Below are 57,671 nucleotides of genomic sequence, written 5' to 3' on the forward strand. Positions count from 1 at the left end.
TATCTACCGACGACTATTTCAAGGCAGGTTAATTTTTATATGCTTATTTTTCAATAAATCCAGATCAACTGTATCATTAAGAACTTGAGTAATTGTTTTATTATGCACCTCGGCCAAGTCAATCTCAAACTGGTCTGTGCAAGGTTCATTATTTGATAAAAACAATACTCTTAATTTAGGTCTAAGTGAAAATCCTGGACGGTTTTGTATAACAACAGCAATTTCACCCGTATTAAGCTTAACCAAACTTCCAATAGGGTACGCTGCCACATGATGTAAAAATGCCTTGACTATATCAAATTCAAATAAGTAATCACCGCTGGCGGAAAGCATTTCAAAGGCTTCATGGGGAAGATAAGCACTGCGATATACCCTGTCGGCAGTCAATGCATCATACATGTCAGCCAATCCAACAATGGCCGAATTTTGCGGTATCTGATTTCGTGCAAGGCCATGGGGATATCCAGTACCGTTATACCTTTCATGATGATGAAGAACAACAAGCTTTGAGGCATTTTGAAATTGAGTATTTTGGCATAACAGTTCAAACCCGTACTCAGAATGCTTTTTAACTAAGTGATATTCCTCGGCTGTTAGTTTACCTGGCTTATTCAATACTTCAAGTGGTATCAACGTTTTGCCCAGGTCGTGCAAAATCGCTCCTATGGCAAGTAATCTTATACTATTCGTGCTATAACCCAACCGAAGAGCAGTTATCATTGATAAAATACAGGTATTAACACAATGGCCGAAAGTATATTCATCATTGCTGCGTATGTCAACTAAATTAACCATGATGTTCTTGTTATTCAGCAACTCATCAACAAGATCATCCACTATGCTCTCTATTTTATCCAGGCCCACTAAGTTTTTCGTATAACGGAAATCGTGAAAAATTTTTTTAGTTTGTTGAATTGCTTTATATCTAACCTTTTCGGATATAACATCATTATATTGTAAATCAGGTAAAAAACCGTCGTCAACGTATATAGAAGGAATGTTCAGCTTTTGTAACCGCGCAATAAAAGTTTCAGTAAGTATGGTACCCGCGGCCAGTAAAACTTGTTCATTTGCGTTAATAACAGAACGGCCCACTTTCATGCCCGGTTTTAATTTTTTTGTAGGTACCCTGCGCATAATTAATCCACCTTCAGCTGCTGTCATATTAAGTATTGGTATTTAAAGGTAGTTTTTCGACATGATTTATTCTATTCCTTTTTATTATCCAAAATTAATACAATGAATAAAATAATTAAATATTGAAAATAAAAGTGACTTGCTTTACAATTAGCTAATATCAATTTAACATTATCTTAACATAAACCGACTCGAGGTGAATGAACTTGGAGCTTTGGAAATCTATTTCACTTGGGCTTGTGGGGGGCATGGGTCTTTTGCTCTATGGCATGTACATCATGAGCGAAGGCTTGCAAAAAATAGCCGGCCATAGATTGCGCAACATCCTAAGTACCTTAACTCACAACAGACTAACCGCCCTGGTAGTTGGGGCCTTGGTGACAATACTTTTCCAGAGTAGTACCGCTACAACAGTTATTTTAGTGGGATTAACCAGCGCATCCATAATGACTCTGAAGCAAACCCTTGGGGTAATTCTGGGTGCCGATATAGGAACAACAGTCACCGCCCAGCTAATAGCACTTAACGTAACCGAGATTTCTTTGCCCATAGTCGGTATTGGAGCAACTATCATTTTTTTCAGCAAGCGTGATAAATATAAGCGCATAGGGCAAGCTCTTTTAGGATTTGGTTTACTGTTTTTAGGTTTAAAAATAATGTCCGATACTATGCATCCCCTGCGCGACGCGCCGTTTTTCAAACAAATGCTAATGAGCGCCAGCGACTACCCGCTGTTGGCCATAGCCGCCGCTGCATTATTTACCTTTCTGGTACACAGTAGTGCAGCCTCTGTTGGTATAATTATGGTTTTGTCAATGCAAGGCATGGTATCCTTACATTCTGCCATTTACCTACTATTTGGCGCTAATATTGGGACATCATTTACGGCAATTCTTACAAGCTTGGGATCTTCCAGAGAAGCTCAACGCGTAGCCACAGCTCACCTGCTATTTAAAATGGCCGGGGTTCTGATATTGTTTCCTTTTGTTACCCCTTATGCTGCTTTACTTACCAAATTTACGTCTTCGCCGGGTTACCAGGTGGCAAACGCTCATACATTGTTCAACATTGGGATTGCCATAGTTTTCTTACCCTTCACCTCTTATTTCGCCAGGTTATTGCAAAAAATCGTACCCGAAAGGCAAGATAAAAGTTGGGACGCCGAAGAGTTAAAGCCAAAGTTCCTTGATAACAAGCTAATTAACACACCTTCAATAGCCCTGGGGCTTGTTTCAAAAGAAATCAACCACGCTTCCGACCAGGTTTTTGAAATGACAACATCGGTAATAACCATTTTTGAGCTGAGCAGCGTGGAACTCCTTGATAAGATAAACAAGAAGGAGGATTACCTTGACGTTTTATACAAAGCTATTACCCAGTATTTAACCGATATTATGCGCCAACCCATTTCACGCCAGGAATTCTATCGTTCTATGAGCTATATGCATATTGTTAATGATCTGGAACACATTGGAGACATTATTGAAAAAGACATTACTTATATTGCAAGCTGCAAAATTGCAAGGGGTTGCAAGTTTTCCGAGGCCGGCTGGGAGGAAATTAAAGATATGCACAAGCACCTATGTGATATGATAAGAATGTGTAATCTGGCCCTGTTTTCCAATGATAAAGATTTAGCCTCAAAAACAGCCAAGATGTACCCGGAAATGTCACGCATGGAACGACATCTAAGGGCAAAGCACTTTAACCGGCTCAAAGACGGCACGGCCCAATCCATATCAACCAGTTCACTACACTTGGATTTAATAAATTCATTTCTTAGAATAAGCGAGCACATTAAAAATATCTGTCAAGAAATCCTTATTCATGACAACTCACAAAACTATTTCAGTCATCATATGAATGACGATTTAGACCGCGAGGAAGATTTAACAGAAAGCATTACTTTTAATTAATACGTATTCCAATCTGCTGATAAAACCGGGCACCGAACCCGGTTTTTTTTCTTTTGAGGTAAATATACCTTTTGCTAACTGAAATAGTCTAGTTTTGTCCTTAAACGGGCAATTATGAGCTTAAACGGTTAGTCACATGATAAAAAACCATTCAGCTAAAAAATAATACCTTTTGGCTGAATTTTCTTAAAATTTTTACAAATAGCCTTTATTATATATTACATACGGTATTAATTTGTGCAGCATCTTATCAATTTGACCAAAGGGAGGTGGAAACAACCCTTATCAATGCAAGTACTTCCTTAATTTTGAAAGTAATCTTAAATTTATAATAAAAGGGGGTTATTTTTGTGTCCGAAGAAAAAAGCGCTCACTATTCAGTAACATGGCAGGAAGAAGAATATATATACCCACCGAATAGTTTCGTGGGGCAGGCTAATTTAACCGACCCCAATATATTTCAAAGATTTAGCCTGGAAAATTTTCCCGAATGCTACAAGGAATTTGCAGATTTACTGGATTGGGACCAGTACTGGCATACCACGCTTGATACCAGTGACGCCCCTTGTTGGAAATGGTTTGTGGGCGGCAAAATAAACGCCAGTTATAACTGTGTGGATAGGCACCTGGCAAAATACAAGAACAAAACAGCGATTCACTTTGTTCCGGAGCCTGAAGATGAACCCATTGTACACATGACTTATCAGGAGCTTTACAGAAGGGTAAATGAAACAGCTGCTGTATTAAGGGATTTTGCAGGCTTAAAAGCCGGTGACAGGGTAACCTTGCACCTTCCCATGACCCCGGAACTGCCGATTACCATGTTGGCCTGCGCCCGTCTTGGCGTAATCCATTCCCAGGTATTCGCCGGTTTTAGCGGTCAGGCTTGCGGGGAAAGGATCTGGGATTCCGAAAGCCGCGTACTGATTACCATGGATGCTTATTACCGCAACGGCAAATTACTCGACCACAAAGCAGTTGGTGATATTGCCGTAGAAGTCGCCAAAAAAGAAGGACAGGATGTAGACAAGGTTCTTATATGGAGGCGCTATCCGGGCAAATACTCATCTTCGGCTCCCGTAATTGAAGGCCGCGACTTTTTCATGGATGAACTTTTAAAGGAATACCGGGGTAAAACAGTCGCGCCTGTATCAATGCCCGCCGAGGGAATACTGTTCCTGATGTACACCAGCGGTTCCACCGGCAGGCCCAAAGGTGCCCAGCACAGCATCGGCGGCTACCTGGCCTATGTCACCTGGATGTCTAAAAACATTCAAGACATTCACCCTGAAGACGTTTACTGGTGCATGGCCGACATCGGCTGGATCACCGGGCACTCCTTTATTGTATACGGCCCCCTGGCCTGTGCAGCCAGTACCGTCATTTATGAAGGCGTCCCCACCTATCCAGACGCCGGCCGTATCTGGAGAATTGCCGAAGAGTTGAATGTTAATATATTCCACACATCTCCCACAGCTATTCGCCAGCTGAGGAAAGCCGGACCGGACGAGCCAGAAAAATATAATTTTAATTTTAAACATATGACAACCGTAGGTGAGCCTATCGAACCCGAGGTTTGGAGATGGTATTACAACGTCGTCGGCAAGAAGAATGCAGCCATTGTTGATACATGGTGGCAAACTGAAACCGGAGGTTTCCTGTGCAGCACGGTACCGGGTTTGGCTCCCATGAAACCCGGCAGCGCCGGACCCGGCGTACCCGGGATTCATCCCGTCATTTTTGACGATGAGGGCAACGAAATAGAAGCCGGAGCCGGTAAAGCTGGCAATATCTGCATCAGGAACCCCTGGCCCGGATTGATGCAAACTATCTGGAAAGACCGTGATCGTTTTGTCAGCACTTATTATGGAAAGTATAACAAGAACCCTGACAGCAAAGACTGGAGAGATTGGCCCTACATGGCCGGGGACGCGGCAGTTTTAGCCAAGGATGGCTACGTCAGAATACTTGGCCGGGTTGACGACGTCATCAATGTGGCCGGTCACAGGCTGGGGACCAAGGAAATCGAATCCGCCGCCCTTACCGTGCAAGAGGTGGCTGAAGCAGCAGTAATTGCAGCCAAAGATGAAATCAAGGGTGTTGTTCCGGACCTGTACGTTGCCTTAAAGCCCGGGTTTGAAGCAAGCGACGAGCTGGCGGCGAAAATTTCCAACGCTGTTTCAACAGTGGTTGGTAAAATTGCCCGGCCCAGGGCCGTTCACATCGTTCCAGACATGCCCAAAACCCGTTCCGGTAAAATTATGCGCCGGATTCTCGCTTCAATATCCAACCGGACAGATGTCGGCGACGTAACTTCACTTTCCAACCCGGATGTGGTAGAACATATTCGCAAGCAAGTTCAAGGTTAAACAAGTTGTTAATTGAATATTTACCAATAATGTATAACCAACAACGGGGCAGGACCTTACATGGTTCTGTCCCGTTTTACCTTTTAATACCTTCTTTTTTATTATGTTACTGCAGGAATAGTTGCAACACCGTCGAATAGTATTTATGGAAACCAATATTTAGAATATTAAAATAATTAAGGCGGGACATCAAATGCCCAATATGGGTTACGATACAAAACGATTTCTTGTTATCTGGGCTGTGGTCTATGCAGCCACTTTATGTTTGATCTACTTTATCCGACCGCAGCTTTGGGTTGCTGCAGGATTGCTAACTCTGGCCGGACTTTTAACAGTTATACTTATATTATTTAACACCAATAAGACGGCAAACGAAACAAATTCCGAGGAACCACTTGACCCAACATTACAAATTGCCAACCAGACATTACCCTTTTTACGCAGGGGGTTAAATGAGGAAACAGCCAGCAATACTGCTGAAATTATTAAAAAAATAGCAGACGTTGCTGCAGTAGCCATCACAGATCGAGAAAAAGTGTTGGCATATATCGGAGCAGGATCGGACCACCATCAAGCCGGTGGGCCAATTATGACAATTGCTACCAAAGAAGTAATTAAAACAGGCCAAATGAAAGTAGTCCGGGACGGATACGGGTTGGATTGTCCCGTCCCCAATTGCCCGCTTCAATCAGCTGTAATAGTGCCTTTAATTTGCAGGAGCGAGGTTACGGGTACAATTAAACTTTACCAAACCCAGCAGGGTGAAATGCACACTTCAATAATAAGACTGGCGGTGGGGGTTGCCCAAATTCTAGGCATGCAAATGGAACTGGCTGAATTAGACAGGCAGGTTCAATTGGTTACCAAAGCAGAGCTTGATGCACTGCAGGCTCAAATTAACCCGCATTTTTTATTTAATACCTTGAATACAATTATTATGTTTAGCAGAACTAATCCTGAAACAGCAAGAAGACTGCTGATCAAACTGGCATCTTTTTTCCGACATGCACTTAAAAGACATGGGCATTTTAATACATTAAAAGAGGAAATCGAATACCTAAACACGTATCTTATTCTTGAAAGAGCCAGATTCAGGGATAAGCTTAGGGTTGTAAGAAATATTGATGACGAGATCCTTGAATATAAAGTACCTGTTCTAACTATCCAACCTCTGGTAGAAAATGCGATAAAACACGGAATTCTGCCCAAGCCAGGACAAGGTACAGTTGAAATTACTGTGCGCAAGCACGATAATGAAATGTTAATTGTCATAAGAGATGATGGTGTCGGCATAGCGTCAGAAATACAGCCCAAGGTACTGACACCTGGTTTTGGATCCGGTAACGGGGTTGGGCTCAGCAACGTGCATGAACGATTAAAGGGGCTTTTTGGTAAAGAATACGGCCTTCGTATAGTTAGCGTACAGGGAGAAGGCACTTCTGTGTATGTAAGAATACCTCTTGCATGTCACACTATAGTAAAGGACGGTGCTTCCAGTGAAGCTTAAAGCATTAATTGTTGACGATGAATACCCTGCCAGACAAGAGTTGCGATTTTTATTAAACAATTTTAACAACATCGAAATTGTTGGCGAGGCTGCCAATGCCCAGGAAGCGTTAGCCCTAATAAAAGCTCTTGACTATCAAATTCTATTTCTCGATATATCCATGCCTGGCATGACTGGCCTTGAATTGGGTGCGGCTATTCAGGAATTGCCTCAGCAGCCCCACGTTATATTTATTACCGCCTATGATGAATATGCAGTGCAGGCTTTTGAAGTCAATGCTGTGGATTATTTGCTAAAACCCGTTGAACCCGGGAGGCTTAAAAAAGCAATTGACAAGGTAGTAAAAGCCAGCCATGAGAATTCCGGCAACAACGTGGAAAAGGCTGTCAGCGATACCGATAAAACCAAAGTTAAAATCGATCCGTCTCAAATCAGGATTGACAGAATACCGGCCGAAAAACAAGGTAAAACTGTTTTAGTAGCTGAATCAGACATCTTTTATGCTTTTACAGAACAAGACTACATTTACATTAAAACGTTTAATGATAAGCTATTCACCCGCTTTACCTTAAAAGAACTGGAAGCCAGGCTAAACCCGCAGGTCTTTTTCAGAACTCACCGCTGCTACCTGGTTAACCTCCACAAAGTCAGGGAAATTGTCCCATTTTTCAATGGTACCTATAATCTTGTAGTGGAGGATAAAGAAAACAGCGAGGTACCGGTGAGCCGGGCTCAGGCTAAAAAATTAAGAAAGATTTTAGGTTTTTGAAAACCTTCCAGTGATGGAAGGTTGTTTTATGTATATACAACTAAATATTGGTAAATAATTTTGTATTAAATCAAGTCTATTTATTGGCTTTAATACGGGCAGACAGGGTCGTCCGCCCCTATTTGGAGGATATAACATGCAAGTAGTATGGGATATGTTAAGTGATCAAAAAATTTGGTCTTTACTTGGAGATATCAACCAGGAAATTGACCAGGACTTTACAAGATTGATGCTGATAGAACTTTTTAGCCGGCTTAAAACACTGGAAGAAGAAAACATTGCCTTACGTTTACTATTAATGGAAGAAGAAATTATAGACCGCGATATTTTCAATACCTATCGCCAGGCAGTTCACGATTTTATAGAGCGAAAAGATAAGCAAAACGCTATGGAAAGTGATTTTTTTGCTAAATCTGGTATATCTTTTCCAGAATGGGTCAACTTTAAACTTTCAGGAACTTTTAATAAGGATTAGGAATCTATGACTTTTACCTGCATAGCAGGTTTTTTCTTTTGACTGTGGAATCTAAAACCAAATCTATTAATTTATCTAAAGTGAGCTGTCTAACTTGAATATCGGCTTAGTTGGTGTGGGTACTGATATTATCGAAATAGCTCGTGTTCAAAAAGCTGCTGCCAATAAAAAAAATAGTCAATTTATCAATCGCGTCTTTACCGAAAAAGAAATTTCTTTCTGTACATCCAGGCGCAACCCCTGGCCGTCCTTTGCTGCCAGATTTTCAGCCAAAGAAGCAGTTTTTAAAGCATTAGGTACTGGACTAACAAATTGGCGGGAGGTTGAAATTTTAAACGGGGGAGACAAACCGCTGGTGGTCGTATTAAGCGGAGCAGCGGAGCAAAAAGCTAGATCATTGGGTATTAACAAAGTATTGGTATCAGTTTCTCATGACAAAGAACGGGCCATTGCGTTTGCAGTTGCCGTCGGAAAGGAGATATGACTTTGCGTCTTGTAACTGGCAGTGAAATGGCGGTCATTGATCATACTGCAATTAATGAATATGCTATTCCAGGAATTGTTTTAATGGAAAATGCAGGCATTAAAGTCGTAGAAATCATTGGACAGGTGTTGGGGAATCCCAGAAATACAAAAGTTGTAATTCTAGCCGGAAAAGGAAACAATGGAGGGGACGGCTTTGTAATCGCAAGGCATCTCTACAATAAAGGAGCGCGGGTCCAGCTTTTCCTTTTTGGTGATGAAGATAAAGTCAAAGGAGATGCCTTAATCAATTTGACCATATGGAAGGGTATGGGGCAAAAAATCTATCCCTTAAAAAGTACCCACGATGTTAACATGGTCAAAATGGCTATTAACTGCGCAGATCTTATAATCGATGCTTTATATGGCACGGGATTTAAGGGAACCGTCAACGATTTGTTAGCTTCCGTCTTTAAATCTGTTAATTCGAGCGGTAAAACCGTTATAGCAGTGGATATACCGTCCGGGATTGAAGCGGACACAGGTAAAATAAACGGGCCCTGTATACGGGCAGATCATACGGTTACTTTTGCCTACCCAAAACTTGGACTGGTTATATATCAGGGCTGTGACTATGTTGGAAAGCTGCATGTAGTTGACATATCCATTCCATCAGCAGTTTTATCCAAAATTAAGAGCAGCAGATATCTTACCACCACTGAACTAATAAAGGAGCTGTGGCCCGGTCGCAAAGGTCCTGAACACAAAGGAGATTTCGGGCGTGTCCTGGTTATCGCCGGATCAAGAGGTATGTCCGGTGCTGCAATCCTTGCAGCAGAGGCAGCCGCAAGGGCCGGTGCCGGTTTAGTAACCCTCGGTGTTCCTTCGGCAATTCACGACATTGCGGAAAATAAACTAACTGAAGTAATGACTTTTCCATTAGCTGACACCTCCAAGGGCAATGTCAGTCATACAGCACTTAAGGATATTCTTGACCGGTGTCACAGCAGCAACGTTGTAGCTATTGGGCCAGGTTTAGGAACCGCCGCAGAAACAGCTACTTTGGTAAAAGATATCATCATGAATATTACAATCCCCTGCGTGTTGGATGCAGATGGATTAAATGCAATGGCGGGAAAAGCCGGCTTGTTAAATTCAATTAAATCAAACCTGGTCATTACACCCCACCCGGGTGAAATGGCTCGTTTAACCGGTTACAGCGTGAAGGATATTCAGCAAGATAGAATTGGCATAACCGCCCAGAAAGCAAAAGAATGGGGCTGCACGATCCTGCTAAAAGGGGCAAGGACGGTTATATGCGGGCCCGATGGTTCAACTTATATTAATCAAACAGGCAATCCCGGCATGGCCAGCGGAGGGTCCGGAGACGTTTTGACGGGCCTAATCGCCGGATTAATCGCTCAGGGTCTGACACCATTAAATGCTGCGGTTGCAGGAGCATTCATTCATGGCCGGGCAGGTGACGTTACCGCAAAAGAAATGGGCATCTCCGGCATGTTGGCTGGTGACCTGCTGCAGAGAGTTCCATATGTTACCAAAGAATTTGAGCAAGTAATAACTCCATAATTAATATAACTATGGTAAGGAGGCGTTAGCTGATATGATTATTGGTGTTCCTAAGGAAATTAAGTCAAATGAGGCCAGGGTTGCAATAACACCGGCAGGTGTTCAATCTCTGACCCAGAGCGGCCACAGGCTTTTGATTGAAACTGGTGCAGGGGTCGGCAGCGGGATCAGCGACGATGCCTATAAGGCCGCCGGTGCTGAAATTTTGTCAAGAGAAAATGTTTTTAATGAATCAGAGATGATTGTCAAGGTCAAAGAGCCGCTGCCCGAAGAATATGATTTGTTTAAGCAAGGGCAAGTGCTTTTTACCTACTTGCACCTTGCGCGTGAACCGGAGTTAACCAGAATGCTGTTGGAACGGCAGGTAACCGGTATTGCTTACGAGACAATACAGCTGGAAAACGGAACTTTACCATTATTAACACCGATGAGCGAAGTTGCGGGCCGGATGGCTGTGCAAATTGGCGCAAGATTTCTGGAAAAACCACAGGGAGGAAAAGGCATCCTCATAGGTGGAGTACCGGGTGTTCCATCAGCCGACGTCGTTATCATCGGCGGCGGGGTGGTAGGCATTAATGCAGCCAAGGTTGCCGTAGGCATGGGCGCCCAGGTTACCATAATTGACAAAAACCTAGACCGTTTAAGATACTTGGATGATATTTTTGGTGCCAAAATTAAAACGCTCATTTCCAATAGTTTTAATATTGAGTCAGCCTTAAAGTTTGCTGATTTGGTAATTGGTGCTGTCCTGGTGCCAGGAGCAAAGGCACCCAAACTGGTTACGGAAGAAATGGTTAAACAAATGAAACCGGGCTCGGTTATAGTTGATGTCGCCATTGACCAGGGAGGTTCAGTAGAAACTATTGACAGAGTTACTACCCACAGCGATCCCGTATATGAAAAACATGGTGTGGTGCATTATGCTGTAGCCAATATTCCGGGAGCGGTTGCCAGAACTTCCACCTTTGCGCTAACCAACGCCACTCTGCCTTATGTAATTAAATTATCCGAACAGGGGTACAGCAATGCAGCAAAGCAAGATTCCGCCCTCGCAAAAGGGATAAATACGCTTAACGGCAAATTAACCTGCCAGCCTGTTGCTGTTGCCCACAATCTTCCCTACACTCCCCTGGAGGAGGTTCTGTAATTTTTCAATAAGTGGAGGCATAATATGTTCCATCATGCTCCTGTATGGGCTGAGGTAAACTTAAATTCGATAGCAAACAATGTTAGAAACTTGAAGAAAATAACCGCACCCGGCGCAGAATTGATGGCTGTAGTCAAAGCTGACGCCTACGGGCACGGGGCAATTCCGGTTGCCCGCACGTTACTGGAAAACGGGGCCACGTTCCTTGGTGTTGCCCGTGTCAGTGAAGGAATAATTCTTCGCCAGGCAGGCATTGACGTGCCGGTGCTGGTTTTGGGCTACACAGTACCGGAGGATTTTGACAACTTAATTTCATATCAGCTGACTCAAACTATATACAACCTTGAGACGGCAGAATTGCTTTCAGCCGCTGCGGCCCGGTCCGGTAAAAAAGCACTGGTTCACATAAAAATTGATACCGGCATGGGACGGCTTGGTTTTTTGCCCGGTCAGGGAGCAACGGTAAAAGCTATAACCCGTATTGCCAGGCTTCCCTGTGTGGATGTAGAGGGCATTTTCACCCACTTTGCAGACGCGGACAGCAAGGATAAAACTTATACTTTAAACCAATGGACGAAATTTCGCAGCTTGCTGGATCAACTTGCCAAGGAGGGAATGGAGTTTCGCTACCGGCATGCCGCCAACAGTGCCGGTATTCTCGATTTACCCGAAACACACCTGGACCTTGTAAGGGCAGGCATAGCTATCTATGGAATCTATCCATCCGGTGAAGTTTGCCGGGAACGTGCTCCGTTAATCCCTGCAATGCAATTAAAGGCAAGAATTGCCCATATAAAAAACGTCTCAGCCGGCACTGGAATAAGTTATGGTGTCACCCACAGAACAAAGGGCAGTACTACTATTGCCACTATCCCGGCGGGCTACGCTGATGGATACAGCAGACTGCTGTCATCCCGGGGGCAAATTTTGGCCAGGGGCCAAAGAGCACCTGTTGTCGGCAGAATATGCATGGACCAATTCATGGTTGACGTCGGAAATATACCTGATTTAGAACCCGGGGAAGAGGTAGTATTAATGGGATCCCAGGGCAATGATTGTATCAGTGCGGATGAAATAGCCGGGCAGATTGGTACCATAGCTTACGAGGTTTTATGTTCAATAAGTGCCAGAGTTCCACGCTATTATATAAATCCGCGGTAAACCACCGCGGATTTATATATTGCAACTTGCATTGCTTCCACATTAAAGCCGCCGCTTTAAGCTGCCAGGCGGCAATGCCTGTCAGCATCACTTTGCCCAAAAGATAGCGCCTTTTTGGGACAACTGATGATACAGGACGAGCATCGCAAACAATCGCTGAAATCAATTGCTTCACCAGAACCAATTCCAGCCGGGTTTAGCTGCATGGGGCACGCCTTGGCGCAGAGCCCGCAGGATACACACTTACTACTGGCATATAACTTATTTTTACTCCGGGCTATCCAGTGTGCTACGGTCCCCATCGGGCATATGCGGCACCATGTTCTGGGGTGAATTCCCCATCCAAGCAATATAGCAACCACGGTTGTTATTGTCAAAACTCTAACCAGTGCCATACCCATTGCTTCAATATTGCCCCAGGAGAAATAAAACTGAGTTCCGATAACAATAAAGATAAACATGACCATAAAGGCGCGTACAAATTCGTTTTTAAAAAACTTGGGAATTTGAATATTACGGCTCAATCTACCCAGCGCCAAATCTAGAAAGGCCCCCCTGGGACACATCCAGTCACACCAATTACGCCCTCTAAAAAACGATAAACCAACAGCGCCGGCCATGCAGCCAAACAGAAGAAAGCCCAAAACAGGAAAGAACCAACCACCTATAGCTACCAGCGGCAGACCAACCCATGTAAAGGCTTGTAAATTTGTTCTCAAAGCCAGATTATTAGCTTTCACTTGATGCAACCTCCCATTGTTTTATTTATATATTTGATTATATGGATATTTAACAAATAGTCAATAGAAAAATTTTAAATTATGAAGGATTAGTCTTTAACGTGCAGAAATAATATTTTAAAAGAACTAATATGGGAGGGAGTTATTTGGCAAGCCCGCGCTTAAAGGATATTTATCAGGAAGCAGCTCTCAGTGTCGTAAGAATACTGACATTTACTGTTGTGACGCTTATTGTCGGACTATCAGTTTGGCTTACATCAGTAGTGGCGGGGGCATCCTGGGGTTTGGCAGGTGCAATTGGAGGATCTATAGCTGGATTAACCGGATTCTTCATCCTCGTTTGCGGATCTTTGTATGAAGTGAAAAATTTTACCTGCCCGTCATGCGGTAAATCCGACCACACGCTAAAACAAATTGGTTACTATAATTGTAGCGGGTGTGGAAGTAAGTACCACATTTATGACAATGAAATAAGCAGCATTAGCCTTTAATTCAGGTCAATTTTTTAACATGCCGCGGTCTATTGGATTGCGGTATTTTTATTGGAATAACTGCAAATCCTGGTATGATGCGTGTTTAATTGACAGCTTCTTAACGTAGATGATATAATTTTTGTGTATACATAAAGTTAACCTTTTTGAGCAGAGACGAGGAGAGCTGAGATGAGCTCAACGCTGTTTATTGAAAGCGGTGCTCATTTGAGTACCGCTTTTTATTTCTCCTCGCTTTTAAGGGAGGTGAAATAAAAAAGCAAAATTCCCTATTTTATTCAACTGACTAAAAAATAGGAGGGTAAATTTATGAGAATACCAAAAGTAATATTCAACTTGCTTGCAGCGTTAATATTTATACTTACAGCAGTAGGATGCGGTACCGGAAAGGAACAGCCAGCCCAATCTCAAGATAAAGTTCTAAAGATAGGGGTCACTCAATTTGTAGCCCATCCTGCCCTTGACCTGGATCAAAAAGGATTCTTGGATCAAATGAAGAAAGAGGGCTTTATTGACGGGCAAAATGTCAAGTTTGACATACAAAATTCCCAGGGAGACCCTAACCTGGCCAAAACGATAGCAGATAAATTCGTTGCCGATAAAGTTGATGCAATTTTTTCAATTACCACCCCCAGTTCACAAGCAGCTGCCCAGGCTACCAAAGGAACCGGTATACCGGTAGTTTTTATCGCTGTTTCTGACGCAGTAGGGGCAGGCTTGATTAAGTCTCTTGATCAGCCAACTGGAACCAATATCACCGGAGTGTACAGCGCGGACCCGGTTGAACAGCAAATGGACCTGGTAATGGAAATGGTGCCGGGCTTAAAACAAGTCGGACTCATCTATAATGCCGGAGAGGCTAATTCAGTAAGCAACATCAACAGGGCGAAACAATATTTAGAAAGTAAAGGTTTAAAAGTTGTTGAAGCGCCGGTTGCCAGCAGCAACGAAGTCCAGACAGCTGCACAGTCACTGGTTGGGAGAGTTCAAGCTGTTTTTGTTCCCCAGGACAATACCGTAATATCTGCGCTTGAAGCACTTTTGAAAGTATTACAGGATAATAAAATACCTCTGTTTACCGGAGATACCGAATCCGTAAAACGAGGTGCTGTTGCCACCATCGGCAATGACGAGTATGATTGCGGCCGGCAAGGTGCAACAATGCTAGCAAGAGTACTAAAAGGTGAAAAACCCGGCGAAATAAAACCAGAAGAAATTCGCAAACGCACTTTAATGATTAATAAATCTGCGGCTGCCAAAATTGGATTACAAATACCTGAAGCTGTGTTAAAACGTGCAGATGAAGTGGTAGAGTAACTGCTTAAAACAGCTTTTTAAGGGAGAGAAGTTCGGCTCATGGAAAGCGTCGTCACTAGTGCCTTACAACAAGGTTTAATATTTGCATTTATGGCCCTGGGTGTTTTTTTGACCTTCGAGCTGCTGGGTTTTCCAGACTTAACCGTTGAAGGCACTTTCCCTCTCGGAGCCGCCGTCACGGCCCGGGCAATTATCGACGGTGCCAACCCCCTGTTGGCTGTGTTAATGGGGGCTTTAGCCGGGGGATTGGCAGGAGCAGCCACGGGGTTAATGCATACCAGGCTTAAGGTTAATAACATTCTGGCTGGCATTTTAACCGCCAGCGCAATTTACACAGTGATGCTGCGCACAATGGGCCGACCTAATATCCCTTTATTGGCAAATGAAAACATTTACGGGCGAATTTCCGGCTGGTTCAATCTTACTGAAAACAGTTTTTCTATCATCATAATCCTTGCTTTAATAACTTTATTAGTTCGCTTCTTGTTGGGCTGGTTTTTAAACACTGACCTCGGGTTGGCTATACGTGCTACCGGCAGCAATGAGCGAATGATCAGATCCCTTGGAGTCAACACGGACAATACAAAACTATTGGCGCTCATAATTTCCAATTTTCTCGTTGGCTTATCCGGAGCCCTGGCTTGTCAGTTTCAGGGCTTTGCCGATGTGGGAATGGGCATCGGAGTGCTCGTGGCGGCAATTGCATCAGTTATCGCGGGAGAAACAATCTTTGGTGGAAACAGTCTCGGGCGGTTACTAACAGGTGTAATACTTGGATCAATAGTTTATCGTGGTTTACTAGCCCTGGGACTGCGATTGGGCCTGCCTGCCGAGGACTTTAAATTAATTACCGCGGTTTTAGTATTGTTGGTCCTTTGTTTACCCAGCTTGAAAACAACAATTTTCTGGCAAAAAGACAGTATTGCCAAACAGCCGGGGTTGTCAGCACAGCCCTCCGATAAAACAGGTCGGGAGGGAGATGCGTGATCAAATTAACTGGTATTGAAAAATATTTTTTTGCTGGAACCCCCAATGCAATTAAAGCGCTTGACAGTATAAATCTTGAAATTAAACAAGGTGATTTTATAACCCTCATCGGCAGCAACGGTGCTGGAAAATCAACTCTGTTAAAAGCCATCGCCGGAGTAATTAACGTTGATGCCGGGAAGATAGAAATTGAGGGTGAAGATGTCACAGGACAAGCAGAACACGTTCGGGCCCGGGATATTGGCCGCATTGACCAGGATCCCATGGCCAGCACCGCTGCTGAACTTAGCATTGAGGAGAACTTGGCTATGGCCTACCTCAGGGGCCAAAGACGTGGCTTGGCAAAGGCAGTATCGACACGGCGAACAGCGATTTTCCAGGAAGCACTGCAAGTTATCGGGCTTGGTCTGGAAAACCGCTTAAAAGTGCCGGTAGGCACACTATCCGGCGGACAGCGCCAGGCACTTGCCCTGGTTATGGCTACAATTGCCCGTCCCAAATTATTGCTGTTGGACGAACATACCGCAGCCCTGGATCCTAATGCTGCCAAACTTGTAATGGGAATCACTGAACAGGTAGTAAGCGGCAATAAGCTGACAACTATCATGATAACCCATAACATGGAACAAGCAATTAGATACGGTAACCGGTTGATCATGATGCACCGGGGCCGGATTATCCTTGATTTTGATGCTAGTGAAAAGAAAGACCTGACGGTTCCGGCACTGGTAAACAAATTCACGTCCACCAGTGGGGCAGTATTTGACGACGACAGGGTGCTGCTGGCCTGACCCGGCCCTCTTAACCAAAAGTTATTCAGAATAGGAGCCTGCTTTAGGCTCCTTCTTTTATTCTCCAGGTCAATTCAGGCTTGTTATTAATCTGAAAATAGTAATACCCTGATCTTGTACGAACCTTAAACAAGTAAAGATAGTTCTTATGAACATCCAGATTAAAGTTCCTGGCTATAACAGAATCATCTACATCAAGGGGACGGAATACATTGCCGTCTTGGGTAATAACAATTGCATCAGGCTTATCATTGCTATTGGAAGCTTCCAGCCCCAAGCCTAAAAAAATAGCACCCGGTTCGGCGATGGCAGTATTGTTCTTTAATTCCAGCCGGTTGGTAAATACCTGGCTGCCTGTGCGGGTTGTATACAAAGTATGGCCAACCCGGACCGATTGCCCGGTGGTTACGTATTTCGCCGGAGGCTTGATTTTATTGGGTAAGGCATGGTTATGGCCTGCTTGTGTTGCAAGCCAGTAAACAATAAAAAAGATACCTGGCGCAATAATCATTAATAACAACATTTTCCTTTTAACCTGATCAGATGATTTTTGGGACAACCTATCTCACCTCGTACTAAATATTTTATGCCACTATTAAAGAACACAAACTAAGGGCATAATATTCAAGGAAATAGCCAAACTAATACTGCTTTAGCCAGTATTTTGCGGGAGGTGCATTATTTTGCATGCAGAAGTTGATCAAGATCTGTGCATTAGCTGTGGCGCATGCATAGATACCTGTCCTGAAGTATTTGATTGGAATGATGATGAAAAAGCCCATTCCGTTGTTGACGAGGTGCCAAGCGAACTGGAAGAGCAGGCTTCTGAAGCAGCGGAAAACTGCCCGACGGACGCAATCCAAGTTAATTAAAAATACCTTACAAGACACGGCGGGAAATAAGTAAGCCGTGTCTTTATTTTGGTAATAATCACAAATAAAGGAGTGATCTTCCCTGTTACCAGATATTAAAGTATTACAAGTTGTAAGGCCGACAGAAGGTGGTATTGGCAAACATATAACAGCTCTTACCGAAAATTTAATTGAATACTTTGATGTTACAGTTGCTTGTCCGGAAAACAGCACCATAGAACAAAGACTAAAATTATCGGGCATAAAAACCCTGCCTTTACCGCTAACAGGAACAGTTTCCCGTCGGGATTTGGCCACTTTTAAAATATTGTACCAATATATGCGCAGTAATAAAATAAAACTGGTGCATTCGCATGGAGCCAAAGCTGCTTTGCTGGCCAGGCCGGCAGCAGTTTTGGCCGGAGTTCCGGTCAATATCTATACCGCGCACAACTCAATTATAAACAGCAATTGGCCTGCTTGGAAGAACAATCTGGCTGCAATGGTTGAATATGTTCTTTCCTGGCGTACAGATTCTATCATCACCGTTTCAGGCGCGCTTGGTCAAGAAATATCCAAGCATGAAAGGATTTCGTCCTCAAAGATTAAGGTTATTCCCAATGGCATTAATTATAAGGCATTTGACAAAGTATTAGACAGAAAAAAAATAAAATTTGAGTTGGGTATTCCTCAGGAACGCCGGGTAATAGGAACTGTTGCCAGGCTGGCACCGCAAAAAGGGCTAAATATATTGATCCAGGCCGCTGAATCACTGGTTGAAAAATTTGATCCACACTTTTTAATCGTAGGAGATGGGCCGTTAAAGAAACCTCTGCAAGAACAGGTGCAAAACAAAGCATTAGAGAGTCATTTTACTTTTACAGGTGCACTGGAGGATGTTTCGGCGGCATATTGCGTTATGGACATTTTTGTCCTGCCATCATTAACTGAAGGTTTACCTCTTTCATTATTAGAAGCAATGGCTTTTAATATACCGGTTTTGGCTTCAAGGGTAGGCGGAATTCCGGAAGTTATTGAACACGAAGAATGCGGGATGCTCGTTAACCCTGGAGACTGCCAAGACCTGGCCCAATCCATAGCATACATGCTTAACAACCCGGAATCAGCCCGTCAATATAGTGCCAAAGCCCGGCAAAAAGTTATCAAAAAATTTTGTGTTACTCAAACAATAAAAGAAACAATAGATTTGTATTTTCAACTCTTGCAGGAAAAAGAAGAAATACCTAGTAAAAGATATATGTTGCATAATCGCATTTGATAGCGGAGGAGAAGTTTTTGAATAGAGCTAAACTTTGGATTTTATTTCTTTTGTCCATTGTCGTTTTGGGTATCTCTATTGTTTATTCATTATCAGACCCAAAACGCCAGCACCTTTTCTATAGCCTTTATGGTTTAAATCAACCAACCCCCAAAAACATAGAAGGCCCGGCCAACCCTGGTAACCTTTTGCTTATTACAGCTGATAGGCTAACGTTAACCGATTTACTTAATGACGATAGGCTGTACCAAAGCGTCACCAAACTGGGCGCAATGGGCCTTATGAGTACCGGGGTAGAAGGAAGTTTAAGCCCTGCCAGCACGTTTGCATCTATGGGAGCCGGCACGCCATTGAATGCATCGGGCTCCGACAAGAACGGTTTTAATGCCGAAAGCCAGATCGACAGCTTTACTGCAGCTCAAATATTTCGCCAAAGAACCGGCCAGATAACCAACGCTGATTCAGTATTACAATTGGATATTGCTCGCATTAAAGAATTAAATAAGGAAGACAAGCACACAGTCATACCTGGAAATCTTGGCGGTTTGCTAGAACAGAATAATATTGAAGTCAGGGTTATTGGAAATTCCGATACCGCTGATCAACCCAGCAGGCCTTCGGTAGCATTGGGTATGAATACGCAAGGTATTGTACCGAAAGGCGATGTTGGCGATGATTTAATTATTAAGGATGTTAATTTTCCTGGAGGCCTGCGAACAAATTACCATAATTTAGAAATGCATATGAATAAATACCTGGGCAAACCAGGCTTAACCATAGTTGAACTGGGCGACCTTGATCGCTTGGAAAGACTTGGAATCTACACAGCAACAGACGTTTTGCAGAACAATAGAGTCGATTCAATAGAAAAGATGACCAGCTTTATAATAAATACTGTAAATAAGCTGGATTTAAACAAAGATTTATTATTACTGGTATCGCCTACTCCAGAAGGCAACTATCTGCCTGACTCAAATTACCTTACACCCGTAATCGCTATAGGCAAAGGCGTTACTGCCGGCATATTAACTTCACCTACAACCAAGCGGCCAGGAATAATCACAAATAACGATATTGCTCCTTTTGTTCTAAACTATTTCGGTATTGACAGCCCTGCCAGCATGATTGGGAGAGGCCTCCAGGTAATACCCGCAGATAACGCGCAGTTATTATTATCTTCTCTTTATTCCAAACTGGAATTGACAAATCAGGCAAGATCTCCAGTGCTGCGCAATTATGTATTAATCCAGCTACTACTGGTATTGTTGTCACTTGCCGCAATTTTCTTGCCCCAGAGCTATTTTCTAATGACGATTTTAAAACCACTTCTTTTAGCGGTTATGTCAGTACCGCTTGCGCTGTTGCTGGTTGCTTTATTACCTCAATCTTCAATTTTAATAACCGTCTTGGAAATAATAAGCACTACTATAGTTATAATATCCTTATTACACCTTTGGCTTGATAAGTATTCCAATGGACTTGACCCGTTTATCATTATCAGCTTGTTAACTTCATTGTGTATAATTATCGATTTACTGCTTGGGGCCCCAATGCAAAAAAACTCTCTCCTGGGCTATGACCCTATTGGGGGGGCACGTTTTTACGGGCTGGGTAATGAGTATATGGGCGTTTTAATAGGCGCAACTATCATTGGCACAACCGCTTTAATTAGTCGCATAAAAAAATACAATACTTTGTTATTGTTTCCGATAGGTTTTTACTACATGTTTACATTTTATGTGATAGCTGTTCCCCAATTGGGAACTAATGTTGGTGGTTCAATCACAGCTGCATTTTCTTTTTTAGTGACAATTTTGTTGCTGGCAGGCACCAAATTTAATTATAAAACATTAATTAAAATAACAGCAGCAGTAGGTATCCTTCTTATCGCCTTAATTGCTTATGATCTGCACCGGCCACTGGAAAACCAATCTCATATAGGTCGTGCGGCCAGCCAAATAATTAATGGAGGCGCAAAGGAAATTATCAACATCATAACCAGAAAGTTAAGTATGAATTTTAAATTAATAAAATACACCATCTGGAGCAGGATTTTTCTTGCAAGTCTCGCCAGCCTGGCTATTCTTTTTTATAGACCGACAGGAGTTATGCAGTCTTTAAAATCCAAGTACCCGGTAATGTACAAAGGTTTTATCGGTGTAGTTACAGCCAGTTTCGTTGCGCTGGTTTTTAACGACTCCGGTATTGTCGCGGCTGCCACGACAATGATCTTTGGGGCCCCTCCGCTTCTTTATCTTGTAATAAGAACTTTGCATACCAATTGTTGAATATCCGTCAGGGATTATCGTATTGCCCAGTTATTAAGAGCATTTCAAAGGTTTTCAGACAAAAATAGAAACTAATTTAAAATATTGTTGACATCAATAGATTTTATGCTAAAATTGAGTTTGATTGGTATTCGGCAGGTATTGATCTTGCCGGTCCAAATAAAAATCTAAAGGGGGAAGATAATTAGAATGAAACCTTTGGGCCGCCATGTTTTAGCTGAAATTTACGGATGCAAATTTGATATTTTAAATGATATCAAAAAAGTGGAAAAAATTATGGTGGAAGCAGCGCTCGAAGCGGGCGCGGAAGTAAGAGAATATGTATTTCACAAATTTAGTCCTCAGGGAGTCAGCGGAGTAGTGGTAATTTCCGAGTCTCATCTGGCAATTCACACTTGGCCCGAATTGGGATATGCAGCTGTTGACGTGTTTACCTGCGGAGAAAAGGTAAATCCCTGGGATGCCTGCAATTACCTGACCGAAAAATTCGGTGCGGAGCATCTATCTGCTAAAGAGACCAAACGGGGAATTCTGCCGGAGATACTACCTAAGGAAGCCGTAAATCTTTAGGAGGGATTTTTATTAGTACCAACTTAAGTGAAGATTAGCAATGACCTTGCAGTTTACAATACAAACAGCAAGGTCATTGCTATTTTTCACTTAAGATAAGTTACCTGGCCATAAATCGGGGACATTCCTTGAAGAAGTGTGTCCCTTTTCCGATCAAGTCAGAACCAGGATTAGAGTATATAAAAAGCGCACGCTGAGTGGACTGATTGATCGCGCTTTTTTAGCAGGATATTACGACATAGCAACGAATATATAATTGTTCAAAGCAAAGGAGGGCTTCCCCCGCACATGAATATATTCAAATTGATTAACGAAGATTTAGCAAAAGTGCATGCACTCATGGAAAAAAAATTTAAAATAAAAGCCGGTTACTTAAAAGAATTTGTAACTTTGGATTTTAATTATTTCGATCAAAGTTTACGCCCTGCCATGGTAATCCTAAGCAACCGGTTATTTAGCCCGGTTACTGAAAAAACCATTGCACTGGCCGGGGTTTTGCAATTTATATATATGGCATCACAAGTGCACCTGAAGGTTCAGGAGAACAACAACGGCAAGGAAAAATATGGTGATAGCCGTTTTAAATACCAATTTCCGGTACTGGTTGGTGATTATCTTTACGGGAGATTTTTTACTACTCTGTGTGATGCCGGTATTGTAAATTATCTTAAAAAACTGGCCGAGCTTATTTGTTTAATCAACAAAGGCGGGATTTTAAGCCCAAAGTACCCAAGCAAGGAACTGCTGGACACGCAGCAGTATATTGATGTTATTAAGAAAGAAACGGCTGAAATGTTCGCTTGCTCAGCATATCTTGGAGCGGATGTTGCAGGTGCCGGGGAAGAGGATAAACAGCATTTATACAATTATGGAATAAATGTGGGCATGGCGTACGGTCTTTTGGAGAGGGGGGCTTCCGTCAAACAAATCGCTTATTACATTGATTCTGCAGAAGCGGCGATTAAACAATTTCCGCCCTCAAGAGAAATAAATCTTCTTAAAGAATTGCTTGTTTTTTTAGCCAAGGAAAACAGTATTGCTTGCAATATGGTTGTCTAGCAGCTTCTAATCAGGTTAGGCATATTTGATAGATTTGTCTATTGGGAAGTGGTGTTGGCATGGAATCGACAATAACTAATAAAACAAAGATTTTTCTTGAAATGATTCGTTTTGAACATACTATATTTGCGTTGCCATTTGCTTTTATCGGAGCGTTACTGGTTCAAAAAAAGATCCCTGCCGGTAGCGATATATTATGGATTACTCTGGCGATGGTTGGCGCCCGTACGGCTGCCATGTCTCTTAACCGAATTATTGACAGGCATATTGACGCACAAAACCCGCGAACTGCCAACCGGGCATTACCAAAAGGTTTGCTTAAAGTGGGAGAAGTATGGGTATACGTTATACTTTCCTTTGCCTTGCTGCTGCTGTCGGCATATCAACTTTCTCCGCTGGCCTTTAAGCTGTTCCCTATAGCTGTTATGGCTTTAAGTTTTTATTCTTATACTAAAAGATTTACCTGGACCTGCCACCTTTTTTTAGGGCTAACACTGGGGCTGGCGCCATTGGGGGCATGGATAGCCATTGCCGGAAGTTTTCATCCCGCCCCAATTTTACTGGGGATAGGCGTGCTGTTTTGGGTAGCCGGTTTTGATATCATCTATGCCTGTGACGATTACTCATTCGATACAAAATATAAGATTCACTCCATACCGGCGCGGTTTGGCATTGCCAGGGCGCTTAAAATATCAGCTTTGTTTCATATCCTGGCACCGGTATTTTTTATTGCGGTCGCGGTTGTTATGCACATGGGCTTGTTTTATCTTGTTGGTCTGGCCGTTGCAGTTACTTTATTATTCTACCAGCACAAGCTGGTGGCGCCTGAGGATTTGAGCAAGGCAGGTGTGGCTTTTTTTAATTTAAACGGTACATTGAGTATATTGATGTTTTGTTTTACCTTACTAGACATTATTTACACAATTCATGTTTTTTAGGGAGAGTTAACATGCTTAATCAAAACATTCTATCAAAAATTGCGGCTAAAGTGGCCTCAGGTGAGCGATTGACAAGGGATGAAGGAATTGCCTTATACCATTCAAATGATTTATTAACCATTGGCAAGCTGGCGTCTCAGGTTAGAGAAAGAAAAAACGGCAAAAAAGCCTTTTTTATTGTCAACAGGCATATCAATCATACTAATATTTGCATAAACCGGTGTAAACTTTGTGCCTTTGGCAGGGATGCAGGTGACCCTGCAGCATACGTAATGAGTCTTGATGAAATTGAAGCCAAAGTCGCAGAATCGGCTGGCCAAAATATTTCTGAGATTCATATCGTTGGCGGGCTAAATTCCGACTTAAAGCTTGATTTTTATATTGAAATGATGCAAAGGGTGCGCAAAATCCTGCCCGGTGTTGTGATCCAGTCTCTCACCGCCGTAGAAATTGAATTTCTTGCGCAAACTCACAACATGACTTATAAAGAAGTTCTTGAAACACTGCACAACGCCGGACTTGATTCCCTTCCCGGCGGGGGAGCCGAAATATTTGCCCCCAGGGTAAGGGAAATTATTTGCCCCAAAAAAATTGACGGTGAAAAATGGCTGGCTGTTCACCGGGCAGCCCACGAAATTGGCATAAGGACTAACGCCACCATGCTCTACGGGCATGTTGAGACCATTGAGGAAAGGGTCGACCACCTTATCCAACTACGTGAATTGCAGGATCAAACCGGAGGTTTTCTGACCTTTATCCCCCTGGCCTTTCATCCCCAAAACACTGCCCTGGAATCAATGGGAATAAGTACAACAACAGGATATGATGATTTAAAGACTCTGGCCATTGCCAGGCTAATGCTTGACAATTTCGACCACATTAAAGCATACTGGGTAACGGTCGGCCCCAAGCTGGCCCAGGTTTCACTCGCCTTCGGCGTAGATGATTTGGACGGCACCGTGGTTGAAGAGAAAATTGCACACGATGCCGGAGCCCAAACTGATCAAGCCATGTCCAAAAACAAGCTTGTTAAAATGATTAAAAATGCCGGTTACATTCCCGTTCCGAGAGATACGCTTTATAACGTGGTGGAGGAGGGCTTTTAATTGTCTCGCATAAGCGTCGGCCAGGTTGAATATTTGAATTGTATTCCCGTATATCACGCCCTTGAAGAAGGACTACTTGATGCTGATATTGAGTTAATCAAGGGTCCCCCAACAAAATTAAATAAAATGTTTCTTAACGGCGAATTGGATATTACGCCTATTTCATCTATTGAATATGCAAGATATAAGGACAAATGCATTATTATCCCCAATATGTCCATCAGCGCCGACGGTAATGTCGAAAGCATTCTTTTATTCAGCCATTGCCCACCAACCGAACTAGAGGGTAAAACCGTAAATGTAACCACGTCATCAGCTACTTCAGTCGTTCTTTTACGCATCTTATTTGAGCACTATTACCACGTGCAGCTTGCATTTCGCCGGGCGGAGCCCGATTTAAACACAATGCTCGCGTCGGCTGACGCTGCGCTGCTTATCGGGGACGATGCAATGCTGGCCCATCAAGCTGTTATGCTGAACAACCCCGGTATCATTGTTACCGATCTCGGCAGGGAATGGAAAAATTTTACCAGGGAGAAAATGGTTTATGCCGTTTGGGTAGTTCATTCTGAGCTTGCTGAAAATAATCCTGACCTTGTTGAACAAATCAGCCAGCTATTCAATCAAGCAAAGGCTACCGGCCTGGCAAGTCGTGCCGATCTGATTAAAAAAGGGCACAAACGTTCCGGGTTGCCGCATGACCTGCTAAACCACTATTTTGACACAATTCACCATGATCTTGGAGAAAGCGAACGCAGAGCACTGTTAACGTTTTACGATTATGCTTACAAGAGCGGCATCATTGAAGATAGGGTCAAACTAAAAATCTGGGGTGAATAATTTTGTCTAATGTTGAAGCCCTTTTGGACAAAGTCCTGTCAGGAGGCAGGCTTAGCCTGGAAGAGGGAATTGAGTTAATAGAGAGAGGCAACCTTATAGAACTTGGATGTGCCGCCAACACCATCAAAAACAAACTGCACCCGGAAGGGATGGTCACCTATATTATAGACCGCAACATCAATTATACTAATGTCTGCGTCTGCCAGTGCAGGTTTTGCGCTTTTTACAGGCACGTTAATGATCAAGACGCTTATGTAATAGAAAAAGCTGAATTGTATAAAAAAATTGAAGAAACCCTTGGTGTTGGCGGAACTGAATTATTAATCCAGGGAGGTCTGCACCCTGATCTTAAACTGGAATATTACATCGAAATGTTACAGGATATAAAAAAAAGATATGATATCCACATACATTCATTTTCACCGCCGGAAATTGTCCATCTTTCGCAGCTTTCTGGCTTACCTGTGTCTGAAGTTCTTTTAAAACTGAAAGAAGCCGGACTTGATTCACTTCCCGGCGGCGGTGCGGAAATTTTAGTTGACCGGGTAAGAAAGCAAATCAGCCCTAACAAAATTGGCTGGCGTGAGTGGATGGACGTGATGGACGCTGCCCACCGGCTGGGGATGAAAACAACTGCTACAATGGTGTTCGGTCATATTGAATCGAGCGCAGATATTATTACCCATTTAATCAGGGTGCGGGACCAACAAGATGCCACCGGCGGGTTTACCGCATTTATCCCCTGGAGCTTCCAGCCCCGCAACACAGATCTTGGAGGCACCACATCCGGGGGCTATGAGTACCTTAAAGTGTTGGCGGTCTCTCGAATTATGCTTGATAACATTCCCAATATTCAAGCTTCCTGGGTTACGCAGGGCGCTAAAATAGCCCAGGTGGCACTGAGTTTTGGAGCCAATGACTTTGGCAGCACCATGCTGGAAGAGAATGTAGTTAGGGCTGCAGGAGTTAGTTATCGAATTGCCTTAAAAGAGATCCAGCGCTGTATAGCTGATGCCGGATTCATCCCGGCCCAGCGAAAAACCGATTACAGCATAATTAAAACCTTTCCAGACCTCCGGGCCGGTTAACGGATCGGAGGTCTGTTTCTCTTCAGAAAATGCCAAACATTTAGCATGAGCTAAGGATAGAAAGTATTAAAACATGCGGCAAAGCAAACTTGATCAAATCGCGTTTTTTATTGTAAACAGATGTTAACAATATGGTTAATTTTATGATAGAATAAAAATGAAAGAGTGAACACTCATTCATTTTCAAGGAGGAGTTACAAATGGGGACAATAAATTTTGAACAAGAAATAAAAAGTCTTACACCACTTTTTCAACCTGAATCGCTGGCGATTATAGGCGCTTCTGAAAACCCCTCTAAGCCAAGTGGACAACCGCTTGTCTCCTTAATAAATGCAGGCTTTAAAGGCAAAATATATCCTATTAACCCCAAACACACCACCCTGTGTAATCTTCCCTGTTACCCTTCGCTCAAGGATGTTCCGGGTCCGGTTGACCTGGCCATAATAGCCGTTCCCGCAAAATTTACTCTCGGTGAATTGCAGCAATGCGCAGCCAAGGGAGTAAAGGGGGTAATTATATTTACATCGGGTTTTGCAGAAGTAGGACCGGAGGGCGCCAAACTCCAGTCAGAAATAACTGATCTGGCCAATAAAACAGGCATGCGCGTCTGCGGCCCCAACTGCATGGGAATCTTCAGCTCGCGCAACGCTCTTATGGCTAACTTTTCCGTAACAGAACTGCCGGAACGGGTTTTAGTCCCCGATTTTTTGGGTTTTATCAGCCAGAGCGGAGGATTTGGAACAGCCATTTACCAAATGATCAAAGATAAGGGCTATGGCTTCAGCCATTTCGTAAGTACCGGCAATGAAGCCGATGTTGATTTTTCTGAGTATATGGGCTTCATGGCCCAGGATAACTTTACCAGGGTTATTGGCGGTTACCTGGAAGGAGTAAAGGACGGTCAAAAGTTTATCACTGCGGCCGATATGGCCCTTAAAAATAATAAGCCCATCCTATTGATCAAAGCCGGACGTTACCCTGCAGCTGCCAAAGCTGCCGCATCCCATACCGGTGCACTGGTTGGCTCGGATAAAGTTTACAGCGCAGTTTTCAAACAAAAAGGTATTATTCGCATCGAAAGCCTTGAAGAATACCAGATTATATTGTCGATGCTTGCAAGCAATAAGTATCCCAAAGGGAAGAGAGTTGCAATTCTGGCTACTTCCGGGGGCAGCGGCGTGGCGCTGGCAGACAAATGTTCCTTTTACGGCCTGGAGGTTGGACCACTGCAAGCAGAAACCAGGGCTAAATTAGATAGTATCCTGCCGGATTTTGCTTCATCCGCCAACCCGGTTGACATAACTTCAGCTATATTAACCCAGCCCGGCTTATTGGAACAATGTGCGGAAATAGTAATTAATGATCCAGGAATCGACATGCTTATCGTAGCTTTTTGGGCGCTGCACGGTGACCGCAGCAACCTGGAACAAATGGTGCGGGTGAGTAAAAAAACAGACAAACCGGTCTTTAATATCGTGTGGGGACCGGAAGAGGCGGCCCTGCAAGCGCTGCATTTTTTGAATGATAATCTCATACCGGCCGCCAAGGAAGTTGATTTTGCCATCAGGTCACTTTCCGTACTGGCAGATTACAGTGAATTTAAAACTGCCCGCAATATTCAAACCAATGAGCACCAATCCGTACCAATACCGCTAAACGCCCAAAAAATAGCAGGAGAGATATTATATAACTTAAAGCCTGGCGCCAAGTTAACCGAATATGAAGCAAAACAGGTATTACGGGCTTACGGCATCAGCACCACCCGCGAAGTGCTGGCCCATACGGCAGAAGAAGCTGTTCAAGCCGCCAGGGAAATTGGTTACCCGGTGGTCATGAAAATTATTTCCCCGGACATTTTACACAAAACTGAAGCCGGCGGCGTAATATTAAATATTTCTTCCGACGAGGAAGTCATCGAAAGCTTCAATCAGATTATCTGGAATGCGCAAAAATACAATCAGAACGCGCTGGTGCAAGGTGTTCTGGTGCAGGAAATGTTAAGCGGCGGCATTGAAATTATCGTTGGTTCCGGTAAAGACCCGGTATTTGGCTCTACTGTAATCGCCGGCCTGGGGGGCATTTTTGTAGAGGTATTGGAAGATGTTGCACTGCGCGTAGCCCCTGTGTCCAATTTGGATGCCCAAGAAATGCTGGAAGAGTTAAAAGGCAAACAAATATTTGAGGGTGTGCGCGGTAAAGAACCCGTCGATAAAAAGGCGCTGGTTGAGGTTATTCAAAAGGTTTCCAGGCTGGTTGAAGATTTCCCCCAAATTGCCGAACTGGACATTAACCCAATGCTGCTTTTCCCCAAGGGTGCAGCGGCAGTGGATGCGTTAATCGTGCTGCAATAACTAGCCTTATCCACACAGAAAAATTGTTGTTAAGAAGGACAGTGGTCCCAGCTGTGCTCAGAACTTTCGCGCCGACAGCACCAACGTCTCGAATTGTTGGGGACAAATTGTTGGGTCAAATTGTTGGGGACACACCTCGTAAAGGTGTGTCCCCTTCCCTTAAACTCGCAACTAAAAAAAGAAATTCATATAGCATCAAAATGAGCGGCAATACAGATTGCTTCACTGCGCTCGCAATGACAGTTACGTTAAGGGGTGTCTCCTCTTTTAGTAATAAGAGCAGCAAAGTTGTCCTGTGACTGTGCGGCCATTTCGGCAGCTTTAAGCATTAGTTTCCTCATTTTCGGATCCTGAGTCTCGCCGGCGATCATCATAAACGTTTGCGCAGCCATTCTAGTGTCTTTTTCATAATCCTGCAGCATATCCATATCTGTAAATTTTTCGGTCATATCAATCACTCCTGAATAAAGTGCCGGTAGTATTCCTCGGCAATGTTTTCAAAATTTTCCAAGTTCTTATATTCGCTTTGAAAAATTTTTTGAATTTTCGGATCCGTAGCCAGGCCAGCAAAAAAATCGCATTTTCGCTTGGCTACCTGCGTTTCCGAGATTACCCGTTTGAGAAAAGCTGCGTCTTTAACTTCAGCCATTGTTTTCGGGTCCATTTCACGCATCGTTCCCACTCCTCGTATTTATGACTGTCATGGTTTATTATTCTGCTTTTCAGCACCAAAAATACCAAAACAGGTAATATTTTTTCCGTATGGTCGAATCAAAATACTTCTAAATATATGTACGAGGATGAAAAATAGGTACCGCTGTCAGGGCGATCCGTTGGTTTCCCGGAGCAAGCGTCGCACTGCTATAATAAAATATTTGCCTTATCCATACGGGCTGCCATATAATGTTTAAGATGATGATGCTGGAGGAAAAAATGTCCGGAAAAAATAATTATAACATGCTCAAGCAAATTCCCGCGGTTGACGAAATTTTGCAAAGAACGGAAGTCAAAGAACTTCAACAAAAAATCCCAAAGATTCTAGTTTTAGAGGCAGTGCGGGAGATTGCAGCCGAGATTAGACAAGATATTTTAATGGATCGCATTCAATCATTGCCGGAGAATAACCCGCGACAGTACCTGTTGGACTTAATCACAACCAGTGCAGCGGATAGGGCCAGGGAAAAGAACCGTCCCAACCTGCGCAGGGTTATCAACGCGACCGGTGTTGTACTGCATACCAACCTGGGGCGGGCAGTGCTCTCAGAACGAGCCTGCCAGGCTATTGAACAGGCTGCTTCGGGATATTCCAACCTTGAACTTGACCTGCAAACAGGGAAAAGAGGGTCACGTTATGCACCGGTAGAGAACCTATTGACAAGACTAACCGGGGCGGAATCTGCACTGGTTGTGAATAACAATGCGGCAGCTGTGCTGCTTGCACTCAGCACCATGGCCAAAGAAAAAGAAGTGATTGTTTCCAGAGGTCAGCTCGTTGAGATTGGTGGCTCTTTTCGGATTCCGGAAGTTATGGCCCAAAGCGGGGCTAAACTGGTGGAAGTAGGCGCAACCAATAAAACCCACCCAAGGGACTACAAAAACGCCGTAACTTCAGAAACAGCCCTTCTTTTACATGTACATACCAGCAACTACCGTGTTGTCGGGTTTACCAGGGAGACATCAGTAGCCGAGCTGGTCTCTATCGGGAAGGAGTTTCAGCTGCCGGTGATGTCGGACCTGGGCAGCGGGTCACTGATTGACCTTTCAACCTTTGGCCTGCCTGAAGAGCCAACTGTGCAGGAAACTGTCAAAGCAGGCTGTGACATTGTAACCTTTTCCGGCGACAAGCTTTTAGGCGGGCCCCAGGCGGGGATAATCGTGGGAAAAACAAAATACCTCGAAAAAATGAAAAAGAACCCTTTAACCCGTGCCATAAGAATTGATAAATTCACTGTCGCGGCACTTGAAGCCACATTAAGGGAATACCTTGAACCGGATAACGCAATTAAGAATATACCATCTTTGAAAATGTTATCTGCTAAAAAATCTGAGCATGAACAAAGAGCCCTGGCATTATGCCGAAAATTAACAGAAAAAGCAGGCCTGCGAGCAAGGTTTGAGCCGGTGGAAATATTCTCGGCAGTTGGCGGCGGTGCACTTCCAACAGCGGAATTACCTTTTTGGGCCATTGAAGTAGTTCCCTATGCCATTTCAGTCGCCGGCTTAGCCCAAAAACTGCGTGGTTCCGACCCGGCTGTTATTGGACGATTACAGGAAGATAAGCTAATTCTTGACCTTCGTACCGTTTTAAACGGCGAGGAAGAGGTGCTGGTGGATATCCTCTGTAGGGTGTTGGAACAGGGGGGAACTTCCGAATGAAACACATTATTATTGGCACAGCCGGCCACGTGGATCACGGCAAGACAGTTTTAGTCAAAGCGCTAACCGGCATTGATACCGACAGGCTCAAGGAAGAAAAAGAGCGCGGTATTTCTATTGAGCTGGGCTTTGCCTACATGAAACTGCCCAGCGGGTTAACAGCAGGCATAGTGGATGTACCCGGCCACGAAAGATTTATTAAAAACATGTTAGCCGGAGTCGGCGGAATAGACCTCGTCCTTTTGGTTGTTGCGGCGGATGAAGGAGTAATGCCGCAAACCAGGGAACACCTTGAAATTATTCAACTCCTGCAAATTGATAAAGGAGTTGTAGTCATTACCAAAAAGGATCTGGTTGACGATGAATGGCTTAAAATGATCTATGACGACACTAAAGAGTTTTTAACCAATACGGTATTGGAAAATGCCGATATTATTGCTGTCTCTGCAGTGACCGGAGAAGGTATGCCGGAATTAATAAAAGCTATTAACCAAATAGCAATAGGCATTGAAGGAAGAAAAACGACCGGCCCGGCCCGTTTGCCTGTTGACCGTGTATTTTCCGTAACCGGTTTCGGCACAGTGGCAACCGGTACTTTGATTTCAGGCCAAATTCAAATTGGTGAGAGCTTACAAATATATCCCGGCGAAACCGTTTCCCGGGTTAGAAATATGCATGTACATGGCAACAAAGTTGAACTGGCCGACTCAGGCCAGCGGGTGGCGGTTAACCTGTCCGGCATAGAAACTGATGATATCAAAAGGGGCAATGTGCTGGCGCTGCCCGGGAGCTTAAAACCTTCACACAGGTTGGATGTGAGCTTCAAATATCTTTCCAGCGCGCCCAAAGCTTTAAAACACAGGGCCAGGGTTAGGGTTTACTTGGGCACAGCTGAAATTTTAGGCAGAGTTATTTTACTTGACCGTGAAGAAATGCAACCGGGAGAACACGCCTATGTTCAATTACAACTTGAATCGCCTGTTGCAGCAGCCAGAAAAGACCATTTCGTCGTCAGGTCGTATTCGCCCATGCGCACCGTGGGCGGAGGAACGATTGTAGATCCTTTCCCCAATAAACATAAGCGTTATCGAAAAGAAATAATTGAAACCCTTGCCACTGCCGAAAAAGGCTCGGCGGCTGATTTGGTGGAACAATACTTAAATACAAAACCACAGCTGCACACCGTTTCCGGCCTGACCACCGCCATTGGCATGAGCAAAAACGATATGGCTATGGCCCTGACGAAACTAACGGGGGAAGGGCATTCGGTAAAGTTCGACTCTGAAGGAGAAGATTATTTTGTATCTGTTTTGGTGCTTAAACAGTGGGAAAACAGAATAATTTCAGCACTGGAGGATTACCACCGGAAATTCCCGCTGCGGGAAGGGTATCCCAAGGAGGAATTAAGATCACGATTTTTTTCTGCCTTAAACGCCAAACAATTTCAGATACTGTTAAACCATTTTGAGCAAAACCAAAAAATTTCCGGTATGGGACACAGTGTTGCAATTTTTGAGTACAAACCGTTACTATCTAAGGAAATGGACCAGGTTCTACATAAATTAGAAAACATTTATTTGACCAGCGAATTTCAACCCCCTGCCTGGAGCGAGGCAATTGCTCAAACCGGTATTAAACGCCCTGAGGAAAGCCAGGAATTTCTCAACTATCTATTTAGACAGGGTAAGCTGGTTAAAATAGCAGAAGGCATCTTTTTCCACCGCAAAGTTTTAGATCAGGCAATTTCAATTATTAAGGAACACTTCAAACAAAAGGAAGAACTTTCACTTGGCGAATTGAGAGACCTGCTGCACACTTCCCGTAAATATGCGCTGCCTTTGCTGGAATATACAGACCGGGAGAAAATAACGCGCCGGGTCGGCGATTTACGGGTCGCCGGTAAATTGTTGATTTGATAACACCATCAAGTGGAGGTACAAATGTCCGAGCTTGTTTCTTTAATCAAAGATGAAATTACCAATCAGGGTCCCATGACATTTGCAAGGTTTATGGAACTAGCCCTTTATCACCCGCTTTGGGGCTACTACTCAACCGCAACTACCATCGGGCCCCAGGGTGACTTTTATACCGTGCCCAATACAGGCGCTTTGTTTGGCAGCATGTTGTCCAGGCAGTTTTATGAAATGTGGTGTCTGTGCGACTGCCCAAAACAATGGTCTCTGGTGGAGTATGGGCCCGGAACCGGCACACTGGCTATGGACGTTTTAGATTCAATCAGGGAAAACCACAAAGATTTTTTTAAAGCCATTAATTACTATTTAATTGAAGCTAGCCCTCAGTTAAGGAAAAAGCAGCAGGCTGCACTGCTTCAATCGCATTACCGTGATAAGTGCAAATGGGTTAATGACATATCCGAAATAACACCTAAGGGAGAAATCACAGGATGTATCTATGGAAATGAATTGATCGACGCCTTTCCGGTTCACCTGTTGATTGCAGACGAAGGTGTATTAAATGAGTTGTATGTAGCTTATAACGGTACCGAATTACATTTTAAAAAAGGAACTCTTTCGGCGACTAAACTGGCAGATTACTTGGAGTTGCAAGATGTGCAATTAAAAAACGGGCAAAGAGCGGAAGTGAACCTGCAGGCCAAGGACTGGTTAAATAACGTCGCTGACAACCTGAAAAAAGGATTTATATTAATTATTGATTATGGTTTTACCACTCCGGAAATGTATTCGCCCCAACGTTTCAACGGAACATTGAGATGTTTTTATCGCCACCGCTTAAATGATGACCCGCTTATTAACATAGGGCATCAGGATATTACATCCAACGTAAATTTTTCCGTGCTCGCAGCCTGGGCCGGTGAAGCCGAATTAAATACCATAGGTCTTGTCACCCAGCCCGATTTCCTGTTAAACCTTGGGATATTGGATACACTCAAAGGACAAGAGGATTTTAACCTGACACCGGAAATGCAGAAAAAAAACTCGGCAATAAAGCAGCTGTTGCTGCCCGGCGGAATGGGCGGGATATTTAAAGTACTGGCTCTATCAAAAGGATTGGAAACACCGCCAAAACTGGCCGGATTTAGCGCCAGAAATATTTTGAAGAGGGTTGAACGTGATCAATTTATATAAGTCCAAAGCCGGCACTGCTTCATTTAGTATTGAAATAATGGTAACCCAAACATCATCCGGGGTTGTCGTTCAATTATTGGGTGGAGATAAACCTCATGTTGGGGCAACAGTAATCAGTCACCCGCGGCCCAGCATTGCTCTGGAGGGCCAAATAAGCTGCAATACCATAGTCATTCCCGAACTTGGCCATAAAGAAGATGAATTGGCCAAACCCCTGGCTGAAAGTATAGCAGTTACTTTGAATTCCACTGTTGTTATGATTGCGGGCATACACATCGATAACGCCAGTGATTTTGAAATCAATGAAATTAAAAAAATTTGCAAACAGCTTGTGGATGAGTTTTTAACCTTTGCCTGCAAAGGATTGCAAAACCAGGTAATATAGCTGTTTTAATGGGCAGAATAATGTCCAGGAGGTGATTGATTTGACCAAATCTTTTAGTTCCAGCAGCAGTTCCAGTTTTAGTTCAAGCTCCAGCGAACTCAAAACTGGCTGTAGCTCATCAAAATGCCCCAAAGATGACTTAGCTACAGGAATTACAGGAAGCGAGTCTGTTGATAGCTTGGATTCCAAAAACAGAGTAGAGGAAGATATATAATTTTAAGGGGCATTTGCCCCTTTTTTACTTGACCAGTCCGAACTGACCATATATAACATGTATAAACAGATACTATCGTTAAGCAGGGGGGATCTCTGTTGGCCATATTTGCCTTGATTCTGGCTATATTGTTTTTTATTGCCGGCTTGGCCGGCTCAGTGCTGCCGGTATTACCAGGCGCCATATTGATCTGGCTGGGTATGCTAATATATGGTATCCTGACCAAGTTCACCACACTTAATGCTCTATTTTTTGTAGGCCAGGGTTTAGCGGTTGCCACTACATATTCCGTGGATTATTTTGCCGGTATACTGGGAGTAAAAAGATTCGGAGGCTCTCGGGCTGCTGGCTACGGCAGCATTGCCGGCACAATTGTTGGTATGATATTTTGGGGACCTGCCGGCCTCATTTTTGGACCTTTTATTGGAGCTATCGCCGGAGAAATATTAAGCAACAAGCCTCTTGACAGGGCAATCCGCTCTGGGTGGGGCACTCTTATTGGCTTGTTTGGAGGAACAATTGCAAAATTAATTATAGAAATATTAATGATTATCTGGTTTTTCTGGGCTATTTACCATTAATCTTTTTCATCGAACTCCTCACCCAAAGGCCCGACCGCCTCATTTAGCTGGAAATCCGTAATATTTTTAATCTCCGCACCAAACTTTCACCTCTTACCGGCTATATTTTATATGAGTATCCACTTTAATTTACATCGTTTCGCCCATGTCATCGCGAGGAGTGAAACGACGTAATCCCACCTCAATAAATTTAACACCCAGCCATTTCAAATTATTATTTGAATTAAACCGACCCTTTATCCATTAGCATGGGTTATTTGGCCTTAATAATCCAGCTCATTCATTCCGGCTTATCACCAGGCACATCATCAAGACGCAAACCGTTCTTGATCGCGGAAACGGCCAGCTGGTCGCACCGGTTATTGTATTCGTTATCGGCATGTCCTTTAACCCATACCCAGCTGATCTGGTGTTTTTGCCGCAGTTCTAAAACTTTTTCCCACAAATCAATATTTTTGGCCCGCTCTTTATCATTTCTCATCCAGCCATTGGATTGCCATTTCAACACCCATCCCTTGGTTATGGCGTCAATGATATATTTACTATCGGAATAAACTGTTACCCGGCATGGTTCCTTTAAACTCTCCAGCCCTTTAATTACAGCCATTAATTCCATCCGGTTATTGGTCGTGTTTTCATAAGCACCGGAAATTTCCCTGGCGTAAGGGCCATATTTTAAAATCACCCCGTAGCCGCCGGGACCGGGGTTGCCACTGCAGGCACCGTCTGTGTATATCTCAACTTCCTTGATAAAAATCACCCCAATAGCCAAGTTTTAACCTTTGCCCGGTAATTTTATCATGACTGTTAATTAACGGCAATAATTTAGCTATAGCCTTACTTATGTTTTTTTTGTCGGAAGAGGCAGGATTTTATATGGAGAGAAAGAATAATTTTTAGGTATGTCAAACATCATTCCAGAACGGGAGGGATGTTACAAGATTTTTTATTTTATTTTTATTTTTTGGGGGAGGTACAATTGTTGAAAAAATTTAGTTCTAAAATTATTCTTGCTTTTGCTGCATTACTAATGGTTGCTCTATTGACAGCCGGCTGCGGCGGAAGCAAAACTGAAAACAAAACCGCAGGGCAATCCGGTGAACCGGAAAAGCTTAAAGTAGGTTTTGTTTACATCGGCCCGGTGGACGACAACGGCTGGACGACAGCCCACGACCAGGGTAGAAAATATTTGGAAGAGAAGCTTCCATATGTTGAAACCAGTTATGTGGAGAACGTCCCTGAAAACCCGGCCGATGCTGAGCGGGTAATTACCCAGCTGGCAGAGGAAGGCAATAAAGTTATTTTTACCACCAGCTTTGGTTACATGGATCCCACTATTAACGTGGCCAAGAAATATCCTGACGTTATTTTCTTGCACTGCTCCGGCTATAAAAATGACAAAAACGTTGCTGCCTATTTTGGCAGGATGTACCAGGCAAGGTACTTGTCCGGCATTGCTGCCGGAAAAGCTACCAAGAGCAACCTGATCGGCTATGTCGCAGCATTCCCGATTCCGGAAGTCATTCGCGGCATCAATGCTTTCACGCTTGGTGTACAGAAGGTTAACCCTGACGCAAAGGTAAAAGTAGTTTGGACCCATACCTGGATTGATGCCGCCGCTGAAAAGGACGCCGCAGTTGCGCTTCTTGACTCCGGCGCAGACGTAATCGCCCAGCACCAGGATTCCCCCGGACCCCAGCAGGCGGCTGAGGCAGTCGGTAAATTCGGGGTGGGCTATAACAGCGACATGGGCAAAATGGCTCCCAAAGCCGTTTTAACTTCGCCGGTTTGGAACTGGGGCCCCTTTTACGTACAAATAGTACAAGCCATCAAAGAAGGGAAATTTGACTCCACTCCCAAATGCGGGTCACTTACTTACTGGCCCGGTTTAAAAGACGGTATTATTGGACTGGCACCTTACGGCCCAATGGTTTCTGAAGAAACCAAGCAGCTGATTGAACAGGAAAAACAGCGGATCATCAGCGGAGAATGGGATGTTTTCACCGGCCCGATCAAAGACCAGCAAGGCCAGGTAAAAGTGCCGGATGGCCAGAAACTGAGCGACAACGACATGCTTAACATGGACTGGTTTGTCCAGGGAGTAGAAGGCTCTACCAAATAAATAAAAATTACGATACGGTTGCTGGCAGATGCACTGCCAGCAACCATTGCTAAGGGGCTTAAAGAAAGTATGAGTAATTCTTATTTAGTGGAATTAAAAAATATAACCAAAAAATTTCCCGGAGTTATTGCCAACGATAAAGTCAATTTTAATGTTAAAAAGGGTGAAATTCATGCCCTGCTGGGAGAAAACGGTTCGGGCAAAAGCACTTTAATGTCCATTTTATCAGGTCTCTACAGACCGGATGAAGGTGAGATAATTATAAACGGCACCCGAATGGTTTTTAAATCGCCCCGCCATGCCATAAGTGCGGGTATTGGCATGGTGCACCAGCATTTTAAGTTGATTGACTCCTTTTCAGTGGCTGAAAACGTAATCCTTGGCGATGACCGTATACCCAGAGTGCTCAATATGAAGGAAATTGAAAAAAACCTGGCGCAGCTTAGCTTGCGTTACGGATTACATATAAATCCTGCTTCGATGGTTTGGCAGCTTTCCGTAGGCGAAAAACAAAGAGTTGAAATAGTAAAAATGCTCTACCGCGGCTCTCAGGTGCTTATACTTGACGAGCCAACTGCTGTGCTGACACCGCAGGAGACAGATGAGCTTTTTAGAAACATCAAAGAAATGGCTAAATCCGGAAGAGGCATTGTGGTAATAACTCATAAATTGCATGAAGTTGAGCAAATAGCTGACCGCGTTACGGTTCTCCGCAAAGGTAATTCAGTGGCTACTTTGGAAAGAGACCAGATTAACCGGCAGGAATTAGCCCGGCTTATGGTCGGCCAGGAGATAACTACTCAATGTAAAAGAAATACCCGGCCCGGCACCCAAAAAGTGCTTGAACTCCAGAATGTAAGCTGCCTAAACGACCTGGGACTTTCCGGTTTAAAAAATATAACTTTTGAAGTGCACAGTGGTGAAATTTTCGGCATTGCCGGGGTAGCAGGAAATGGGCAAAGGGAACTGGCCGAGGTTATTTACGGGCTTCGTAAAATTAACTCGGGAAGTATTTTAGTTAACGGCACCAACATAACCGGTTACTCACCCCGGCAAATGATTGACTGCGGTGTAGCCCTTGTACCGGAAGATCGCCTGGGCACGGGACTTATACCCAATCTTGGCACCATAGACAACTTGATCCTAAAGGATTACCGTAAAGAAAAAATGAATCGGGGCCCTTTTATTAACTGGCAAAAAGCTAAACAAAAAGTTAGTCGTTTGGTGGACAGTTTTGAAGTTAAAGTAAGCAGCCTGGAGGCCCCTGTAAAACTGCTTTCGGGTGGAAATTTGCAAAGACTGCTGCTGGCCAGGGAAATTTCTTCAAAACCGCAATTGTTAATAGCTGTTTATCCTGTTAGAGGACTGGATATTAAGGCCACCGAAGCGATCCATGAATTGCTTATGGGACAGCGAGAAAAAGGGACGGCAATTCTCTTGATCTCCGAGGATCTTGATGAAATTTGTAAACTTAGCGACCGCATCGGCGTCCTTAGTAATGGAAGTATTACCGGAATTATTTCTTCTGATCAGGCAGACATAAATGAAATTGGGTTATTGATGATGGGTGAAACAGGAGCAGAAGCCATATGATCTTATCAAGTTACACCATAGAAAAGCGGTTGGCGCCATCTTCTACAGCTTTTATTTTTATTCCCGTTTTATCTATTGTTTTGGCCCTTATATTTGGAGCTGTATTTTTAAATCTATCCGGTTTCAATTTTATCGAAATATATACAAAAATGTTCACAGGTGCGTTTGGATCTTACTATGGTCTTACTGAAACCATAGTAAGATCGATACCCTTAACCATAACCGGTTTGGGCGTAGCACTGGCATTTCGCATGCAATTATGGAACATCGGGGGCGAAGGACAGCTATACATGGGCGCATTTGCCGCCACCTGGGTAGCTTTAAGCTTTCCCAGTGGCAGTGCCTGGTGGCTATTGCCTGCTATGGTGCTTCTGAGCATGCTTGCCGGAGGTTTATGGGCACTATTACCGGCCATCCCCAAAGCATTATGGGGTGTTAATGAAATAATAACAACTTTAATGCTGAACTATGTGGCTATATTTTGGGTGGACTACCTGGTCTACGGTCCGTGGAAAGACCCCAACGGGTTTAATTTTCCGCTTACCGCCCAGTTCGGCCCCGGCGCGATTTTACCGGCACTGGGAAATTCACGAATTCATGCCGGCTTATTCTTTGGCATTATACTGGCTGTTTTGTTCTATATTGTTATTTACCATACCCGCTGGGGTTATGAAATCAGGGTTACCGGTGAAAACCCCAATTCTGCCAAATATGCCGGTATGAACACATTAAAAAATATTATTCTGGTGATGGTTGTAAGCGGTGCCGTATGTGGCCTCGCGGGAATGTCGGAAGTGTCGGGCATTGGGGGCAGGCTTCAGCACGGCCTCAGCCCGGGCTATGGATTTACAGCGATAATCGTGGCCTGGCTAAGCAGGTTAAACCCATTTGCCATCATTATTGTGTCGTTCCTCCTGGGTGGTTTACAAGTTGGCGGTTATATTGTTCAAACCAGCGGAATTCCTTCTTCAATGGTTTCCATGCTACAGGGCATGCTTCTCTTTTTCGTTTTGGGGGGCGAACTGCTAACGAACTACAGGATATCGAAAACACCGGTAACTATGTCTGGAGTTGATAACAGGTGAACCACGATATTTTTATAGCCATACTTGCCACAGCTGTTACAGCAGGTACGCCAATTCTCTATGCAGCACTGGGGGAGATTTTAACTGAACGGGCCGGCATTTTGAACCTGGGCGTTGAAGGGATGATGCTGGTAGGGGCAGTTTGTGGATTTATCATTGCTCTAAATACAGCCAACCCGTGGTATGGAATCTTAATTGCAATGCTGGCAGGAGGTGCCGTTGCTTTAATTCACGCCCTGCTCACAATTACATTAAAAGCTAATCAGGTCGTCAGCGGACTTGCCCTGACCATGTTTGGCACCGGCCTGAGCGGCTATATCGGCAAATCTTATGTTGGCATGCCGCTGCCTGCACCATTCCATAAAATAGCTTTACCTGGGTTAAGCAACATACCGGTTATAGGACCTGTATTTTTTAACCAGGATCCTATGGTCTACCTGAGCTATATTTTAGTGGCAGCGCTATGGTTTTTAACCTTCAAGACCCGTTCAGGACTACACCTCCGGGCCGTTGGCGAAAACCCCGCGGCAGCCGACTCAATGGGTGTCAACGCTTTTCAAATCCGGTATATTTACGTTGTAATAGGAGGCATGTTGGCAGGTATAGGGGGAGCCTATCTTTCCCTTTACTATGTGCCTAGCTGGATGGAGAATATAACGGCAGGCAGAGGTTGGATAGCGGTTGCGCTGGTTATATTCGCCACCTGGAACCCCGTAAACGCGCTTTGGGGCTCTTATTTATTCGGCGGCATAGATGCGCTGGGATTTCGTCTTCAGACCTTAAATGTAAATGTATCACCTTATTTTTTGAAAATGCTTCCATACATATTTACTGTTGTGGTGCTGGTACTGGTCACCAAGCGGAATATGGTCAAACGAATCGGCTCACCGCAAGCGTTGGGTTTACCATACGACCGGGAAGAAAGATAGCGGCAAAGGTCAGGGGACACACCTCCTTTTAAAGGTATTGCTTCTTGGTCGGAGGCATGTCCCCAAATATAAGGGGGTTCTTAACTTTGCAGAAATTAAAAGAAAAGATCCTGTCGGAAGGGCAGGTACTATCAGATAAGATACTAAAAGTTGACTCTTTTTTAAATCACCAGGTTGACCCGGATTTTGCAATGGAGCTGGGAAACGAACTGGCAAGCAGGTTTACAAAGGACAGAGTAACAAAGGTGCTAACTGTTGAGGCGTCGGGTATTGCAGTTGCCCTGACCACTGGATTGGAATTAAAGGTGCCTGTTGTTTTTGCCAAGAAGAAAAAGGCCGCAACGCAGGAACCGTGCTCATATTGCAGTAATATTTTCTCTTTCACCAAGCAGGAATCAGTGGATATTTATGTTAACAGCAAATTTATTACTAAAAACGACCGTATCCTGATAGTTGATGATTTTTTAGCCCAGGGGGAAGCCCTCAGGGGAATGATCGAAATAACAGAGCAGGCCGGAGCCACCTTGGTCGGCGTGGGCATAGTTATCGAAAAGGTTTTTCAGGGTGGGGGCAAAGCGTTGCGTGAAATGGGTATAAGGATTGAGTCGCTGGCGCCAATTCAATCGCTTGCCGGCGGCAGGGTGCAATTTTTAGAATAGCCCTCATTCCACAGTCAGGTCCGGCACAAGATTAAGATATAAGTTGTCTTTTATGATCAGATATTATAAAATAATTAGGTAATTATAAAGGTGTTTTCGGCCCTTGAACCGGCCGGAAATTTTTATTTTTTGAAGGAAAATGATCGGGGGTGGATCAATGGCAGTTCAGGAAGTACGTGTTATGAACCTGCCCCAGCTTGGTGATTCAAGGGGTAAAAGCTTGTTATATGAAATACGGACAGCTTTAAATATTACCTGTATCAATAAGGTTTTAACAGCCAAAGTATACCGGCTCGAGGGCATTTCAGCAGAAGATGCCGATTTTTTGGCACGCGAGCTGCTATTTGAACAGGTTTTTCAGGTTTACTCAGTCAACGAGCCAATTATTAAAGATTCCGATGAGCTGGTGGAAGTCGCTTATAAACCGGGAGTTATGAACCCTGAGGTAGCTTCTATTTTAAAGGCGGCGGCAGACCTGGGCGTAACAGGGCTTTTAGCGGCTGATTCAAGCCATGAATACGGTTTTTACGGTTCCTTTTCCAAAAAAGAATTAAATAAAATTTTATCGAGACTTTTAGTTAATGAAACAGTGGAGCGAGTTATTATAGAAAAACCTGCAACTTTACTAATTGAGGGGCAGGCCGGAAGTACAGAAATCGTTCCAATCAGGTTTATGGACGACGAATTGTTAATGAAATTAAGCAAGGACAAGCTTTTTTTAAACCTTGAAGAAATGAGGACTATTGCTGCTTACTTTAAGCAAATAGGCCGCGACCCCACTGATTGTGAAATTGAAACCCTAGCCCAAACCTGGTCGGAGCACTGCGGGCATAAAACTTTTAAGTCAAAGCTCATTGTTAACGGCCAGACCAAGCAACCATTGTTAAAAAGATTACAGGAATCTACCGCCAACGCCAATCACCCGCTGGTTTTATCCGCTTTTAAGGACAATTCCGGTGTAATTGCTTTCTATGATGGCCTTGCACTTTGCGGCAAGGTTGAAACCCATAATTCGCCATCCGCTATTGAACCCTATGGCGGCGCGATGACAGGAAGCGGCGGAGTTTTCAGGGATATTATGGGGACAGGTAAAGGCGCAAAGGTAATAGCATCAACGGACATGTTTTGTTTTGCACCGCCTGATACTCCCCAGGAAGACATTCCCGCCGGCTGCCTGCATCCAGGCTATCTTTTCAGGCGCGTAGTCGCCGGCGTGCGGGATTACGGAAACCGCATGGGTATACCCACCAATAACGGCTCTGTTCACTTCCACCGTGACTTCAGGGCCAAACCAACCATCATTGTTGGAGCCTACGGTATTATGCCCGCCGGCGCAGCCCAAAAAGGCAGCCCGTTAGCCGGCGACATAGCCGTAATATTAGGCGGTAGAACCGGCAAAGACGGGATTCACGGGGCAACCTTTTCCAGCGGTGAAATGACGCACCGCACCATGAATGTAAACTCCAGCGCTGTCCAGATCGGTAACGCCATTGAAGAAAAACGTCTTAGTGACGCGCTGCTGATAGCACGGGACGAGGATCTGATCAGAGCTATCACGGATTGTGGCGCCGGCGGGTTTGCCTCAGCTTTTGGTGAAATGGGACAGGATATTGGAGTAGAGATCCAACTCGATAGAGCCCCCTTAAAGTATTCCGGGCTGGCACCCTGGGAAATCTGGCTTTCCGAAAGCCAGGAAAGAATGGCACTGGCCGTTCCTCCCGAAAAACTGGACCGTCTTCTGCAAATATGCCGTGATCACAATGTTGAAGCCACCGCTATAGGCAAATTTACAGGCAGCGGCAAATTGGAAGTTTTCTATGGCGATAAGTGCGTATGCAATCTTGATATGGACTTTTTGCACAACGGTCTGCCGAACCGCACAATGATCGCCAAACGGAAAAAACTAAACCGGGAAACCAAGGAACCCTGCTGTCCTGCTGCAAACTGGGCTGCGGTATGTACGGAGATGATGCGGCACCTTAATGTTTGCTCCAAGGAACCAATCGTTAGGGTTTACGACCACGGCGTACAGGGGAGTAATGTACTGCCTCCTTTTGCCGGGGTTACCGGCAAAGCGCCCAATGACGCTGTAGTCCTTGCCCCGGTATTGGGGAAAAAATATGGCGCAGTAATAGCTCACGGAATGAACCCCGTGTTAAACACCATTGACCCTTATGCCGGAAGTATCTGGGCTGCAACCGAAGCTGTATCCAACGCCGTAGCTGTCGGCGCCAACCCGGATGATTTGGTTTTAATTGATAATTTTATTTGGCCTTATCCCGATGAGGAGTCCTTATACGACCTTGACAGGGCGGTTGACGCCTGCACAGATTTCGTTCAGGCTACCGGCATGCCATTTATCTCCGGGAAAGACAGCCTGAGCAGCACTTACCGGTCCGCTGACGGGTCTGTGATAAAAATACCTCCTGTATTATGCGTCTCCTGCTTTGGCCGGATCAACGACATTACAACAACAATATCATCTGATTTTAAAAACGTTAACGGCAGGATATATCTGGTTGGCCGGCGCGATATCAAGCAAATGGGAGGTTCAACCTACTTCGATATCACTGATTCCTTTAGCCCGGACGTACCACTGGTGGACGTTAAACAATTCAGGCAAACCATAGCATCTCTGCATCAAGCCTGCACCAGCGGGGCTGTACAAAGCTGTCATGACATCAGCGAAGGTGGGCTTTTAGCAGCGCTTGCAGAGATGTGCTTCGGCGGCAATATGGGCATATCAATTGATATTCCAGGCGACAACCGGGCCGATTACTTTTTATTCAACGAAACCGCGGGCTGTTTCATCGTAGAATTAACCAGCGGCGCCAACCCGGAAGAAGTATTTAAAGAAACCCGCTTCCTACAATTGGGGCATACCACTACACAACTTGACTTTACGGTAAACCAGGATGGGAAAAAATTGTTTGAGGTTAACCTTGGACTACTATTTGAAGCCTGGCAGAAACCGATGAAGGAGGTGTTTGGCGCTTGAAACCACGGGTTTGCATCATCAGAACAGATGGAACCAATTGCGATTTGGAAACTGCCTACGCCTTTGAAAAAGCAGGCGGGAATTGCGCACTGGTACACATCAACCAATTAAGAAGCGGAACAGAGAAACTTGATGATTATCAGATCATGGCCATTCCCGGCGGTTTCTCCTATGGTGACGATATTCACTCAGGGAAAATTTTATCGGTTGAACTGACATCGTTTTTAAAAGAGCAGCTGAGCAAATTTGTTAGTGACGGGAAGCCTGTTCTAGGCATTTGTAACGGTTTTCAGGTTCTGGTTCGCACAGGCTTGCTGCCCTGGAACGAACTTGGCACGATCCGGGCCACTTTAATGCATAATGACAGCGGGCATTTCGAGTGCCGGTGGGTTAGTTTATTACTGGAAGAGACAAATTGCATTTTTACCCAAGGGATGGGTGGTATACTTGTAGAGTACCAGGTAGCCCACGGCGAGGGAAAATTTTACGCCAGCGAACAGGATTTAATGGAAATTGAGCAGTCAGGGCAAGTGGTATTTAGATATGCCGACCCTGTGCAGCAAAAACAGACCATGCAATACCCTCATAATCCCAACGGCTCACTGCATGCCATCGCCGGCATCTGTGACATGACCGGGAGGGTGCTTGGCCTGATGCCGCACCCGGAAAGATTCGTCGAGTTTTACCACCATCCCAACTGGAGGCGCCGAAAGTTCAGCGAGCCGCACGGAATCAGCTTATTCCGAAACGCTGTAAACTATGCAATAAAAAACTTATGATATATTAATTCTAGGCCTGTTGGAATGTCCCCCAATAATGCTTTGAGATTGCTTCGCTGCACTCGCAATGACAAATTATGATATTGGTAACAATACTTCAACACCAAAGCACGACCAAAACAGAAAGTGTGACCCATGTAAAGGCAGGTAGATTGTTTTGTTATTTCGCAAAGCCAAAATTTCTGATATTGAAACCATCCACAAATTGATCACTTATTTTGCCGAAAAAGATCTAATGCTGGCGCGTTCCCGTTCATCCTTGTACGAATGTTTAAGGGAATTTACAGTAGCCGAGATTAATTCGGAAATTGTCGGGGTAGGATCATTACACATTATTTGGGAAGACCTTGCTGAAATTCGAGCTCTTGCCGTGGACGAAAAATACCAGAAACTGGGCATAGGTCGCGGCCTTGTGGAAGCTTTTCTGGCTGAGGCAATTGATCTTGAAATACCCAATATTTTTGCCTTAACCTACCAGGCTCCTTTTTTCGAAAGATGCGGTTTTAGTATCATAGACAAGGAAGACCTCCCCCAAAAGGTATGGAAAGAATGTATTAATTGTCCCAAGTTCCCCAAATGTGAAGAGGTGGCTGTATTTAAAGTGCTGAAAATATGAATAGCAGGGGCATTACCGGGTGATATTTAAAAGGATGAACCAATAAAGGAGGAGAAAAAATGCCTCAACCGGTAATGCCCCGCTGCTGGCAGGTGGAAACCAAGCCACACAAATTTTGCCCAGGCTGCGGCCACGGGCTGGTATTAAAAGCGCTGGGAGAAGCTATAGACGAACTGGATATCCAGGAACGCACCGTGTTTGGCTGCGATATTGGGTGCTCATTATTGTCATGGGATTTTTTTAATATCGACAGTGTGCAAACCCACCACGGCCGGACAACCCCGGTGGTGACCGGAATCAAAAGGGCCAACCCGGAGCTGATAACCATAGCCTATATGGGTGACGGGGGCGGTTATGCCATAGGTTCCCAACACCTGGTCAACGCCGCTGCCCGCAATGAAAATATTACGGTAATTCTGGCCAATAACACTGTTTATGCCATGACCGGCGGGCAAATGGCGCCGACCACCATGCCCCGGCAAAAGACTGAAACCAGCCCTTATGGCAGAGACCCTGCATTAACCGGGCCTCCCATGCAGGGGCCGGAAATGGTTGCGGCGATAACCGGGGCAAATTCATACGTTGCGCGGGGAACGGTAGCCAATTTGAGGCAGCTAAAGGGTTATCTTAAAAAAGCTCTGGTAAATCAAATGGAAGGTAAAGGTTTTTCTTTTGTGGAAGCACTGTCTGCATGCCCCACCAACTGGCGGACCAATGCCGAAGAAACCTGGAGATTTGTAGAACAGGATATGGTTAAATTCTTCAAAGTGGGAGAAATTAAAAACCCTGCTTCCGCGTAAAAAAGCAGGTTAAGAAGCATAAATAGCACCCTTGGGACAGCGGGCCTCACAGGACCCGCACTTTAAACATTTTTGCCGGTCGATAAAATATGGCCGGCCTTTTTGTTCGCCTTTAATTGCATCAGCAACACAAGCCTTGGCACAAAGCCCGCAGGATACACATTTTTCCTCATCTATGGTGTAATCCAGCAGAGCCCGGCACACCCCGGCGGGACACTTTTTATCTTTAATATGGGCAATATATTCGTCTCTAAAATAGTGGAGGGTGGATAACACCGGGTTAGGGGCTGTCATGCCAAGCCCGCAAAGTGAAGCGTCCTTGATTTCTGACCCTAATTCCTCAAGCGTTTCCAGGTCCTCCATTTGACCTTTACCTTTAGTTATGCGCTCCAGTATCTCAAGCATCCGCTTGGTGCCAACCCGGCAAGGGGTGCACTGGCCACAAGACTCATCCTGGCTGAAATGCAGGTAGAACCTGGCAATATCAACCATACAATCTGTTTCATCCATTACAATCAGGCCGCCTGATCCCATCATTGAGCCTTTTTCCTTCAATGACTCGTAATCAATAGGTGTATCCAATAATTCCGCTGGAATACATCCTCCCGACGGGCCGCCCGTCTGGACCGCCTTGAACTTCCCGCCCCGGGGGATACCCCCGCCGATATCGAACACAATGGTACGCAGCGTCGTACCCATGGGAACTTCAATTAAGCCCGTGTTATTCACCTTTCCGGCCAGCGAAAAAACTTTGGTCCCTTTGCTCCCCTGCGTCCCAATAGAAGAATACCATTCCGGCCCGTAACGCAGTATTAATGGAATATTGGCAAAGGTTTCAACATTATTTAATAATGTAGGCATACCCCACAAACCGCACTGTGCGGGATAAGGGGGACGGGGGCCCGGTTCACCGCGCAGGCCTGCCGCAGAGCGAAGCAGGGCGGTCTCCTCCCCGCAAACAAACGCTCCCGCGCCTAAACGCAAATCCAGGTCGAAATCAAACCCTGAGCCCAAAATATTTGGTCCCAAAAGTCCATGAGCCCTGGCCTGGTCTACGGCCTTTTCCAGCCTGTCTACCGCAATCGGATATTCAGCCCTGACATAAATATAACCTTGTTGCGCTCCAATGCAGTAGCCGGCTATGGTCATAGCTTCAATTACACTATGCGGGTCACCTTCCAGTATGCTCCGGTCCATAAAAGCGCCAGGGTCACCCTCATCGGCATTGCACACTACATATTTTTTAGCGCCATCAGCCGCGGCCGCTATAGACCATTTCTTACCCACGGGAAAACCGCCGCCACCCCGTCCCCTTAAGCCGGATGCTTCAATTGAATTGATTACATCTTCCGGGGTCCTGTTCAATAACACATCAGCCAGCGCAAAATATCCATCAACGGCTATATATTCGGCTATATCCTCCGGATTAATCAAGCCGCAATTTCTTAACACCACCCGGTTTTGGGCTTGAAAAAAGTGAATATCTGATTTTTGTTTTACCCTCTCACCTGTTTGTTTATCCCTGTAAAGCAGCCTGTCTACGACAGTTCCCGCTTTTAAATGCTTTTCTACAATTTCCTGAACATCTTCTTGCTCAACCAGGCAGTAGAACACATTTCCAGGATGAACATTAATTATCGGCCCCATTTTACAAAAGCCGGAGCACCCGGTTTTAATTATTTTGACTTGATGACTGAGCTTTGTTTTCTTAATATGTGTTTCCAGCTCTCTAAACAAATTCAGGCTGTCGGAGGAAGTGCATCCGGTCCCGGCGCAAACAAGCACGTGCTTTTTAACATTTTGTGGATCACCTTCCGGTAATCCACCTGTCCTAATTTTAATATCCTGCAGGTGGCTGTTCCTGATACTTTCCAGGTACTTCAGCGTATTTATCAACAGGCTTCACCTCCGCAAATTTTTTGCACGCCCTCAATAGCTTTGGCACATCTTTTCTAGTTACCTTACCGTGTACATCATCATTAATGGTCAGCACCGGCGCCAGACCGCAGGCCCCGATACACCTGGTGCTTTTCACGGTAAAAAGCCCGTCTTCAGTGGTACTGTTCTCATTTAAGTTCAACAATGACCTGAGGTCGTCCAATATATTTTGCGCACCCTGCACGTAACACGCCGTACCGGTGCATACATTTATGGTAAACTTCCCTTTTGGTTCAGTTGTAAATAAAGAGTAAAACGTAACCACACCATTTACTTCGCTAACAGGAATACCCATCTTACCCGCGATATAAGTCTGAACTTCTTCCGGCAAGTAGCCGAAAATATCTTGTGCGCCTTGTAAAACCTTGATTAACTGCCCTTTTTCTTCTGAATAATCACCTATAAGCCTGTCCAGCGCGATAAATTTTTCATTATGATCATTAATATCTTTCATGAATATCACCTCTTTAATTTGGCAATACTTACCTAAAACAGGTATATCATGGAGGTTGTAAATGCTTGACGACAAATTGGTGAATTTTTTTATGCAAGACCCACCCCAAGACGGGCGTACCCGTTTGGCCAGCGCAATAGATTTTGTTTTGACAAATTTATTTCTCTGGTTTATTACTATCTTGGCAATTCATCTTTTGCACCTTGAAAATACAATACTCACTATAATGATTACCTTTTTATTATTAATGGAAACACTGGCGATAGCCTTTATCAAAAGGCAAAGGATTAAAAAGCTAAAAACACACAGAAACGTTTGGTACTCTGCAAAACAATGCCAAAAAAATATAAAAAGTATGGTGCTGAAAAAAGATTTTATTATCTTCTCAAAAGAACTATTGGAAGCTTCCGCACCTTTTGAAAACCTGCATATAGCAGCTGATGATAATACCTGTGTGGACCTGTCCGGCTTTTTACATGGAAGCCCTGTCGGTATCATGTGCCTGAATTCCGAAGCAGAAAATCATAAAATAAACTCGGGACAAATTAAAACTTTTTTGGAGGAAATCAAACTATTAGGTTATCAAAAGGGAATTATCCTGACATCAGGTTATTTTACGGAAGAAGCACGCCGGTTTGTCCGCCAAATGAAGGGCAGAGTTAAAATTTATCTTTTAGATCATTTTGCAGTCTTGCGTATGGCCAAAAAAACCGGACATCCCATTTTCCCAAATATAGATTGGCAGGATGAAACGGACCATCATCTTAGCGGCATGGAAATGGCTAATTCCATCAAAGAGAATATACTGGCGTCCAGGAAAAGATCTTGCTGGTTTTCAATACTGGGCATTGCACTACTTGTTATTGCAACGCTTAATCATGGCCTGGTCAGTTTTATTTACCTGGGGTTTGGAATTATCAATCTATTCATCGGGATTACCGGGATTATTGTATCGTTTTTAAGACAGGAAGAACAAATATTTAGCTAGTTTTTATCATTAAACCACCTGTTATATTCAACTATGTAATTCCAACCACGACGGCTGCAAATGGAAACGCCCTGAAAAACATAATCGCGTGCAGATGCCAGATCACTGTCAATTAATGGCCTTAAATGATCATTTATATCCGTGTCCTGCATTTTCTTCACCTCAAAGAATTATTGCTTTTATATTGCTTATATTGCTCAAAATTCAATCTGTTATAATTCAGCAAAATAAAAATTCCGGATTAACCGGAATTTTTATTTTCATTCATCCTGCTTCTTTAATCATCTTGCTTCTTCAAGCGTTATTGCCAAACTTTAAACCTTGTTTTTAAGCATGACCCAAAAGGTTGTTCCTTGTCCGGGGTCACTTTTCACCTTTATTGATCCGTGGTGCTCTTTAACTATCCAATCAGCAATGGAAAGCCCCAATCCCGTACCGGTAGCCTTATTGGACCTGGCGTTGTCCACCTGGTAAAAACGCTCAAAAATTTTATCAATGTGTTCATGCTCTATTCCCCGGCCCGTGTCCGAAACAATTATTTCAGCGGTGGAGCCGTTGCTTTTCAATTGTAATTCAACTTGCCCGCCCGCCGGGGTGTGTTTGAGAGCGTTATCAAGTAAAATAACAACCAGCTGCTTAATTCTGTTTTCATCCCCGTAAAACTCCACCTGAGCGGATAAGTCTATTATAAATTTTACACCTTGAGCATCTGCGACGGGAATGATAGGTTTAGCAGCATCGTATATCGCCCTGTCCAGCTGAAAGCGCCGCATTTCCAGTATTTGTTGTTCCGAATCAACCCTGGCGAGAAAAAGTAGATCTTCAACCAGCTTAACTATATGCTGCAATTCAATTCTAATATTTTCCAGCCAGATTTCCTGCTCCTTAACAGTTTCCTCGGGATTACCCATAACCAATTCCAGGTTGGTTTGTATAACCGCAAGCGGCGTACGCAGCTCATGCGACGCGTCCGCCACAAAATCCCTTTGTCTCTGCCAGGATTTTTTTATAGGAACCAAAGCCCGGTCCGCTAAAAATAAGCTGCCATAAAGCGCCAATGCCATCAATACTATACCGGCCAAAAACAGGGCTCCTAAAAGAAAGCCCAGCAATTCAATTTCTCGCGCAACATTGGCGAAAACCAGAACAAAACCACCTGGCTCACGCTGGAGGTGAACTTTGATGAAGGTAAAAGTGCGGTCATCAATTATTAACGAGCCCTTATCCGCTTTACTCTTAACCGCCTTTTGCACCAACCGGGGCAAGTGGTCTTTTTCCTTGGCGGGTATCGACGAAGTCTTTACTATCTTTCCTGAGCTGTCGGTTTCAATAAAAAAGTATTTATAGTTATCATATTGAAATACTTCATTATACGATCTTGAAACCACCTTGGAGGCAATATTATCCATTAACTGCTCCGACTGGCCGAATATCTCGTAGCGCATAAAGAAATAGGTGCTTATAACAAACAGTGCCAAAAGAGTCACCATAATCAATGCATTCGACAGCGTAAGCCTAAATCTCAATTTGCGCAGCATCACATCTTCTTTAAGCAATAGCCGACACCCCGGATTGTTTCAATAAATATATCTTTAAATGTTAGTTTTTTACGTAAATAATGGATATAAATTTCTACATTACCCATTTCCACATTCGAGTCCAAACCCCAGACCCTGTCCAATATCTGTTCTTTTGTTATAACTTGCCCGGCATTGCGCATTAAAAGTTCAAGCAGCATTGATTCTTTTAGGGTAAGTTTTATGGTTTTTTCCTCCTTGGTCACTTCGCAGCGCAGTGGATCAAGATTCAATCCGTAGGCTGAAACTATCTCTCCTTTTAGCTGTACGCTTCTTCTGCGTCCCAGGGCCCTGATCCTGGCCAGCAACTCCCCTGTGGAAAAAGGTTTAATTAAGTAATCGTCAGCCCCGGCGTCCAGTCCTTCAATTCTGTCGGTAACGGAGTCTTTGGCAGTCAGTAAAAGAACCGGCGTGCTGATTCCCTGACTGCGGATTTCTTTCAGAATTTGAACGCCCTCTTTATGCGGCAGCATACGGTCAAGGATGATTAAATCGTAAACTCCCGTCTCAGCCATGGCCTGGCCGGACTCTCCATCATAAGCGGTATCGATCCCATACTTATTTTTTTTAAGTATATACGCAAGCGCGTCGGCAAGCTTTTGTTCATCCTCAACCAGCAGTATTCTCACCGAAAACCACCCCACGAATATGATAACCTATGGTTTCTAGATAAAACACGCTTAAATCAATTTCATTTTCCTATGAGCTGAAAAATTATCACTAAAGCATGACGGCGGGGGACTACCGTCGGGGCAAAGCCCGCGCAATGATAAATAAAAATGTCTCAAGTTCCAAATAATAGTTTGTAAAAAAGGTCATTAAAAAATGTTATGGTACAGCTAGCTGTTAATAGGATAAACCTTGATTCTTAAAACTTCCTTAAAATTTTATTTGTTTTTCATTTTCAAAGACAATTTTAAGCTTTTCCCTTTATACTAAACCAAGGTAATACCAGTTTTAAGCAACTGCGTTCAAACAGCTGCCAGTATTCGGCCGGAACATTACCGGCAACTATAAGCGGTGGTGAGCAACAATGAACCGGCAGGCCTTTTTAATTCTGCCAAAGGCAACATGGATATTGACAATACCCTTGCTGGGCCTTGTCTATGCCCGGCTCAATCATAACAACGGACATGTCTACAGCCTTGTTACTTCATTAGACGGGCTCATACCCCTTTGTACCTATTTCGTCGTTCCATATATCCTGTGGTACGGCCTGTCAGCCTGTATATTATTTTGGTTTTTGTTGAAAAATGAAAGGCTTTACTATAATGCTATAACCTCAATCAATATAGGTATCATAATTTGCCTGTTTATTTATTTCTTTTTCCAGACAACCGTGGTCAGGCCGGCAGTTCAAGGACAGGACATTTTCTCGCAGCTTACCAATTTTGTTTATCATATGGATAAACCTTATAATGCCTTCCCCAGCATCCATGTTTTGACATGTTATGTAATTTATTTAAGCTGTAAGCGTGCCAGGGTATACGGCCGTAATATTTCCCTGTTGATTCAGGGGGTAACCATACTGGTTGCCATATCAACGCTTTTTTTAAAGCAGCATACTTTGTTGGACATAGGGGGAGGCATATTTATCGGCGGAATAATTTTAAATGTAATTGAATATTTGGAGAAAAACCCAACGAGCAAGCGCATTGTGCAGTACGTCAGAAATTTGGCTGTTCTGCAAGGCAGATCTCCATGCCGCTAAACGTGGCAGGATGAAAAATAGATTCAGCAGGCAGGTTGATCCGTGTTACCCGGAGCAAGCGGAACATTGCAGGCTGTATTTGAAAAGATATTGCTAACTACTTAATTTTATGGCAAGGGGTGAAACAAATGAATATCTTGTTGCCATCCGGTGTAAACTTGCTGGAAAATCTATTGCCAGTTGCAGGGTGCAGCCTGGCGACCAGCCAGGGGTTAAAATTTTTACTGGCCTTCCGAAAAGGTAGAACTTTTTCCTTGCACCATTTAATGGAGCCGGGCGGGATGCCCAGTTCCCATGCTGCCCTGGTCAGCTCACTGGCCACAACTATGGGCCTACTATACGGCTGGGCATCTCCATACTTTCAACTGGCAGCTGTGTTCGGCTGCATCGTCATTTACGATGCGATAACTTTACGCCGTGCGGTGGGGGAACATGCCCGGCATATTAATATGATCCATTGCAGGGATCAAGGGTTCTCCGGGAACCGGCTGCCGGAAAAACTGGGCCACACGCCACTGGAAGTTACCATCGGGATTTTAATCGGTGTGCTGATAACCTTGACTTTTATCTAAAGGGGACGGTATTGATGCAAAATCTAAAAGTCTTGATTTTTTCATCCACTTTTGGAGCGGGTCACGTGCGGGCGGCGGAGGCCGTGATAGAAGCTCTGGAACAAAAAGTGCCCGGGGTACAGATTGCCCACCTGGATTGCGGAGCCATTATCAGCAGGTTTTTTAATTCCGTTATAAAAAGCACTTATATCGGTATGCTCAAGTACACTCCAAAGCTGTGGGGCAAATTTTATTATAACACTTCCAAAATGCAGCCGGATTCGGCTGTACAGCGTTTTTTAAACCAACTGGGACAGAAAGAGTTTGATAATTATATTCAGTCTTTTCAACCGGATTTAATTATCTGCACTTATCCCACGGTAGCGGGAGTTTTAGCCCAGTTACGGTTAAAAGGGGTTCTAAACATCCCGCTGGCAACCGTAATTACTGATTATAGTGTGCACAGCCAATGGATTCACCGGGGAGTAGATTTGTACCTGGTAGGCTGCCCCGACGTTTATCAAGGACTGGTGGCCAGGGGTATTAATCCCGGCCGTATTTGCATTACCGGGATTCCCGTCAGCCCCAGGTTTGAAAATCCAATGAACAGGCAGGCAATTGCCGCCAAATTAGGGCTACAGCCGGACCGCCCCACGGTTTTGATTATGGGCGGTGCTTACGGTGTTTTGCCTAATATCAAACAAATATGCCGGACCTTTGCGGGCTCTGCCTTGCCGGTTCAGCTAATAGTGGTTTGCGGGCGGAACCGAAAGCTGTATAAATCATTGGAAGACGTGCAACAGACCTTTCCCGGCCGTGTTATTTGCCTGGGTTACGTAAATAATGTTGAGGAGTTTATGGCGGTATCAGACGTTATGATTTCTAAAGCCGGAGGTTTGACAGTGTCCGAGGCTTTAACCATGCGACTGCCCCAGTTGATCTTCAAGCCCATACCGGGACAGGAAGAGGACAATGCTATCTATATTAATAAAACCGGCGCAGGAAGAATAGTCCATACCCTGGAGGGACTGAAAGAAAATTTACAATACCTGCTGGAAAATCCAGAGGTCAGGGAAGAAATGCGGCGGGCGGCGGCCCTTGCCGTGCCGGGGCATGCTTCCGAAAAGGCTGTGGAACACCTGTTAGAGCTGGCCGATAAGCACCAAAACAAAACAACGGCCAGGATGATCGTATGAGCCCGCTGTTGGTTCTGGGGGTGCTGGAATTTATTCGGGGGGCTTTGGTGTTTAGTTTGCTACCCCTTTACGGCCAATACGGAGTTGGTTTCAGCCTTAGCTTAATAAGTACGGCCATATCTTTGCATTATTTAATGGATAATGTGTTTCGCATTCCCGCCGGCTGGGTTACGGACCGTTTTGGCGGCAAATGGCTGATGGTCGGGGGAATTGTTTTGGCACTGGCGGGCTTATATTTATTGCAGCATTCCACTGGCGGGCACCTCTTTATTTTTGGTGCGGTGCTGCTCGGACTGGGTTATACCCCTGTTTGGCCGGCGGTGGTCGCTGAAACTGTTGCAAATATGCCACAGCAGAAAACCAGCGAGGCATTGGGTAAAGTTATTCTGGCCTGGCTGGCGGGGGCGGGTCTGGGTCCGGTACTAATTAATTTTGTCATAGAACGGTCTTATCAATGGGCTTTTATTTGCATGTATGCGCTGTTGGGCCTGGCCTTGCTGCTGTCAGCCTGGGAAAAAAAGCCTGCTGTCGAGTTAACAGAGGAAACCTGGCGGGCACATTTGACAGGTCTGCGGCAAGAAGTGGCCTCGGTAAAAATACTATTCCCCGGCCTGCTGGCACAAACTGTGGCGCTGGGTATACTGGCACCGGTTATTACCATATATGCCCGCACCGTTTGGGAACTTAGTCCACAACAAATCAGCTATTATCTGGTGGTTGTTGGGGTTATAACAGTGCTGCTGTTACTGCCCGCCGGAAAAATTGCCGACAGCTTGGGCTTTAAGGGACCACTGCTAGGCGGGCTGCTGCTGGCAGCCGTCGCCTTGGTACTATTACCCGCGCAGAGAGCTATAACCGGCGCTGTTGCTGCCGGGGCCCTGCTAGGTTTGGCCTATGCCTTTATCTTACCGGCCTGGAACGGTTTGCAGGCACGCATGGTTGCCCAGGGCAAACAAGGCACCATGTGGGCCATTTTTATGACGCTGGAGGGGGTCGGCACGGCAGTGGGGGCTTTCATCGGAGGGAAGGCTTATGAACAAGCCGGGCACCACCTGCCTTTTTGGATTAGCGCCATACTGCTGCTTACCATGGCTTTATTTTATCATTTCCTTAACATCCCCCAGCCGCTGAACGATGCCGCGGAGGGAGGCGCATGAACACGGTTATTTATTTGTTGGCTTTAATTTTGAGCATTTTTACCTTATATGCGGTTATACCGGATTTGTTGCTGCACTGGCTGGGCGTGGGTACTCATAAGCGGCAGAACAAGTATGGGGTAGCCCTTACCTTTGATGACGGGCCGAACCCGGCTGTAACGCCCCGTATCTTGGACGTGCTGGAAACCCACCATGTGCAGGCAACATTTTTTTTGGTGGGCGAAAGGGCCCGGAAGTATCCAGACCTGGTTAGGGAAATTATAGCCAGAGGCCATTCCATCGGAGCCCATGGCCAATACCACAGATTCGCCTGGTTCATGTTTCCCTGGACCACCTGGCTGCAATGGGAAAAAGGCGTGGCAACCCTTAAAAATATAACCGGCATGGAAGTTCAATTGATCCGCCCGCCTTGGGGGACATTTAACCTGGTGACCTGGTGCTGGATCATTATTAAAAAGAAGCGTGCCGTACTGTGGGATGTGGATGGCCGTGACTGGCAGGCCCGCCGCAGTCCAAGCCAGATAACCGCACGAGTTATGCGTGGTGTGAGAGCAGGCTCAATTGTTTTATTACATGATGCCGGAGGCGGTCCCGGAGCACCGGAAAACACGCTCCGGGCCCTGTGTGAT

55 protein-coding genes (1 of these 55 only partly in view) are annotated in these 57,671 nt (G+C 44.5%); 44 read left to right on the plus strand and 11 right to left on the minus strand.

Translation table 11 applies throughout. From position 1 onward, the window contains the following. Positions 1-18 precede the first annotated feature (18 nt). Positions 19-1,137: an HD-GYP domain-containing protein gene (locus H569_RS0105420; protein WP_027364170.1), complete on the minus strand. Its 1,119-nt coding sequence runs from the start codon at positions 1,135-1,137 to the stop codon at positions 19-21. 206 nt (positions 1,138-1,343) lie between these two features. On the opposite strand from H569_RS0105420, the gene H569_RS0105425 reads away from it, so the two are divergent. From H569_RS0105425 to alr, 9 genes are all read left to right on the plus strand, one after another. After that, a complete protein-coding gene (locus H569_RS0105425) occupies positions 1,344-3,053 on the plus strand; it encodes a Na/Pi cotransporter family protein (protein WP_027364171.1) in 1,710 nt (569 codons plus the stop codon). 350 nt (positions 3,054-3,403) lie between these two features. Then, on the plus strand, positions 3,404-5,422 hold the full coding sequence (acs, locus tag H569_RS0105430; protein WP_027364172.1) for an acetate--CoA ligase: 2,019 nt from the start codon (positions 3,404-3,406) through the stop codon (positions 5,420-5,422). Between the two features lie 193 nt (positions 5,423-5,615). Further along, positions 5,616-6,929 carry a histidine kinase gene (locus H569_RS0105435; protein WP_027364173.1) on the plus strand — a complete coding sequence of 438 codons (1,314 nt, stop codon included), beginning with the start codon at positions 5,616-5,618 and terminating at the stop codon, positions 6,927-6,929. After that, positions 6,919-7,698: a LytR/AlgR family response regulator transcription factor gene (locus H569_RS0105440; protein WP_027364174.1), complete on the plus strand. Its 780-nt coding sequence runs from the start codon at positions 6,919-6,921 to the stop codon at positions 7,696-7,698. Before H569_RS0105435 ends, H569_RS0105440 begins: the two co-directional genes overlap by 11 nt. A 136-nt stretch (positions 7,699-7,834) precedes the next feature. Beyond that, complete coding sequence (locus tag H569_RS0105445; RefSeq protein WP_027364175.1) at positions 7,835-8,173, plus strand: hypothetical protein; 339 nt, start codon at positions 7,835-7,837, stop codon at positions 8,171-8,173. A 94-nt stretch (positions 8,174-8,267) separates the two neighbouring features. Beyond that, a complete protein-coding gene (gene acpS, locus H569_RS0105450) occupies positions 8,268-8,657 on the plus strand; it encodes a holo-ACP synthase (protein WP_238492469.1) in 390 nt (129 codons plus the stop codon). 2 nt (positions 8,658-8,659) lie between these two features. Beyond that, positions 8,660-10,222 (plus strand): bifunctional ADP-dependent NAD(P)H-hydrate dehydratase/NAD(P)H-hydrate epimerase, encoded by a 1,563-nt coding sequence (locus tag H569_RS0105455; RefSeq protein ID WP_027364177.1) that lies wholly within the window; start codon positions 8,660-8,662, stop codon positions 10,220-10,222. A gap of 34 nt (positions 10,223-10,256) precedes the next feature. Continuing rightward, the gene (gene ald, locus H569_RS0105460; RefSeq protein WP_027364178.1) at positions 10,257-11,369 is read left to right on the plus strand and encodes an alanine dehydrogenase; all 1,113 of its coding nucleotides are present in this window, start codon (positions 10,257-10,259) and stop codon (positions 11,367-11,369) included. A 24-nt stretch (positions 11,370-11,393) separates the two neighbouring features. After that, a complete protein-coding gene (gene alr, locus H569_RS0105465; RefSeq protein ID WP_027364179.1) occupies positions 11,394-12,530 on the plus strand; it encodes an alanine racemase in 1,137 nt (378 codons plus the stop codon). A 56-nt stretch (positions 12,531-12,586) separates the two neighbouring features. Here the strand turns inward: alr and H569_RS0105470 are convergent, their stop codons facing one another. After that, positions 12,587-13,270: a 4Fe-4S binding protein gene (locus tag H569_RS0105470; protein ID WP_051273300.1), complete on the minus strand. Its 684-nt coding sequence runs from the start codon at positions 13,268-13,270 to the stop codon at positions 12,587-12,589. Between the two features lie 146 nt (positions 13,271-13,416). On the opposite strand from H569_RS0105470, the gene H569_RS21210 reads away from it, so the two are divergent. The 4 genes from H569_RS21210 (at position 13,417) to H569_RS0105490 (ending at position 16,856) form a co-directional block, all read left to right on the plus strand. After that, the gene (locus H569_RS21210) at positions 13,417-13,761 is read left to right on the plus strand and encodes a hypothetical protein (RefSeq protein ID WP_051273302.1); all 345 of its coding nucleotides are present in this window, start codon (positions 13,417-13,419) and stop codon (positions 13,759-13,761) included. A gap of 309 nt (positions 13,762-14,070) precedes the next feature. Then, positions 14,071-15,078 (plus strand): ABC transporter substrate-binding protein, encoded by a 1,008-nt coding sequence (locus H569_RS0105480; protein ID WP_051273304.1) that lies wholly within the window; start codon positions 14,071-14,073, stop codon positions 15,076-15,078. Between the two features lie 39 nt (positions 15,079-15,117). After that, positions 15,118-16,065 carry an ABC transporter permease gene (locus H569_RS19300; protein WP_081410887.1) on the plus strand — a complete coding sequence of 316 codons (948 nt, stop codon included), beginning with the start codon at positions 15,118-15,120 and terminating at the stop codon, positions 16,063-16,065. Further along, positions 16,062-16,856 (plus strand): ABC transporter ATP-binding protein, encoded by a 795-nt coding sequence (locus tag H569_RS0105490; RefSeq protein WP_027364182.1) that lies wholly within the window; start codon positions 16,062-16,064, stop codon positions 16,854-16,856. The genes H569_RS19300 and H569_RS0105490 overlap by 4 nt, the downstream gene beginning before the upstream one ends. Positions 16,857-16,899: 43 nt before the next feature. Here H569_RS0105490 and H569_RS0105495 read toward each other — a convergent pair whose 3' ends face one another. Beyond that, positions 16,900-17,415, minus strand: coding sequence for a hypothetical protein (locus tag H569_RS0105495; RefSeq protein ID WP_027364183.1), 516 nt, complete (start codon positions 17,413-17,415; stop codon positions 16,900-16,902). Positions 17,416-17,539: 124 nt separating this feature from the next. On the opposite strand from H569_RS0105495, the gene H569_RS0105500 reads away from it, so the two are divergent. The 10 genes from H569_RS0105500 (at position 17,540) to H569_RS0105545 (ending at position 29,226) form a co-directional block, all read left to right on the plus strand. Further along, the gene (locus tag H569_RS0105500; RefSeq protein ID WP_027364184.1) at positions 17,540-17,728 is read left to right on the plus strand and encodes a ferredoxin; all 189 of its coding nucleotides are present in this window, start codon (positions 17,540-17,542) and stop codon (positions 17,726-17,728) included. Between the two features lie 133 nt (positions 17,729-17,861). Then, positions 17,862-18,986, plus strand: a complete 1,125-nt coding sequence (locus H569_RS0105505; protein ID WP_257720093.1) for a glycosyltransferase — start codon at positions 17,862-17,864, stop codon at positions 18,984-18,986. Positions 18,987-19,003: 17 nt separating this feature from the next. After that, positions 19,004-21,274, plus strand: a complete 2,271-nt coding sequence (locus H569_RS19305) for a hypothetical protein (protein WP_051273308.1) — start codon at positions 19,004-19,006, stop codon at positions 21,272-21,274. 189 nt (positions 21,275-21,463) lie between these two features. Next, positions 21,464-21,844: an adenosylmethionine decarboxylase gene (speD, locus tag H569_RS0105515; protein ID WP_027364186.1), complete on the plus strand. Its 381-nt coding sequence runs from the start codon at positions 21,464-21,466 to the stop codon at positions 21,842-21,844. Positions 21,845-22,132: 288 nt separating this feature from the next. Continuing rightward, positions 22,133-22,903, plus strand: a complete 771-nt coding sequence (locus H569_RS19310; RefSeq protein WP_051273310.1) for a polyprenyl synthetase family protein — start codon at positions 22,133-22,135, stop codon at positions 22,901-22,903. A gap of 59 nt (positions 22,904-22,962) precedes the next feature. Further along, on the plus strand, positions 22,963-23,841 hold the full coding sequence (locus tag H569_RS0105525) for a UbiA-like polyprenyltransferase (protein ID WP_027364187.1): 879 nt from the start codon (positions 22,963-22,965) through the stop codon (positions 23,839-23,841). Positions 23,842-23,852: 11 nt separating this feature from the next. Next, a complete protein-coding gene (gene mqnE / locus H569_RS0105530; protein WP_027364188.1) occupies positions 23,853-24,947 on the plus strand; it encodes an aminofutalosine synthase MqnE in 1,095 nt (364 codons plus the stop codon). Next, a complete protein-coding gene (locus H569_RS0105535) occupies positions 24,948-25,787 on the plus strand; it encodes a menaquinone biosynthetic enzyme MqnA/MqnD family protein (protein WP_027364189.1) in 840 nt (279 codons plus the stop codon). A 2-nt stretch (positions 25,788-25,789) separates the two neighbouring features. Further along, positions 25,790-26,875 (plus strand): cyclic dehypoxanthinyl futalosine synthase, encoded by a 1,086-nt coding sequence (gene mqnC, locus H569_RS0105540; protein WP_027364190.1) that lies wholly within the window; start codon positions 25,790-25,792, stop codon positions 26,873-26,875. A gap of 200 nt (positions 26,876-27,075) precedes the next feature. Then, positions 27,076-29,226, plus strand: a complete 2,151-nt coding sequence (locus H569_RS0105545; RefSeq protein WP_027364191.1) for an acetate--CoA ligase family protein — start codon at positions 27,076-27,078, stop codon at positions 29,224-29,226. A 248-nt stretch (positions 29,227-29,474) separates the two neighbouring features. Here the strand turns inward: H569_RS0105545 and H569_RS0105550 are convergent, their stop codons facing one another. Further along, complete coding sequence (locus H569_RS0105550; RefSeq protein ID WP_027364192.1) at positions 29,475-29,675, minus strand: hypothetical protein; 201 nt, start codon at positions 29,673-29,675, stop codon at positions 29,475-29,477. 5 nt (positions 29,676-29,680) lie between these two features. Further along, a complete protein-coding gene (locus tag H569_RS0105555; protein ID WP_051273312.1) occupies positions 29,681-29,899 on the minus strand; it encodes a hypothetical protein in 219 nt (72 codons plus the stop codon). 260 nt (positions 29,900-30,159) lie between these two features. On the opposite strand from H569_RS0105555, the gene selA reads away from it, so the two are divergent. The 6 genes from selA (at position 30,160) to H569_RS0105585 (ending at position 35,889) form a co-directional block, all read left to right on the plus strand. Next, positions 30,160-31,602: an L-seryl-tRNA(Sec) selenium transferase gene (gene selA / locus H569_RS0105560; RefSeq protein ID WP_027364194.1), complete on the plus strand. Its 1,443-nt coding sequence runs from the start codon at positions 30,160-30,162 to the stop codon at positions 31,600-31,602. Continuing rightward, positions 31,599-33,518 (plus strand): selenocysteine-specific translation elongation factor, encoded by a 1,920-nt coding sequence (gene selB / locus H569_RS0105565; protein ID WP_027364195.1) that lies wholly within the window; start codon positions 31,599-31,601, stop codon positions 33,516-33,518. Before selA ends, selB begins: the two co-directional genes overlap by 4 nt. Positions 33,519-33,542: 24 nt before the next feature. Next, positions 33,543-34,709 carry a class I SAM-dependent methyltransferase gene (locus H569_RS19315; protein WP_051273313.1) on the plus strand — a complete coding sequence of 389 codons (1,167 nt, stop codon included), beginning with the start codon at positions 33,543-33,545 and terminating at the stop codon, positions 34,707-34,709. Next, positions 34,693-35,094, plus strand: a complete 402-nt coding sequence (lpdD, locus tag H569_RS19320) for a prenylated flavin chaperone LpdD (protein ID WP_238492470.1) — start codon at positions 34,693-34,695, stop codon at positions 35,092-35,094. Before H569_RS19315 ends, lpdD begins: the two co-directional genes overlap by 17 nt. 40 nt (positions 35,095-35,134) lie before the next feature. Next, on the plus strand, positions 35,135-35,308 hold the full coding sequence (locus H569_RS22430) for a hypothetical protein (RefSeq protein ID WP_157833466.1): 174 nt from the start codon (positions 35,135-35,137) through the stop codon (positions 35,306-35,308). Between the two features lie 98 nt (positions 35,309-35,406). Further along, on the plus strand, positions 35,407-35,889 hold the full coding sequence (locus H569_RS0105585) for a DUF456 domain-containing protein (RefSeq protein ID WP_027364196.1): 483 nt from the start codon (positions 35,407-35,409) through the stop codon (positions 35,887-35,889). Positions 35,890-36,169: 280 nt separating this feature from the next. Here the strand turns inward: H569_RS0105585 and rnhA are convergent, their stop codons facing one another. Next, on the minus strand, positions 36,170-36,640 hold the full coding sequence (gene rnhA / locus H569_RS0105590; protein ID WP_027364197.1) for a ribonuclease HI: 471 nt from the start codon (positions 36,638-36,640) through the stop codon (positions 36,170-36,172). Positions 36,641-36,919: 279 nt separating this feature from the next. Here rnhA and H569_RS0105595 point away from each other — a divergent pair, with 279 nt between their 5' ends. The 9 genes from H569_RS0105595 (at position 36,920) to H569_RS0105635 (ending at position 47,470) form a co-directional block, all read left to right on the plus strand. Continuing rightward, positions 36,920-38,011: a BMP family ABC transporter substrate-binding protein gene (locus H569_RS0105595; RefSeq protein ID WP_114679259.1), complete on the plus strand. Its 1,092-nt coding sequence runs from the start codon at positions 36,920-36,922 to the stop codon at positions 38,009-38,011. Between the two features lie 69 nt (positions 38,012-38,080). Next, positions 38,081-39,604 (plus strand): ABC transporter ATP-binding protein, encoded by a 1,524-nt coding sequence (locus H569_RS0105600; protein ID WP_027364199.1) that lies wholly within the window; start codon positions 38,081-38,083, stop codon positions 39,602-39,604. Then, positions 39,601-40,689 (plus strand): ABC transporter permease, encoded by a 1,089-nt coding sequence (locus H569_RS19325; protein ID WP_034629648.1) that lies wholly within the window; start codon positions 39,601-39,603, stop codon positions 40,687-40,689. Before H569_RS0105600 ends, H569_RS19325 begins: the two co-directional genes overlap by 4 nt. Further along, complete coding sequence (locus H569_RS0105610; protein WP_027364200.1) at positions 40,686-41,618, plus strand: ABC transporter permease; 933 nt, start codon at positions 40,686-40,688, stop codon at positions 41,616-41,618. Before H569_RS19325 ends, H569_RS0105610 begins: the two co-directional genes overlap by 4 nt. Before the next feature lie 86 nt (positions 41,619-41,704). Next, positions 41,705-42,277, plus strand: coding sequence for a xanthine phosphoribosyltransferase (locus tag H569_RS0105615; RefSeq protein ID WP_027364201.1), 573 nt, complete (start codon positions 41,705-41,707; stop codon positions 42,275-42,277). A gap of 157 nt (positions 42,278-42,434) precedes the next feature. Beyond that, a complete protein-coding gene (gene purL / locus H569_RS0105620) occupies positions 42,435-45,275 on the plus strand; it encodes a phosphoribosylformylglycinamidine synthase subunit PurL (protein WP_027364202.1) in 2,841 nt (946 codons plus the stop codon). After that, positions 45,272-46,054, plus strand: a complete 783-nt coding sequence (purQ, locus tag H569_RS0105625; protein ID WP_027364203.1) for a phosphoribosylformylglycinamidine synthase I — start codon at positions 45,272-45,274, stop codon at positions 46,052-46,054. The genes purL and purQ overlap by 4 nt, the downstream gene beginning before the upstream one ends. Positions 46,055-46,211: 157 nt before the next feature. Next, on the plus strand, positions 46,212-46,670 hold the full coding sequence (locus tag H569_RS0105630; protein WP_027364204.1) for an N-acetyltransferase: 459 nt from the start codon (positions 46,212-46,214) through the stop codon (positions 46,668-46,670). 59 nt (positions 46,671-46,729) lie between these two features. Next, positions 46,730-47,470: a thiamine pyrophosphate-dependent enzyme gene (locus H569_RS0105635; RefSeq protein WP_027364205.1), complete on the plus strand. Its 741-nt coding sequence runs from the start codon at positions 46,730-46,732 to the stop codon at positions 47,468-47,470. A gap of 9 nt (positions 47,471-47,479) precedes the next feature. Here the strand turns inward: H569_RS0105635 and H569_RS0105640 are convergent, their stop codons facing one another. Next, a complete protein-coding gene (locus H569_RS0105640) occupies positions 47,480-49,369 on the minus strand; it encodes an NADH-ubiquinone oxidoreductase-F iron-sulfur binding region domain-containing protein (RefSeq protein ID WP_027364206.1) in 1,890 nt (629 codons plus the stop codon). Continuing rightward, a complete protein-coding gene (locus H569_RS0105645; RefSeq protein ID WP_034629653.1) occupies positions 49,308-49,862 on the minus strand; it encodes an NADH-quinone oxidoreductase subunit NuoE family protein in 555 nt (184 codons plus the stop codon). The genes H569_RS0105640 and H569_RS0105645 overlap by 62 nt, the downstream gene beginning before the upstream one ends. 61 nt (positions 49,863-49,923) lie before the next feature. On the opposite strand from H569_RS0105645, the gene H569_RS0105650 reads away from it, so the two are divergent. Beyond that, complete coding sequence (locus H569_RS0105650; RefSeq protein WP_027364208.1) at positions 49,924-50,850, plus strand: restriction endonuclease; 927 nt, start codon at positions 49,924-49,926, stop codon at positions 50,848-50,850. On the opposite strand, the gene H569_RS22435 is transcribed toward H569_RS0105650, so the two are convergent. The 3 genes from H569_RS22435 to H569_RS0105665 all read right to left on the minus strand — a co-directional run bounded on the left by H569_RS22435 (position 50,847) and on the right by H569_RS0105665 (position 53,056). Beyond that, positions 50,847-51,002, minus strand: coding sequence for a hypothetical protein (locus tag H569_RS22435; protein WP_157833467.1), 156 nt, complete (start codon positions 51,000-51,002; stop codon positions 50,847-50,849). The two genes, H569_RS0105650 and H569_RS22435, sit on opposite strands and share 4 nt — an antisense overlap. 162 nt (positions 51,003-51,164) lie before the next feature. Beyond that, positions 51,165-52,406, minus strand: a complete 1,242-nt coding sequence (locus tag H569_RS0105660; RefSeq protein ID WP_027364209.1) for a sensor histidine kinase — start codon at positions 52,404-52,406, stop codon at positions 51,165-51,167. Beyond that, the gene (locus H569_RS0105665) at positions 52,388-53,056 is read right to left on the minus strand and encodes a response regulator transcription factor (RefSeq protein WP_027364210.1); all 669 of its coding nucleotides are present in this window, start codon (positions 53,054-53,056) and stop codon (positions 52,388-52,390) included. Before H569_RS0105665 ends, H569_RS0105660 begins: the two co-directional genes overlap by 19 nt. Positions 53,057-53,460: 404 nt before the next feature. Between H569_RS0105665 and H569_RS19330 the strand changes: the two genes are divergently transcribed. The 5 genes from H569_RS19330 to H569_RS19340 all read left to right on the plus strand — a co-directional run. Next, positions 53,461-54,138, plus strand: coding sequence for a phosphatase PAP2 family protein (locus H569_RS19330; RefSeq protein ID WP_051273317.1), 678 nt, complete (start codon positions 53,461-53,463; stop codon positions 54,136-54,138). Positions 54,139-54,266: 128 nt separating this feature from the next. Then, positions 54,267-54,710, plus strand: a complete 444-nt coding sequence (locus tag H569_RS0105675; protein WP_034629656.1) for a divergent PAP2 family protein — start codon at positions 54,267-54,269, stop codon at positions 54,708-54,710. 14 nt (positions 54,711-54,724) lie between these two features. After that, positions 54,725-55,885 (plus strand): MGDG synthase family glycosyltransferase, encoded by a 1,161-nt coding sequence (locus H569_RS19335; RefSeq protein ID WP_034629658.1) that lies wholly within the window; start codon positions 54,725-54,727, stop codon positions 55,883-55,885. Then, the gene (locus H569_RS0105685; RefSeq protein WP_027364212.1) at positions 55,882-57,042 is read left to right on the plus strand and encodes an MFS transporter; all 1,161 of its coding nucleotides are present in this window, start codon (positions 55,882-55,884) and stop codon (positions 57,040-57,042) included. Before H569_RS19335 ends, H569_RS0105685 begins: the two co-directional genes overlap by 4 nt. After that, a protein-coding gene (locus H569_RS19340) for a polysaccharide deacetylase family protein (RefSeq protein ID WP_034629708.1) crosses the window boundary here: on the plus strand, positions 57,039-57,671 show its 5' portion. The gene runs 72 nt beyond the window's last position; the window shows 633 of its 705 coding nt (coding positions 1-633); it begins with the start codon at positions 57,039-57,041; the stop codon falls past the right edge of the window. Before H569_RS0105685 ends, H569_RS19340 begins: the two co-directional genes overlap by 4 nt.

It is taken from the genome of Desulfotruncus alcoholivorax DSM 16058 (assembly GCF_000430885.1).
Classification (GTDB): domain Bacteria; phylum Bacillota; class Desulfotomaculia; order Desulfotomaculales; family Desulfallaceae; genus Desulfotruncus; species Desulfotruncus alcoholivorax.

Excerpts from the sequence above, each read along its gene's own strand:
- H569_RS0105420 (WP_027364170.1), bottom strand. The coding sequence starts at position 1,137 with ATGCGCAGGGTACCTACAAAAAAATTAAAACCGGGCATGAAAGTGGGC.
- H569_RS0105435 (WP_027364173.1), top strand. The coding sequence starts at position 5,616 with ATGCCCAATATGGGTTACGATACAAAACGATTTCTTGTTATCTGGGCT.
- H569_RS0105445 (WP_027364175.1), top strand. The coding sequence starts at position 7,835 with ATGCAAGTAGTATGGGATATGTTAAGTGATCAAAAAATTTGGTCTTTA.
- ald (WP_027364178.1), top strand. The coding sequence starts at position 10,257 with ATGATTATTGGTGTTCCTAAGGAAATTAAGTCAAATGAGGCCAGGGTT.
- alr (WP_027364179.1), top strand. The coding sequence starts at position 11,394 with ATGTTCCATCATGCTCCTGTATGGGCTGAGGTAAACTTAAATTCGATA.
- H569_RS0105480 (WP_051273304.1), top strand. The coding sequence starts at position 14,071 with ATGAGAATACCAAAAGTAATATTCAACTTGCTTGCAGCGTTAATATTT.
- H569_RS19300 (WP_081410887.1), top strand. The coding sequence starts at position 15,118 with ATGGAAAGCGTCGTCACTAGTGCCTTACAACAAGGTTTAATATTTGCA.
- speD (WP_027364186.1), top strand. The coding sequence starts at position 21,464 with ATGAAACCTTTGGGCCGCCATGTTTTAGCTGAAATTTACGGATGCAAA.
- H569_RS19310 (WP_051273310.1), top strand. The coding sequence starts at position 22,133 with ATGAATATATTCAAATTGATTAACGAAGATTTAGCAAAAGTGCATGCA.
- H569_RS0105525 (WP_027364187.1), top strand. The coding sequence starts at position 22,963 with ATGGAATCGACAATAACTAATAAAACAAAGATTTTTCTTGAAATGATT.
- mqnE (WP_027364188.1), top strand. The coding sequence starts at position 23,853 with ATGCTTAATCAAAACATTCTATCAAAAATTGCGGCTAAAGTGGCCTCA.
- H569_RS0105545 (WP_027364191.1), top strand. The coding sequence starts at position 27,076 with ATGGGGACAATAAATTTTGAACAAGAAATAAAAAGTCTTACACCACTT.
- H569_RS0105550 (WP_027364192.1), bottom strand. The coding sequence starts at position 29,675 with ATGACCGAAAAATTTACAGATATGGATATGCTGCAGGATTATGAAAAA.
- H569_RS0105555 (WP_051273312.1), bottom strand. The coding sequence starts at position 29,899 with ATGCGTGAAATGGACCCGAAAACAATGGCTGAAGTTAAAGACGCAGCT.
- selA (WP_027364194.1), top strand. The coding sequence starts at position 30,160 with ATGTCCGGAAAAAATAATTATAACATGCTCAAGCAAATTCCCGCGGTT.
- selB (WP_027364195.1), top strand. The coding sequence starts at position 31,599 with ATGAAACACATTATTATTGGCACAGCCGGCCACGTGGATCACGGCAAG.
- H569_RS19315 (WP_051273313.1), top strand. The coding sequence starts at position 33,543 with ATGTCCGAGCTTGTTTCTTTAATCAAAGATGAAATTACCAATCAGGGT.
- H569_RS0105595 (WP_114679259.1), top strand. The coding sequence starts at position 36,920 with ATGGTTGCTCTATTGACAGCCGGCTGCGGCGGAAGCAAAACTGAAAAC.
- H569_RS0105600 (WP_027364199.1), top strand. The coding sequence starts at position 38,081 with ATGAGTAATTCTTATTTAGTGGAATTAAAAAATATAACCAAAAAATTT.
- H569_RS19325 (WP_034629648.1), top strand. The coding sequence starts at position 39,601 with ATGATCTTATCAAGTTACACCATAGAAAAGCGGTTGGCGCCATCTTCT.
- purL (WP_027364202.1), top strand. The coding sequence starts at position 42,435 with ATGGCAGTTCAGGAAGTACGTGTTATGAACCTGCCCCAGCTTGGTGAT.
- H569_RS0105635 (WP_027364205.1), top strand. The coding sequence starts at position 46,730 with ATGCCTCAACCGGTAATGCCCCGCTGCTGGCAGGTGGAAACCAAGCCA.
- H569_RS0105645 (WP_034629653.1), bottom strand. The coding sequence starts at position 49,862 with ATGAAAGATATTAATGATCATAATGAAAAATTTATCGCGCTGGACAGG.
- H569_RS0105650 (WP_027364208.1), top strand. The coding sequence starts at position 49,924 with ATGCTTGACGACAAATTGGTGAATTTTTTTATGCAAGACCCACCCCAA.
- H569_RS22435 (WP_157833467.1), bottom strand. The coding sequence starts at position 51,002 with ATGCAGGACACGGATATAAATGATCATTTAAGGCCATTAATTGACAGT.
- H569_RS19330 (WP_051273317.1), top strand. The coding sequence starts at position 53,461 with ATGAACCGGCAGGCCTTTTTAATTCTGCCAAAGGCAACATGGATATTG.
- H569_RS0105675 (WP_034629656.1), top strand. The coding sequence starts at position 54,267 with ATGAATATCTTGTTGCCATCCGGTGTAAACTTGCTGGAAAATCTATTG.
- H569_RS19335 (WP_034629658.1), top strand. The coding sequence starts at position 54,725 with ATGCAAAATCTAAAAGTCTTGATTTTTTCATCCACTTTTGGAGCGGGT.
- H569_RS0105685 (WP_027364212.1), top strand. The coding sequence starts at position 55,882 with ATGAGCCCGCTGTTGGTTCTGGGGGTGCTGGAATTTATTCGGGGGGCT.